We start from the raw sequence: 57,671 nt of genomic DNA on the forward strand, positions 1-57,671 counted from the left end.
CGAGCAGGTAAGCGGCACTTCCACCTTGTAGAAAAGTTCCATCAATGGGCATGTACCGGGCAGTAAAAAGGAAAACTTCCGCGCCACTTTTTGTATATCCATCGACCACTAATCTTTTTGGGAAATCCTTGCAATAGATATAGCAATCCATAGCTTTAGTATATGCTTCCCTGAAGTCCAGCAGGGACTTCAGGTCGGCAAAACGATGGAGCGATTGCATAGCCATAGTGTTGGGATAAATAGTTGTCGTGGAATTATTCAAAGGTGGCACCCAGCCCGTACAGGACTGCTGAAACATCACTTTCCGATGCGCCATAGGCAGTAGCCGCAACATGCCCGATAGAAAATTCCCAGTCACGGTCTTTGCGCTTTCTTGGTTTACGCCCGGTGGCATCCTGCCGCACTACGGCCATAGTCGTCAGTAGTATATTCCGATCTGTGGTTGATAATTGTGGGTCAGAAACTACTTCCCCTTCATAGGAAACGATTACATCATAAACCTGCTGGTACGGGGCATCCGATTCATACATTTGGGAAAGGATGGTGGTTATTCCCAGCAGCGAAGCCAGGCCATTAGGGGTCAGTGCGGAATAGGAGAACGCCAGTTCAGGATTTGAAGCGGCTGTGGTAATGATGGTTTCTAAAATAGCACTATCCGGTGGCAGATTGTTATTTGCATCGAGTTGTCCAAAAGGCTCCTCCCCCGAGGCGTAATCGGTTATATCTGGTAATGTCCCATACAGGACACGCGTAGAATCCGGAAAATATCCTTCGTACAAGACACTATAGATTGTACCCACCTGATCCTGGGGGTTCGCGGGGTTTGTAGTGGTAACCGTTTTCGTTTTGGCAGCGTATAAGGATGTAGTACTGCTTTGGATGGCGGCACTCCCATCCCCGTCGTTGGTACATGATAAAAACAGGCAGGCACCAAGCCCGCAATAAAAGATAATTTTCATAAGTGCAAATGTTTAAGTTGATGATTCCCTTATCATTTGCCCGGGCATAAAATGTTCTGTGTAGAACACTTTATTGAATTCATTTCAAAACTACATTGCGCCCCAACTATTTGCAAATGGTTGCTGTTTTGGTTCGGGAATCATTTGCATACCATTCGCGAATGGCGTAATTTTATTCTTATAATTTCGCAACTTTTACGCTGTTTATACTACATTGGAATGGACTGTTTCCCTGCCATACAGCACGGTTCAGCTAGGTTTAACCTTAATCAGCCAGCCATGAAAACACTATACGCTGCGATCACCTTACTATTGTTTACATTCATTACCGATCCACGTCCTATCCTTGACACCTATCCCGAACTGGAAGAGCAGATTAATCGGTTAAATGGGAGCCCGAAGGTATGGGCGGCCATCAATGCTTACCGGAATAAAGCTTGGAAAGAGCGTGACTGGGTAAAGCTTATGGATGCCTACCATTACGCAGTCTATGAAAGTACCGGCACAGACAAGCTGGTGTATTCTGACAGCATGATATATGCTGCAACCAGGTCTAAGGAAACTGCATTAATCGGTGAGGCTTACCTTGCCAAAGGGATAATATACTATTATAGGAAGGACCACATGAGGGCATTTGAGAACTACACTGTGGCGAACAGGTATATAGCAACTACGGATGACCAGTACTTGAAGCATAAGGTAAAATACCACATGGCCCTCATAAAATCCTATTTGGGATATTACCACGAAGCAATTGCACTTCTAAAGGAATGTACGGCGTACTATGAGCGCGAAGACCCATTCGCCTATGCCAATTCACTGCACAGCCTCGCCCTGTGCTACAGCCGTACCGGCGCACTGAAATTGTCGGTAAAAACGAACGCTGAAGCAGCCCAGGTTAGCCGTGAGGCGGGTTATGATAAGATCATGCCGCACATCCAGCAGCTTGAGGGTGTTAATTTATACCACAATGCCGATTACAGTAGGGCTATAAAAGTGCTGGAGCATACAATGGCGCCTATCCGGAAGGAAGATGATTTTGCGACCGAGGCGGTATCGTATTTTTATATCGGTAAATCGTATAAGTCATTAAAGATGGATGAAACAGCGCTAACCTATTTCAGGAAAGTGGATTCGATCTATTGCAAACGAAAATATATCAGGCCTGAATTGCGGGAGAATTACGAACTGTTGATTGCCTATTACAGGGACAGGGATACAATGAAAAAAGCACTACCCTACATCGAACGGTTGTTGGTGATTGACAAAGAGATCGACAACAATTTCAGGTACCTGAGCCAGAAAATACACCGGGAATACGATACCCGTGCCCTACAGGCATTCAAGGACGACGCGGAGCGGAAGTCCGTAAGCCGCAATCGGTACCACATGGTTGCCGTGGTCTTCAGCGTGGCTTTGCTGTGCTTTTTGCCCTACTTTGTATACCGCAACCTTACAGCACAGAGGCGCTATCGTAAAAAATATGCAGAATTGCTGGCCAACGGACTATCTACCGCCACGAAAAAAGCGAGCCGGAAGATCCCGAAAATCCCGGTTACCGATACCATTACCGAAAGGATACTGAAATGCCTGGAGGATTTTGAGAAAGAGGATGCATTCCGCGAACCGGAGTTGACAGCAAGCGCTCTCGCCGAGCGCTTTAAGACCAACAACAAATACCTTGCTAGTGTGATCCTGGCACACAGGGGCAAAAGTTTTACGGATTACATTAACGGGCTGCGCATAAATTATATCCTGCAGCGCCTGCGCAATGAATCGCGTATCAGGCAATACAACACGGCAGGCCTCGCGCAGGAAGCAGGCTTTGTTTCTACCCAGCATTTCACAGGGTGCTTTAAAAAAGAGACAGGGATGACGCCCAAGTTCTTCATACAGGAAACAGAATGGGAATTAAAAGCAAAAACAGCCGACGGATATGAAAAATCGGGAGATTAGTGTAATTTTGGTGCCTAATTTTAAAAATAGCATTCCATGAACGAGTTAAACGAAAAGATCAGCGCAGGTATTGAGGTATTCCAGAAAGAATCAGAAGCCTTTGCACAGGGGAACAAAGCGGCAGGTGCACGTGCGCGTAAAGCGACGTTAGAGCTGGAAAAATTGTTCAAGGAGTACCGTAAGGTTTCTATCGAGGAAGGAAAGAAATAGCCTTTTTAAAGCCCTTTGTTGATCCAAGGGGCTTTGTTGTTTTTGGGATTTTTTTAGTACATCTGTTTAGGGCGACTTCTCGGGCACTCCGCTGTATCTTTTTCTGCGAAAAAGGATGCCGTTGCGGTCCCGGTCGCGGGAGTGAACATGAAAAGCTATATCAGAAATATGTTTAAATATTAACTATTTAATTAGATATAAGGCAACTTTACGCCGAGCTTATATACTTTGTAATAGGCAGGTATTTCCTTCATATTATCTCTGATATTTTCTAATGAAAAATCTTCAATCCCGTTTTCCATGTCAGGATAAATAATTAAACAAGATATATTTATATCTCCAGTCACTTTCAATTTTTCCCGGACCTTTTTCAAACGTGCATATCCGGCTACTTGACGAATATCATCGTGTACCTGTCCGTGTTGATAATGGAGTTTGTATTTAGCATCGATAACCACTTGAAAATCAGGTTTTGAAACTAAAATATCTAGTGCATTGCCATAGGTTTTAAATTGAAAATGGATTTCTTTTTTACCAGCTGGATTGGCTTCTATCATTTTACTATAAACATACAATTCGAATAACCGGGGCATGTCTATCCAGAATGGCGGTGTTGCAATTTCTTTGGAACTCGTCTGTGTAATGTTATAAGCAAAACGCTTCAGTATATGCTGACCCGTCTGCAAAGCTTCTTCATACGCTTTGTAAAATGGATTGTGCTTGATGTGCTTAAGTTCATATTCGTTGACTACATTCGAAATCAATTCAAAAGCGGGACGACAATAGTTTATAGTATGTTGTATATCCGAATAAATGGTTCCAAAAAGAGATTTATTGTTTTCCAAATAGGCCGTGGCAAATTGCAACACCTTTTTTAAAAAACGGTTTTCAGGATGGTCGTAGCCGAATTGCTGGTACTCACAGTATGTAGTTGTGAATCGATTCTTAAAAACATTCTGCTTAATATGTTGTCCAACCAATATTTTGCCTTTAACCCTGTTGTTAAGGTTTTCCTGCACTTTGTAGTAATTTTTCTTTAACCCTTTACGGACAATGTTTTTCAATATCTGTAAAAAACGTACAATCAGGAAAGGGGTTAGCCTATCGTCTTTTTGTTCAATTTTAATGGGCTGGGCAAGCCAGTCAATTTTAACCAAGTTTATGATTTCTCTGTTACTCTCATCAACTGACGCTACCTGCAACAGCATACTTAGGTAATCCAGTTCAAATATAGACCCATCAACTTCTTTCGACCTTTTCTGCTTTGTGTTATCATCGGAATCATGTTCGCTTTTTTTATCAAACAATTTAGCATACTTACTGTTTATTTTTGGTTCAACATACAAGTACCTACCTGTCTTTCCAATCCAGTCAAGCCCAATACAGTAATCTGCCTTCAGTTCAAAATCTAAATCTTTTCTATTAAATATAAAACAATGACTGCTATCATTGAACGGCTTAGACACTACCGATTCAAACAGTTCAAATTTTGACCGATGAATTTTTACGATGCCTTCTTGTTCTGGCTGTTGCTCTTCATCATTCACGAAGCGGATTAGAAGGCTTTTATGTTCGGATAAACAAATACCCATTATATAGAAGGAGCTAAAGCTTCAATTTTTTCCTTGATTTTTTCGCCCGTTAAAACGCCATCTCTTACATATTCCCGTAAAATCGGCTTGATTTCGTATTCAAGTCGAATTTCGGTCGAAGCGCCATCTGTTTCTGCTGATTTATCGATAAAATAGGAATGACCTAATTGGACGTCTTTCTTCTCAAATTCAGGTGATAAATTGGTATCGAACAAAGCCGCTACTGTATCAAATAAAACGCCGTCAAATGTTTCCAAACCTTGTGTCTCTTTAAGATTTTCTGATGGAACATCTACAAATGCAAAACGCCTGCGGATGGCGTAATCAATATGCCCCACCGAACGATCGGCAGTATTCATAGTGCCAATGATGTAAAGATTTGGAGGTAAAATCAATTTATTATCGTCTTCGACGGCATACATACTTTCTACGGCCTCTCCCCGGTATTCTAGGGCATAAATGAGTTCGCCTAAAACAGATGAAAGGTTAGCCCGATTAATTTCGTCTATAATGAGCACGTAATTTCTGGGAGCTTCTGAATAAGACTCTCCTTGATACTTATACTCATCAAAGAAAATTTTGAGCAGGGCATTATAATAGGTATAGCGATAATGTGCATGGATAAATTTCTCTTTATCTAATTGCTTATTTGTCAATTCAAGCTCTCCCGAAACTATAGCCTTAACCAGACTCTTGAACTCGCTAAATTTTATATATCCGGGTGTTTGCCAGGATTGGGCATACTTAAAATAAGAATCCGTTACTTCATAAATCTTAATATCCCCTGAAAGTGTTACTTGCTCTTCAGGCAATTTTGCTTCAACATTACTCTTAAACTCTTCAAACTTGGAATCTACCCATTGCTCAATGTTTGATTCAGAAGAATTGTTATGGCTTGCTATATAATTCCTTAACGCTTTTTCAGCAAACAAACCAAGTGTTTTATTTACATTTTTATACTCGATTTTCTCACCTTTTGATTCGGCTACGATACCACGTACAAAGTCTTCATAAGTGTAGCTGGGATGGAATTGAATTAGTTTGACTTGTTCTGAGTCCTTTTTATTAACATTTACATTTTCCGTTATATATTTAGCCAATGACATTTCATACGCTTCAACATTTTTTAAAGTTGAGGTTTTCCAATCTAAATTATCTTTATAATATTTTATTATCCCAGAGATTGTTGGAAGACGATTTTCTCCAGATGTAGTAATTTCAATATTGTCTTGATTAATCGAAATTATCTCAAATTTTTTCGTCCCACCGACACTATCAAATTTTAAACCCAAATTAAGGTTATTCTTTACAAACTCTTTATCAATTTGGTTTAATCCTAGTAATTGTTGAGCTATCTCTTTTGCCAATTTAGTTTTACCTGTACCTGGAGGACCTTGGAGGATAATTTGCCTTTTGTATTTAAGCAAGTTTATCTTTTTAGTGATTTCCTTCAATTGTATTTCCTGATGCGAAAGAGTTTCATTTTTCCTATTGTTTAATTCAAAAACCATACAGTATACCTCAAATTGTTTTTTTAGATCCGAAATCACAGTTTGATAATCCGAATCATCTAATTTGTTGTCATTCAAATAAGGAATAGAATTTCCAAAAAGTAAAAACTCTTCTTCCTTCATTTTACCTAATTGGTCTTCTGAACCTATCTTAAAAGAATAATTTGGAACAACATTTTTTATTTTAAAATATAAATCTTTAAAAGAAATGCCTAAGGAATTTGCAATTTTTGCGGGATCATCATTATTAAAAGATCCTCTTTGGCTGTTAATTCCAAGTCCGTAACCTAATTCTCCATTCCGTAAATATAAATGATACTGGATTTCTTTTTTTCCTCCTCTATTGTAAACCCATTCTGATTTATCTTTATCATATTCCGAAAAAAGTATTCTATTAGGTAGGTTATTTAATCCGGAAAGTTTTTTCCTAGCCTCTCTAAACTTTTGATTAAAGTTATCTCCTAGATCTGTTTCAATCTGCCTTATTAACGTTTCAAAATTCTGAAAATCCATATTTATTATTTAAAAAGCTTCGATGTGATAATTTCTAACATCTAAATATTATTTATACGATACACTCCCCTCAGCCACCATACCCACTTTCTCCTTAGCCTCAGCGACAGTTACCTGCCCGTTCATCAACATAGGCAATAACCAATCGCGAAGCGAAGCAAGTTCATGGTTTTGTTTTTTATTTAAATCAATTTTTTTTATAATTTGATTAGTTTGAGTGAAAAAACTATTCAGAACCGCTGACGCAGGATTGAGTATCCTTAGTTTAGAAACATGAGGAACAGTCAATTGCTGCTGTACAGAACCTGAGTTTTCAAAAACTAAGTTTTTAATTTCGTAGTAAAAAAACAGTGCTCTATATTTTACTTTAGGAATAATAGATATTAAACGTATAATCGGAAAATACGATTCATTTCTTAACACTGTATAACCAATAGTCCCTCTAGCCGAAATTGTTATACTTGGTTCACTTATCTTAGCCAACTTCGTATAGCCATAAAGGCCTTCATTAGTTGACCCATTTGAAAATATAGGTATTCTATAATCTTCGGTTTTTACTTTCGATATTAAATCAGGTTTATCACCACCGGCATTAATAGCAGCGATATCTCCGAGCTCTTTTACCTCCCATCTTTCTGGAATCTCCCTCTTCAACGCATCATTCCAGACCATTTTACCGCCTGACGATTTATAAGGCTTGCCATGAGCATTCGGAAAATCAAATTGTATAAACCAATAGTCATACAGCGTTTTGACCATTGCCTCCAGCTCTGCGTTGATTTTGCTGTTTAATTCTATTTTATCGTCTAAAGTTGAAAGGACAGAGGCGATTTTCTGCTGGGTTGGAAGATTTAAATTTGGGATTTCAAATTCAAGTATCTGATTTTTATCACCACGAGGCATTTTAGTTCCCTTTGAGCCAGCCATCGTATGATCAAAAAACATATCCTGAAATAAGTTATAATAAACAAATCTCGAGTCAAAATCATTCCTAACGACAAAAGTCAAAACATCGCTGGAAACTCCTCCATCATTCTTAGCATACCAAATCTTTTTTAAGTATGGACGTATATTCGAAATCAATATATTTCCAGCAGAATACTTAGTAGTATTATTAATTGATGCAGGAAGAGCATCAATTCTAGTAACACCTTGTTTATTCTGAAGTAAATTTTCAGTTGAGACGTATGACTCAAGTTTTAGTTCCCCATATGGTATTCTTTCTTTAGAATAAAATACAACATCCTTCAACTTTATTTTACTCATACCTTAAACCCTTTAATTGTTCCTGAATTTCTTGGTCTAAGGCATTACCTTCTGCAAAAAGGCTTTGCAGTCGATTTTGAAAACCGTCCATTTTTTCTGCAAATTCTTCTGCTGTAATATCCACATACTCAATTTTTACCTCAAAATACTGCCCGGCACTAAAGCTGTAGTTTTTTTCTATTACCTGTGCTCTGCTAACCACTACAGAGAGGTCGCGTACGGCCTGTATGGCATTAAAGGTATCAATAATAAGGTTTTCCTCGACAGGGGTTAATACGGTGCGCTGGTTTTTACCCTCCTTAACCGTTTCTCCCAGTTTAGAGGCATCCATCAATACCATCTGGTCGCTATCGGCTTTCTTATCCAAAAACAACACCGAAACGTTGGTACCCGTACTGGCAAAAATATTACTGGGCATACTTACCACGCCACGCAGCCAGCCGTTAGTTATAATGCGCTCACGGATTTTCTTTTCAATGCCGCTTTGCGCAGTAATAAAACCGGTGGGCACTACAATAGCCGCTTTTCCGGTATCATTCAATGAGTACATAATATGCTGTATGAATAGCAGATAGATGGCCATTGATTCTTTCTTACTTTTCGGTATATTAGGAATCCCGGCAAAAAAACGTTTTTTAAAAGCGTCTTTATCTAAATCAGCATGAAAATCGGAAAAATCCAGCTTAAATGGCGGATTAGAAACGATGTAGTCGAACTCTTTGTCCAAATAGTTCGGTTGCGCTATCGTATTGGTCTTGATAATGTTCGGTATAGAATGCGTCAGGTTATTCAATACCAAATTCAGACGCAGCATATTGCTCGATTTCTGCGAAATATCCTCGGAGTAAATCGTACAGTTCTCTTCGCCAATCTCGTGGGCGATACTCATTAATAACGTGCCCGACCCCGCCGAAGGGTCATACACTTTTGCCCCCTTTACCGGTCCGGGTACCATAATTTGTGCCATAATGCGAGCAACTGCATGGGGTGTGTAATACTCTGCATATTTCCCGCCACTATCGGTATTGTAATCCTTAATAAGATATTCAAAAATGGTAGCGAAAAAATCGTATTTCTGCTCAAACATCTCCTCAAAACTAAACTCAAACAGCTTGTTGACTAAGGCTTTTGCAAACGCATCACGCTGCGAGGAATCTGAAATAAACTGCGTTAAATCGTCAAACAAGCTATCTTTAGCGCCGGTAAAAGATTTTACCGAAAATACTTCGGCGTTTTCAACCGAAACCTGTCTTAGAGTGTCGTCAAAAGTTTTACCGAAATCGGGATCATTCTGGATGGTAAACAAATGCGAGATAAGGTGCTGTGGCCTTAATCGCGGAATATTAGGGTCTAATGAAGCTACCAAAAAACTGTAGTCCTCATCACTTAGGTTACGTAAGGCTTCCGAAAAATTCTCAGCTTCACTTATAGCGGGCATTTCCTGCTTTACGGCGTACCTAAATTTATCGTTTAGAAATTTATACAGGAATACCTGGGTAATTATTTTAAATTCGTTTCCGTCATTTCCCAAACCATAGTTGGCGCAGACACTTTTTAGATTGTCAATAAGTGCCTTGGTTTTGGTCATGAAGTTAATGTCCTGGGTCATGTATTATCTGTATTGATATTGGTGTAAATACTCGTTTACAATTAAATTATTAATAGATTCGGTAGTGGGGAAATCTAGCGGTATGTTCTCATTTTTCTTGAATTCCTGTACCACCAGTTGCAGCAAATACCGTTTAAAAAAGGCTTCGTTTTTCAACACATCTTCCTGGCCTTCCAGTTTACTATCCACGTGTTGCTTCACCTGCATTAACGCCTTATGCAATTGAATTTCTTTAGCATTGAGCGTTCCTTTTTCACTAAGCCGCTTATGCACGCGGACATACTTGTCATCGTTTTCATACTTGGCTTTCAGCAAAGCATTTTTACGGTTTAGCTCTTTTGCCCGGTCGTAAATTTTTTGCAGCAAATGCATGTTCTCTACCATATCGGCCTGAGAAATTTCGCTTAGGTTCCTGTTCTTAAAAATGCGTTCCAGTTCTTCGCGCAAACTTACAAATTGTGGATCAATTTGGTCGAAATTATGCTGCAGCGATTCCCTGGTTTTACGTAAAATATTTTTAAACTCATCTGCTAATACAAGTTCGCTCTCGTCTACTTTAATAAACTGGAAAATAATATCTTCTAAAGCCGTGTTTAGCAAATTGGCAGAAGCCTCTTCATTACCTATGCTTTCAAGGAAATTAAGGTTATCCAGACGGTGTTGCGCTTCAAGCAGCAGGCGGTTCCATACCTCAAAATCGGCTATGCCATCAAGCGCATCATAACCGTTTACGGCAATAATATTTTTAAGTTCTTTGGCAGTACGCAAAGCCCTTATCAATCGCAGCAGCTCATTTTTATCGGTAAGCCGGGCAATTTGCTGCGAAAATAGCTCCATGTTCTGCGTATCGTAATGAAATAACGTTTCCCTGATTTCCTGTATTTCCTTCCGGATTTCCTCCTCTGTTTTAAACAGGTGGGAATACATTTCCATTTCGTCGCCCAACTGTTCCTGCAACTCGTCAAAATACAGCTTGTTGGTACGATCAAACGCTTTGGAGATGTCGGCAAAATCCACTACATAGCCATACTGGTATTTCTTATACGGGCGGTTCACACGGGTCAGGGTCTGTAATAAGTTATGATCCTGGATTATGCGCGTCAGGTATAATTTCTTCAACCGTTTGGCATCGAAACCCGTCAGCAGCATGTTGTAGACAAATAATATATCAACTTTGCCTTTTTTATATGCATTAATTAACTCTTTACGAACGGCTTTGTCGTTAACATCATGTAAAATCAGCGCCGCGCTCAGGGTTGGCTCATCATGTAATCCGTATTTCGCCTTTGGCTCAGCTGCCATTAAAAGGCTGGCATCGGTTTCCTGCACGCCATATTTTTCCTGAAACAACAGGAAGAGCTCCTTTGCCTGGTCGGCAGAATCACAAACCACCAAACCGCCTAACGATGTATCCTGGTTGTCTCGACGGAATTTGATTAAATCTTTAGTAATATAATCGAGTAAAGGCGCGGCAAACTTAGGATGCGCATATATTTGTCTTGTAGTTATGTCGCCTTGCAACACCTTGATTTCGTCCATGACCTCCTTCATTTCCATTTTGAAGTTGCCCTCAATCTGTTCGCGAATAAGGCGAAGCGTATAGCCATCGGCAATGGACATGTTGTAGTAGTACTTGTGGATGTAATTGCCAAACAACAATTTTGAATCGTAGTCCTTTGCAACTTCTTTTAATAATGGTGTGCCGGTCAAGGCAATCATTACCGCTGAGCGGTCAGAATTAAACAGGTGGCCCAAATAACTTCCTTTCGGGTTGTAACTACGGTGGGCTTCATCTAAAAAGTAAACCCTTTGCACATTGATATCGTACATAAGATCTTTAGCTGAAACGGCATCTTCTGAGAATTTCTGAATGTTGACTACTGTAATTTCAGGCTCTCCGGAATCGTTATGCAAAGCGCCGACTACCTGCAAGTCTTTAACAAATTCATCTTTAGAATTTACCTGCTTTACCCTCAGGCCTCGATTGGCAAATTCGCCAGAAGCCTGGATTAACAAATCCAAACGGTCTACGATAAAGTAGAACTTGGGTATAATTTGTTGCTTAGCATAATAATCGGTTAGATACTTCACGTTATAATAGGCCAGGGCCGTTTTACCCGAACCCTGGGTATGCCAGATAATTCCTTTGTTTTGACCTGCCTGTAGCTTTGCCTCAATTGCCTGCGTGGCAAATAACTGAGGATAGCGCATAATGTGTTTTTGGTACGAAATTTTACCCTGAGTATCTTCCTTTACATAAGCAATGGCATATTTCAGCAAAAATTGTAAGCGCTCTTTACCGAATAAAGAAGTTAAAATTCGGTTTGTTGGTGTCCTTTCCTCTTTATTGATAAGGTATTCCGGACTGTTTTTAATAACAATCAGGTTGTTATCTTTAAGCAGCTCAATTTCGGTTTTCTCGTCAATTGTAAGCAACTTTTGCTTTACAGGATACTCCTCATCTTCCCTGAAGAAATTGAAATGAACCTGATCGTAAGACGGAGTTCCATAGAATGCCCCAAAGACAGGGTCTACAATTCCGTCTTCATATTCCATATTGTTAGAGAACACCAATAACTGTGTTAGATTAGCAAAACGCCGGAAGTGTTTATTAGCGAAGCGTTTATTGATACGATTCCGTTCAGCGATAACCCCCTCTTTATTGTGTGGTTTCTTAACCTCAATAAATGCCAAAGGCATCCCATTAATTAAAACGGTAATATCAGGGCGAAACTCTTCATCACCCGTTTTGCAGGTTAACTCTGTAGTGACATGGAATTCGTTATTGGAAAAATCTGCAAAATCTATCAGTTTCAGCCCTGATGTAGCCACCAACCGCTCATAGAATTTTTTACCTAAATCTTCATAGTCGAGCTCTAAATTAATTTCATCGAGTAAACGCTGGGCATCTTGCTCAGAAATATTATTTATGGCAGCTATCTTTGGAATAAAAATAGAGGGGAAGATATTGTTTTCTTCTATCCTTATCTGCTGATTAGAAGGAATATATCTATAACCCAGGCGCATTAAGTGCAGTAAAGCAGGAATTTTTACCCGGGAATCTTCATTAAACGTCATATAGAAGGAGTTGATTTCCTGTAAAAATACGGTTTTATTAGTTTAGTCCATTAACACAAAATTGGGAGAATTTAAAATCTCAATGAAATTCAATCAATAATATAGCCGTCATACACGATTACTTGACTATACACGATTTGAAAATATGTCTATATTTTCAAATAAAGAATCTGAGCTTCTTCTTCCACTTTCAAACTTAAAGCTTCTGTTTGAAAAAATATCATCAAGTTTAAGATCTTCAATCAAGAAGTCTAGCGGAATGTTATGAATCATTCTAAAATCGGTTAAAAATTTATTGTCCTTATCTTCCCACTTAGTTGCTGTATCAGAATACCAATTATAAAAAATTTGAAGTTGATCGTAGTTTGAAAGTAATCCTCTCAATGTTCTTAAATAACCACGTTTCTGCTCATAGGTGAAATAATCTACATTATTAACAAACTTTACAATATTAAATATTTGCCTAAAAAAAAGTGATAGTTTAGTTTCATGTCCCTTAAAAGGAAAGTGGTGTAGGTTATAATTAAAAATGTCAGAAAATAAGTAATATACAATCTTATAATCAGCAAATTCGTCGAACAAATCTCCTATTTTAAATTCATCTTTTAAAGCTTTTTTAAGTAATGAAATTTGATCAAGTGTATTTTCTTCATTACTGACATCCTTTAATATATTCTTAGTATCAAATTTGAATGTGGTATATATTTTAGATATAACTTGTTCAATATCTAAAAGCTGCTTTCTAGATACATTATATCTTAAAGAAAGATGGTTAATGTTTTTCAAAAAAAGCAAACGCCCTTTAAAAAAAATATAATATGACAATGATAGTATCTTTTGGCTATCAGTTATAGAACTAGTGTTTTTTACAATAAAATATATAAATTTCAGTTCTTTATCTAACTGATACATTACCTCTCTACCCGAATAATCTTTTTTATTTATTGCAGGTAGACTTATCTCGGTTATTTCCTGTCTTAATATTGTAATTTTTAAGTTAAGTTCAGTCTCAAATTTCTGAACATCAAATTGTTTTCTAACTTCATCATTAGCTTTATACTGCACCCAGAATGCCAAAAAAGTTAATAATGTAGCAGGAATCGCAATAGCAGGATTCACTAAGCCTCCAACTAAATCTCCTAGGGTACCCAGATATTCAATTTTTCCATCATCATTAAAATCTGGATTTTCTATAAAGTGATTTACAGTCACAAGACTGTAAATAATAGTCGCTGACGAAGCTGTTACAATGCCTAATATTAAAAAATCGGTTCTTTTATGGTAAGCTCGAAAAATATATTTTGATACCGCTTTATTGAATGTCGAAAATATTGATAGTATAAAAATTATTGAACAGATAAGAATTAAAATTTTCATTAATAGAATGTATTATTTATATCTTTTGTAATCATATAACGTAATTAATCTTCTATATTTAGAGTCTCCTTTGTCTTCGTCATAGTTTCTTAAAAATAATTCTAAATTTTCGAGTGGAATATTATCGTTCCATACATTAAATACGAGGGTCGAATGTTTATTGGATGTTGCGATAGTTGAATCCTTAAACACATCTTCAATTGACATATGTTTTGTAAAATGCTTTGGTGTCTTTTTAACGAATTTGTCCAAAATATCCTTCTGAATCTGTTCGATTTTTGATGAAAATTTCAATTTAGAATAAATCTTTTGAAAACCTAAAATTGGAAAGTATACATTCTTTGCAATAGTTAAGCGATCAATAACTTTTATTCTTTCTTTGTTTTTTTCATCTATTATTTCAAAGTAATTATTTATAAAATCATTTACAGACATATGCTCTGGTATCAACTTCTCTTTAAAAACGGTCTGTTTAATTGTATTTGCCGTTTCTCTATTACCGTATGTTATCACGAGTACACGATCTTCATTATTTATTTCTTCTTGAGAATCGACAACTATAACTTCACGAACCGATTTTTTATCAGATGATTTTGCAGTTATTATGTCAGACATAATATTTTGAACTTTCCGTATATCGACAGCAGATATAGGATATTTGGCTTCTACAAGTTCTTTATAAAGTGAAGAGTATTTGTCTGTCTGCAGCTTTTTAATTTGTATTGGAATATCCTCAATTTTTAAGTGGTAATCGGATATTTCTTCATTTTCAGAATTAGGTGCGTATTCAACTATTAGAAAATTTTCTTTAATTTTTCTAAAAGCTTCCGTATTATATTCTGTATATTTAAAAACTGTCTTTAAAATATTATTTACATTTTCATCCTGAGCTCCATATCCCAGAAAAATAACTGGATTATGTATAAATAGAGAAAGTAACTGAGCTCTAATAAGTTCATCCTGACTTTTTGACCGATCATAATCTTCACTGGAGATAATTATCTTTGACGGATCTGATACACAACCATGAATTTTATATAATGCTCCATAAGGATTTGATAATAAAATATCGTTACCTATTAATGGTTTGAATCCTATTATGTTTTCTAGAAGAGTATCATAATTAGTTGTAATTATTGATGAAATATTGTTTTTTAACTGCTTTAAAAGTTCAATTTCTTCTTTTTGTATTGATTTAAGTTCAAGGTTCTTTAAAACTGAAGCTACATATAACTTAAATCTACTTATGGGTTTACCGTTTTCTATGGACTTATAATATTCATCATTGATATCTTTCAAAGCACCATTTCTATTCTCAGTAAGAAACTGATTGAAAAGCTTTTCTACATCAGACCCTATGCTAGGGAAGTTAAAAACTCCGTTATCTATGATGTGTTTAGCTTTTATATCTAAATAATTTTCCTCATTCTTGTCAACAATTTTACATGTGCTTTTTAATAACTCATCCCAATTGAAAGCGTTATTTAAGTACCTTAAGCTTAAACCTGTTCCAACGAAGAGAACGGGATGGCTTTTAAACCCACTTACAAATTCTTTGATGTTCACAATTATTAATAATTAAGATTGATAAATATATAGGAATTTTTACTGTAGAGAAGTTGATATACCTCAACAATTCTAAAGTAATTTATTAACAAGATAATTTTGTCTAAATTATAAATTTAGGGCGATAATGAGTACAGGTAAAAATACCTGTTTTTATCGCCCAAGTAGTTTTTTAAAAAAATATGCTCTTGCGTATTTATAGTAAAGTTATTTTTCTCTACTTTTTTTGAATTCATTGACTTCAAAATCTGTAAGTGATTCGTATACTTTAGCAAAATCAGAGAGTGAATATCCCATTGCTTTTATTATCATAAATAAAGTAGAGGAACTAGGCTTGGAGTTTGCATTAAAGGCATCAGATACTGTCCCTTTGCGCATACCAATAGCTAAAGCAATTTGATTGTAGCTATCAGACAATAATTCGATGTCTTCACAATTGATAAGCTTACGTAAACTTGCAGCAGTCTTTAATTTAATATTTTCTTCTAACTCTTCTTTCACAACTGCAATTAACAATTTCTGAATAATTTTATCGGTACGCTTTGCCGTACCGATAAAAATTAATATATTTGGCTCTGTGCTATGCAAATAGTATCATTTTTGTTAAATTTGCGATTCTTCAATATTTAGTATTAGAAGCATTCGCTTTGAATCTCGTCTTAGAAAACTGGTAATTTTAAATAGGAACGAGGAGATAAGTGTAAATGCTCACGCCATACGGCGTGGGCTCACTTATTGTTCCATGGTATACCAGTACCTCTAAGGCAGTAAGCTGAGTTTAAACCCACGCCTCCTTTTTTAGGGGACAACCACTCAACTTCAATTCTTAGCGCACTTCAATGATTTCATAGTCTCGCACATACGTAATTGTTGAACTAATAGTTGCTGCCTATGATATAAAAAAATCTTTATTACGCTTTAAAGGCCTGGGAGGTACTGATTTTCTTTTGAGTTAGTGATTGGGAGTCTCAGGCTGTTTTTTCAACTAACCATTTATTGCCTTTGCTCATGTAATAAGATTACATAAAAAAGCCCTCGTACTCGATCTTGGCGGACTAGTAGAGGGCCATAGCCAACAAAACGCATCGTTTCATTTAACTTAACCAATGTATGAATTATTTTTTATTCTGCAAGGGTAGGATGGCTTTTGGGTACCCAATACTTATTGGGTGCTGCCTCCTTCTTTGCCCTGCCCCTGCCAATGCCTCGTACTCCGCTGGGTATTCAGGTCACACCTGGCAGCAACACACCATATCAGGAAACCTCCGTGATGCTTCCGGCCCTTTGCCGGGTGTCAGTATTTCTGTTAAAGGTAAGAACATGCATGCCGTTTCCACTGCTGACGGCACCTACTCCATCAATGCCGGATTACAGGATATTCTGGTCTTTGAAAGCATTGGCTATAAGACAGTGGAAATCTCAGTAGACGGACGGACAACGATTGACCTTGTACTCGAAGAAGATTCGGCCACCCTTGAGGAAGTTACTATTAACGCGGGGTATTATTCCGTAAAGCAAAAAGAAAGCACGGGCAGCATAGCCCGGATTACCTCCCGTGACATTGAGACCCAGCCGGTAACCAATGTGCTGGCCACCCTACAGGGGCGTATGGCTGGTGTTAATGTAGTACAGACCACCGGCACGCCGGGTGGGGGCTTCGATATCCAGATACGGGGGCTCAACAGCCTGCGCAGTGGCGGGAACAGCCCGCTATACATTATCGATGGTGTCCCCTATTCTTCCGAACCCATCGGCAGTGCGTCCACCGCAACGGTCCTTCCCACCCAGCCCTCGCCCCTGAACAGCATCAATCCCGAGCAGATTGCGAGCATTGAGGTGCTTAAGGATGCGGATGCCACCGCGATCTACGGCTCACGGGGCGCGAATGGCGTAGTGCTCATCACTACTAAAAAGGGTAAGGTTGGGAAGATGAAATTCACAGGCACCATGTACCAGGGGGCGGGTACCATAACCCGGAAAATGGACCTGATGGATACGCGCCAGTACCTTGAAATGCGCCGCGAAGCTTTGGCCAACGATGGCATTACGGAGTATCCCGCCGCAGCGTATGATGTCAACGGGACATGGGATCAGAGCCGTTACACCGACTGGCAGGAAGAATTACTGGGAGGCACCGCGGCGATTACCAATGCACAGGTTGCCTTATCCGGGGGCTCCGGGCAAACCCAGTTCTTGCTAAGCGGTACGTTTAACAGGCAGGCTACCGTATTTCCCAGCGACTTCAATTACAAAAAGGGGAATGTATACCTGAACCTGAACCACGTATCGGACAATAAAAGGTTTAAGGTAAACTTCTCGGCAGGCTACACAGCCCAATACAACAACCAGCCCCGCATCGACCTGATGCAGGAAGCGCTTTCCCTAGCCCCCAATGCGCCCGCACTATACGACCAGCAGGGAAAACTGAACTGGGAGAACAGCACTTTTAACAACCCGCTCCGTAACCTCGAAGGCAGTTACGAGTCCAGGACGTACGACCTGATCGCCAACGCCCAGCTCTCCTATGACCTGGGCAGCGGGCTGGAACTAAAGTCCAGCTTTGGCTATTCATCGGTAAACAATGGGGAAGATAACGCTTCGCCATCCACCCAGTACGACCCCGCTTATGGCCTCGGGAGTGACTTCTCCACCCTGATCCGATCGTCATCCGACAGGAAGTCGTGGATCATAGAGCCACAGTTACACTGGACGAAAACTATGGGCGCGCTGAACCTTGACGCGCTTGCAGGGAGTACCTTCCAGTCGCAGCAGGGGCAGCAAAACGTGCTGTATGCCTCCGGGTTCTCCAGCAACAGCCTTATCTACAACCTGGCAGCGGCCTCCCAGCTTTTCGTCTTGCAGGACCAGGGTACCGAATACCGTTACATGGCTTTTTTTAGCAGGGTGAACGCCAACTGGAAAGGCAGGTACCTCTTGAACCTGACCGGCAGGAGGGACGGTTCCAGCCGTTTTGGGCCCGGAAAACGCTTCGCCAGTTTTGGGGCAGTTGGCGCGGCATGGATTTTTTCCGAAGAAGGTTTCTTTGATAAGGACAGCTTTTGGAGTTTCGGAAAGCTTCGGGGTTCGTACGGCATCACAGGGAACGACCAGATTGGCGATTATCAGTTCCTCGACACCTACTCCACCTCGGGTGTGTCTTATGGAGGCGTTATCGGGCTTCAGCCCTCCCGACTGTACAACCCAGAATTCGGATGGGAAACCAGTAAAAAACTGGAAGCGGCACTGGAGGCCGGGTTCTTCAACGACCGGCTGTTCCTGACCCTGGGATGGTACCGCAACCGTTCCTCCAGCCAGCTGACGGGTATCCCGCTTCCGGGGACGACCGGCTTTTCATCGGTACAGGCCAACCTGGATGCCACCGTGCAGAATACGGGAGTGGAGGTAACCCTGCGCAGCGTCAATTTTGATACCAAAGATTTTAACTGGACAACCAGTTTTAATATTTCCGCAGGCAGGAACAAACTCCTGGCGTTCCCCGGGCTCGGGGGCTCCACGTATGCCAACCAGTATGTGATCGGCCAGCCTTTGAACATCCGTAAAGTGTATCACGTAGTGGGGGTAGATCCCCAGACAGGCATTTACCGCTTTGAAGATGCCAATGGCGACGGTACGGTTTCCAGCGCTGACCGCCAGACCGTAAAAGACCTGAACCCGGAGTACTTCGGGGGATTACAGAACTCCATAAGGTTCAGGCGCTGGCAGCTTGATTTTCTGTTCCAGTTCTCCAAACAACAGAATTTTAATGAGGTGGCATTCTTCGGTGTGCCGGGTACAGCCTCCAACCAGCCTGCAAGCATGCTGGACCGTTGGCAGCAACCGGGTGCTACCGCTACCCACCAGCTGTATACCGATGGGACGAACAGTGCCGCTGTAGATGCGTATTACCGCTACATGGAAAGCGATGCGGCCATAAGCGATGCCTCTTACATCCGCCTTAAAAACCTGTCGCTGTCCTACCAGCTGCCCCTCGATGGGATCAGTTGCAAAATCTTTGCGCAGGCACAGAACCTGCTGACGTTCACCTCCTACAAAGGCGCCGACCCCGAATTCAGGGCTACAGGGTTTCTTCCCCCCCTCCGGGTAATCAGTGCCGGGATACAATGTACCTTTTAAACATTACGATTATGAAAATATTGATAGAATATACTACTGCGTATACCATGCGCCTGCGCCGGTTTACTGCTTCACATATAGCATACGCCCTTTTTATAGCAATCGTCACTTCAGGATGCGATTTTACGGAAGTGGGCCTGCCCGATTCCCAATTGGCAGCGCAAGCTGTATTTGAAGATAAAGCAACAGCGGACGCTGCAATGGCGGATGTATATGCCAGGATGCGTGACAATGGCATGTTGTCCGGAAATGCTGAAGGGCTGTCGTTCCTTTTGGGGAATTATACCGATGAGCTTGACTTTTATGGCAGCCCACAAAACAGCGCAGTACCGTTTTATAACAATGCACTGGTGGTAACCAACAGCACGGTAAAGACACTCTGGGACAATGCCTACGGGCAGGTATACGCCGCTAATGCGGTACTGGAAGGCGCTACGGCCTCACAATCTTTATTGGAAGCGGACCGCCGCCGCCTCCAGGGGGAAGCGCTTTTTGTAAGGGGCCTGCTGCACCTTTACCTTACCTCGGTTTTTGGCGATGTACCTTACGTAACCACGACCGATTACCAGCAGAACCGTAACGTATCAAAACTGATTCAGGCCAATGTGTACCTGAAGATTAAAGAGGACCTGTACAGTGCTATTGAAAGCCTGCCGGAAGAATATACCACACCCGACCGTACGCGCCCCAACAAATACGCCGCCTATGCGCTACTGGCACGTGTTGCATTATACGCGGGTGATGATGCCGGGGCTTCCGATGCTGCTTCCGCAGTGCTCAACAATACAGGGCTATACAATTACGGGCAGGATGTGGCTGGTATGTTCTTATTAGGGAACCCTGCAAACATCTGGCAATTTAGCCCTTCGGGCGGTGGCGGCAACAGCCTTGAGGCAATAACCTTCAGTTTTACCAGCGGCCCTCCTCCCCTTTCGGCAGTAACCGCCTCCCTTGCCAATAGTTTTGAGCCCGGCGACCTCCGCAGGCAGGAATGGGTCGCTGAAGTTTCTGATGGCATGACTACCTGGTACCGCCCTTATAAATACCGCGAGGAATCCAATACCGGGGCTTCACAGGAATACTCCATAGTACTGCGCCTGGGGAAATGTACCTTATCAGGGCCGAAGCACGCCTGCGTGCCGGCGACCTTATCGGGGGTAAGGAAGACCTGGACATCATCAGGGCAAAAGCAGGATTGCCACCGACTACAGCGATCACGCAGGAAGGCTTACTCGCAGCGGTACTCAACGAGAGGCGTGCGGAATTATTTACCGAATTCGGCCATCGTTTTTTTGACCTCAGGCGTTTCGGGCAACTGGATGCCGTGCTTGCACCGGCAAAGAACGGCTGGACCGCGAATGATGCGCTCTTCCCCTTGCCGGATGCCGAGCTGAACCTGAATCCCAACCTTCTGCCGCAAAACACCGGGTACTGATGAAACTAGTAAAGATCAAAAAAATACGGCACGTGGTCATTGCAGGCCTGATTTCCGCCTGCCCTTTAATGGGGCAGGTACCAAAAAAGGCAGTAACCACGGCCGATTATCCGCTTTGGGGTACGCTGGCCGGCACGGCACTTTCACCTAACGGTCGCTTTGCCAGCTACTCCATGGAGTACAAACAGGGTCCCGATACCCTCTTTGTAAAAGCAGTAGATAATGGGCGCACTTTCACATTTGCCGGCGGCAGGGAGGGCCATTTTGTGGGTGAACAGCATTTTGCCTGCATCGTTAATGACAGCATTTTTGTAGTACAGGACCTTAAAAAGGACACGCGCAGCACCGTTAAGGGCGTTTCGGAATATCAGGTCGGGAACGGCACGACCCTGTTACTGTTTGGCAGGGACAATGGGAATGGCAGCCTGTTGAACGTGCTTCACGCTGATGGTACGGTACTGAAAACACTGCCCGGCATTACCTCGTGGAATTTTAATCCCCAAGCCGCATCCCTTTTGTATTGCAGCCTTGGGAAAGAAAATACTGTCGGGATAATAAAGCTTGATAACGGCTTTACAGAAGAACTACTTATGCACAGCGACAGCCTGCAGTTCCTGAACCCGGTGTGGCATGGGGCGGGAAAAGCGGTCGCCTTTGTCGGGAGGCCCAAAGGGAAGGCTGAAGGAACAGGCGACCGACTGTATTACCGTGCGATGGATGACAGGCAACTTCATTGCCTTGACCCTACCCTGCATCCTGGCTGGCCGAAGGGACATATCCTGGCAAGCCTGTTTCGGGACAACCTGGTTATTGCCGGGGATGGCAGGAGGGTATTCTTCTACACAAGGGATCACAGTACCGACAGTACAACTGGACAAATTCCGGCTGTGCGCGTTTGGAACACGGCTGATAAATTCTTACAGGCACACGCTGAGCGCTATGGAAGTTACCAAACTTGGCCGAGGCTGGCAATGTGGACACCGGGTTCGGATAAATTTCAAAACATTGCTACGCCTACTGAACAAAATGCGCAACTTAACGGTACGCAATCCCATGCCATTACTTTCAACCCTATTGATAACGCCCCCGGTAGCAAACAGCAGCCTGACAGGGATTGCTGTATTACAGACCTGTCCACAGGAAAAAAAGGACTTTTCCTGAAAAACCTGCCCGATTATAACGCCCTGTACATGTCCCCCGATGGCAAACATATTGCCTATTTCCTCGGGCAGGATTGGTGGGTGTATAGTATTCCGGAAAACCAACACCGCAACCTGACGAAAAACATAGCTACTCATTTCGCGGACGCTTCAGAGAGCCGGCCGGGGATATTCCCCCATATGGCTTTGCGGGTTGGATAGATGGGAAGGAAGGCGTATTGCTGTATGACCGGTTCGATGTATGGCAGGTGGCCGCTGACGGCGCAGCAGCAGCCCGGCTTACCAACGGGAAGGAATACAATAGAGTGTACCGGTTCAACCGTTGGGAATTCAGCCAGGGACAGGGCTTTAGTGGAAGTGGGCCTGTGATTGATACCGCTCGGACATTACTATTGGAAGCAAGGGATATCGATTACCAGGCTTCAGGTTTTTTTAGCTGGCACAATAATAAGCTTCAGGAAATTGTCTATGGATCCTTCCACGCTGCTGCTCTTATAAAAGCGTCAAACAAAGAAACCTATGGGTATACGGTTGAAGATTACGACCGACCGCCTGCGTTACATATAAAGAAAGACAATAAAGAAGAAAGGGTAATCGTACAGGGTAATCCACAACAGGACCGTTTTTTATGGGGAAGGTCAGAATTGGTAAGCTATACTGGCCGCCATGGTGAAAAACTAAAGGGAATTCTTTTTTACCCTGCCGGTTATGATCCTGGGAAACAATACCCCATGGTCGTACACATTTATGAAAGGCAGTTAGCGCAGCAGCATAGGTATACAAATCCCTCCCTTTTGAATGCATCCGGTTTCAATAAAACAAATTTTACCACAAGTGGCTATTTTGTACTGTATCCTGATATCGCATATACAATATGGGAGCCGGGAATCTCAGCGCTTGACTGCGTAACAGCAGCTGTGTATGCCGCAGAACAAAACGCTTCTATAGACGAGGGGCGTATCGGGCTGATCGGTCATTCCTTTGGGGGTACGAAACCAATTTCATCATTACCCAAACCGATATTTTCCACGCAGCGGTATCCGGAAATGGGGTTTCAGACCTAAGCTCATCCTACCTTTCTGTCGGATGGAGTTATGCCCTGCCCAACTATTGGCGCTTTGAGCACGACCAGTGCCGTATGGGTTACATCTTCAACAACTGGGAACACTACGACCGGAATTCAGCGGTTCGTTTTGCGGATAAGGTAACGACGCCCTTGCTTAGCTGGATCGGCGAGAATGATGACCAGGTCAACCCGTTCCAAAGCTACGAGTTCCACATCGCGTTACGGCGGTTGGGTAAAAGGGGGTTACTAATAACATATCCCGGCGAAGGCCATGTTATCATTGATCCTTATAAGCAAAAGGATTTGTCAATTAAGGTTATGGAGTGGTTTGACCATTACCTTAAGGACAAGCCGGAACCGGGATGGTGCAAACCAAATTAAAAAAGTGCAGCCCGTAAACCTACGGGCTGCACCATTTTTATACCTGCGCCTTAATTTATTTTATAAAGCGGTACGCTACACGTTGTAGCTGCAGGGGTTGCTTTACCCCATAGCCTTACGGAACCTAACGTACAGATATCACCCTCTTCGGTACGGCACATGATCTCACTGTGACAGGGGTCCGCAGCTGACACGAAACGATAGCCCTGCTGGTTAGCGAACGCATCTGCCTTACCCATTGAGGTGGTCACAAAAGCTCCGGCAGAGCCTAAGACTGCAACTGCAAGCGGCAGCATCAGTCGTTTAAACGGGTTTGTTTTCATAATAAAAAAATTTAAGTGTTGTTGATCTACTCTGTTACAGGTTTTCGATCGTACCCTGGTACCGGCCGGTATATTTTAAGGCTGGCTTGCCGAGGCGGCGCGGCTTTGGGCCAAGTGCTCGCGAAGCCTATAGCAATCCAGCTGGTTATTGATCAATGCATACAGTTTTCCTTCCACAACAAACATGGAGCGCATCTTTTTCCCACCGGCATCCGCCACGGTAAAACTGGAGCGGTACGTGCGGCTGGCCACATCATAAACGTCAACGATGCTGGAGGTTTTCCAGAGGTCATCATCTTCATAGCGACCCGGAAGCAGGGAGTTGACGAACAGTAAGCCATTGAAGTAGGCACTGCTTTTATTTACGATCAGGGGTGGCTTCGAAAATGTTTTTTTCTTATGTCCGGACACTTCAATGATTTCAATTTGTGCCGTACTGATGGTATCGATAGTGTTGCCCCTGTAAAGGACTTTTGCCTGGTCGTTGGCAAGGATGTACTGGTTACGGTACCGATAGACATACAACAGCCGTTTCTTCTCTGTATCGGTATGAAGGCTGCCATCGGTATCGAAAATACCGTCAAATTGCTTTTGCAATACCGCTGGCCCATAGGTAACATCGGTAGTATCAGAAAGGTTTACTATCCCGATAAGGCTTTCGCCATTATCTTTTACATACCGTAAGGCAAGATGTTCGGGGTCAAGGGGCTCCAGCTGGGAAAAATAATGCCCCCCTTGAAGGATTCGCTTCGCTTTCCATACCTTGGTGGTGCCCCGGTAAATATAGGGGGCACTTCCTTCATAAACATAGAACTGGTTACCATCAACACGGATCCGGGGTGACTGGAACGGCAGGTCCTTTTCAATCAATTCAATATGATGGACAGTCCTTTTTTTAAGGCCGGCATCCCATGCCATGACCTGCAGTGGCGCTGTAGTATTGCCTAAATAGAGTTGGCCGTTGCTATAGCCTGCAAAGTAGTACGAATTGAATTCCAGGTTTGCCTGGGCTATTTTTTCAGCAACATGTTGGGGAAATCTTCGCACAAAACGATTGTGATAATGAGTGGTATCTTCGGAAATACGGAACATTACAATTATGGCCCCGACCCCTGTAAGGGAGCACAAGCACAGCCAAAGGAATTTATACTTAAGAGGCATGTCCGGAACTTTTAAAGTGAGCATTCCCTGACGGCATGATAAAGATACCGGCCCCAGCAAGAAAAATAAAAAAAAGATTAAAAATAAGATGCTGGTTCCATGTCATTTTCTCTAAGATGCCGCCGCACGAGCAGGGTATGTACGGGCTGTAGTGCAGCAGGATGAAGATATACGCGGTAAACAGTACCATCAACGTATAGGACGCAAAAAGACCAGCTAGCCGGAGGTATTTTACTGAAAGTGTAATTATTATTAAAAGTTCAGTTAAAGGCACGAGGATCGATAGTTCAGTAGCAAAAGAACTGAGTAAAGGAGATTGTCCAAGCTGTATCCTGAAATTTTGAAAGTCTATAAGTTTGCTTACTCCGGCATAAGTAAACAATAAGATGAATAAGCAACTGATGATTGTTGCAATCCGCTCGGATAGATATAATTGTCTCATTTGGTTTCGCTTAGGTAGTGTATAATCTTTTACATGTACCAAATTAAGAAACCATTACTGAATATGAGATGAGAAAACCGTACCAAAAAATATAAAAACCCAACCAATAAATACCCTTTAATCGAACATCAAATTAGTATGGTTTAAATTATCATTATTGGTAAAATAGCGTTCCCTTTACTTGGAAAATAGTAGCCTGAAAAATATAGACATTTAAATCGATACCAATGAAATTTAGGGGATTCCATTGATCTATCATTAAAAAATGCTTTACACAAATAACAGGACCAGGCCATATTCAAATCGAGTGATTTTGAAATGCGATTAATGTAATTACAATGGATAACAGCTATATTACGTAGTACCGATGACGCTTCGGCACGGTGCGCAGGGCTCAGTACAACGACGTATGTGTGGCTCTTTAAATGCCGCACTACCCTTTCAACTTTATTGTTCAGTGCCAAAATCAGGAATAAAATGGCTTGAAGTGACTTATTGGCATAAAATATCAATGCGTTTGTTTTCCAAAAGGATATTCACATAATGGCCTTGTCGTTCTGCTTATAATAATGGCAGCAAATATAGTACATAGCAGTTCCATTGATTGGATAGGCTCCCAATGAAGCAATCTTTATTTTATGGGTGCCTGACTGGTGCTCCATCTCTGACCCAATCAGGTAGTGGCGGTCTTTAATTTCTTTTTCGCAATCTTGAAGCTTCATATAGTAAAAATAAAAAATGCCTTAGTACCTTCTGCCCTGTAAAATCAATACTAATTATAAATTTAAATATACCTGTTTTTTTAAGGTAGATAATTTGATAACTGGCAGCACTTTGAAAGAATCAACTATCCAGGCATGTTGTAAAACAAAAGAATATGTAAACTAAACTCATTATTGTTTTCAGGCGCTATAGTAATAAAACTAAATTACTGCATGGTAATTGTTGAATCAAGGCTGTTTTCTCTAATATAAAGGCTCACGTACTCCAATATCGCTGCTTTGTGTTCCGGCAGCACAGAAAAAGAATTGATATGGAATTCTTCCCCTTCATCACTGATATGGATGATATCGGTAAAACCCTTAGCGATGATGCTCCCCTTTAACCGAAGCAGGCTTTGATACTGTTTATTATCAAGGTCTTTTTTTACTTTAAAGCGTATGACTGTGTCCATCGTGTATAATATCTTCGTGTTCTATTGTTTATTGATCGTTCGTAAAGCTGCCATCTCTTTACGCATACCCTGTAATACATCCCGTATCATCTCAGGGCTGTCATCAGGTTCAAATTCCTTGGTGGCAATACTACAGGCATATTCCCATATTTCCAAGACATCGGAGGCCTTTACGGTATACGGCGCATAAAAGGTATTGTCGGATTGCAGTACAAGGGTATTCTTGCCATTCTTATTCAGCCTTTTGTAAACAATACCCTGGTCTTTGGTCAGCAGTATATAGGTCCTGCCATCGGTAACATGGCCCAACTGCTCTATATAACGCCCAATAATAAAAGAGCCGTCCTTATGGGGTGGCATCGAATCGCCTTCTACCGGAAAAGCCCTGAATTTTCCACTGCCCAAAAAAGGCAACGAAACATGTTGCAGCCCTTCTATGAATTCGGGGTCGCTATAGCCGTTCAGGTATCCCGCCCTGGCTTTATGGGGAATGATCTCAATAACATTCTCCCCTTTATGGTCTACTGTAATGGGAAGCACGATACGGTTATCATCCAGTTGTATAAGCCCGTCCATATCGATTTTACGGATGTCCACGGTCAGCAACAGGTCAATGCTGACGTGGTAATACCGTGACAGTTTGATGAGGTTTTCATACGGGGCCTGCGACTTTCCCTGCTCGTATTTAGCAAGGATATCGCGTGAAATAGAGAGGCGCTCGGCAACGATTTCCTGCGAGACTTCTTTTTTCATCCGGAGATGCCTGATATTGTCAGAGAATAAAGACATAAGCGTTTTGGGATTATTTATCCCGACAAATATAAGCTATTTTGGGAATATCTATCCTAATTTTGTGGGGTACAAAATGGATTGATTATGGAACGCTCGATTGTGCATATGGACCTGGATACCTTTTTCGTATCCTGCGTAAGGCTTCAAAACTCTGATTTGGAAGGGATTCCCCTTATTGTGGGCGGTGGTGACCGTGGTGTGGTGGCTTCCTGCTCCTATGAGGCACGCCGGTTTGGCGTGCGCTCGGCCATGCCGATTAAAATGGCGCTAAAGCTTTGCCCGGAAGCAAAAATCGTAAAGGGCGATATGGAATTATTTTCCCGTTATTCCACTACAGTTACTCAAATCATAGAAGAAAAGGCACCCGTCGTAGAAAAGGCATCCATTGACGAGCACTACCTGGATATTACCGGGATGGACAAGTTCCATGGTGCCTATAAATGGACGAATGAGCTGGCAGCAAAAGTCACCCGTGAGACCGGCCTGCCGATAAGCTTTGCCTTATCGGTGAACAAAACCGTTTCCAAGATCGCCACCGGTGAGGGCAAGCCAAAGGGCAACCTTGAAATCGCTGCCTCACAGGTGCAGCACTTCCTTAACCCGCTTTCCATCCGTAAGATCCCCATGGTCGGTAACGCGACTTTTACGTTGTTATCCCGTATTGGTATCCGTAACATACAAACCCTTGCCGAAATGCCGGGACAGGTGTTGCAGGAGATGATCGGCAAGAACGGCCTTGAACTATGGAAAAAAGCCAACGGCATTGACAACACACCGGTGGAACCGCACCGTTACCGCAAATCTTTGTCTACAGAAGACACGTTCCATCAGGACACTACCGATCTGCATTTTTTACGGGCAGTATTCTGTGGTATGGTCGAAAAACTCGCCTACCAGCTCCGGCAGGAGAACTGGCTAACATCGACGGTTACGGTCAAGATCCGGTATTCCAATTTTGATACAGAAACCCGTCAGGTCGCCCTTGATTATACCTCCGCCGACCATACCCTGACCAAGGCGGTGCTGGAGCTTTTTGAAAAGCTGTACCAGCGCCGTATGAGCCTGCGCCTTATCGGCGTGCGCTTTAGCGGGCTGGTGCGCGGTACCTACCAGATCAATATGTTTGAAGACACCGTAGAACTCATGTCGCTTTACCAGGCAATGGACAAGATCAAGAACCGTTTCGGAGCCAATGCCGTGATGCGCTGCAACGGCGCGTTCCTGAAACCTAAAGCCCTTTAAGATGTACCTCAATTGCCATTCCTTTCACTCCTTGCGCTACGGCACCATTCCGGTGGCAGACCTTATACCGCTTGCGGCCGCCTGTGGGGTGACGGCTATGGCACTTACCGATATCAATACGGTAACGGGCATTTATGAATTTTACAGGCTTTGTAACGAAGCAGGGATCAAGGCAATCGTGGGGATGGAACTACGCCACGACAACAGGCTGCATTATATCGCACTGGCAAAAAACCGTTCAGGCCTTGGAGAGATCAACCGCCTGCGCACCCAGCATAACCTTGCGGGGACGGCGTTGCCACTTGTCGCCCCGGGTTTTGAAAATGTCCTTGTAATTTATCCCATTGATAACATTCCTGAAGTGCTTCAGGATTTTGAATACATTGGCATCCGCCCTGAAAACCTCTCCATGCTCATACGCCCGGAATGGCAGTCAAAGCTGGATAAAATGGTAGTACTGCATCCTGTCACTTTTCGCGACAAGCCGGAATACAACTTGCACCGTATCCTGCGGGCGATTGACCTAAATACTCTTGGGAGCAAGCTGACCCCTTCGGATTATTGTTCCCCGGGCGAATGTATGGTACCTGAAAGCGAGCTGCTTGAAACGTACAGCCAGTATCCTTCCATTATTGAAAACACCAATATCCTGATGGCAGATTGTCATTTTGAATACGAATTCAAAGTGCCACGCAATAAAAAGCATTATACCGCAAACCGGGATACTGACTTACAGCTCCTAACCCGCCTGGCACAGCAGGGCCTGATCAAAAGGTATGGTAAAGGGAATATTGATGCGGAACAGCGTATCGAAAAAGAACTTAAAGTAATCCACGAGCTCGAATTTAGCGGGTACTTCCTGATCACCTGGGACATTATCCGCTATAGTAATTCCATGGGTTTCCTTCATATCGGGCGCGGCAGCGGGGCCAACAGCATTATTGCCTATTGCCTCGGCATTACCGATATCTGCCCGTTGGAACTTGACCTGTATTTTGAGCGTTTCCTGAACCTGAACCGTAAAAGCCCACCCGATTTTGATATTGACTGGTCCTGGAAAGAGCGCGATACCATACTCGAATACATCTTTACCCGCTATGGACGTGAACACGTGGCTTTTTGCGGCACCAACGTGGAATTCAAATACAAGTCCATATTCCGTGAGGTGGGTAAGGTCTTTGGCCGTCCAAAGGAAGAACTTGACAAGCTCTCGGGGACTTCAATGGACCAGCACGATAAAAACGAGATCGTTAGGCAGATACACAAATACGGGATGATGATGGAGAAATATCCAAACCAGCGTTCCATGCACTCCTGTGGGATCATCATTTCGGAAGACCCCATTACCGATTTTACGGCACTGGAAATGCCCCCGAAAGGTTTTCCCATTGTACAATTTGATATGCATGTTGCTGAAGAAATAGGCTTTGAGAAATTCGATATCCTTTCCCAAAGGGGAATCGGCCATATCGATGATGCCGCCAAGCTGGTTAAAAAAAACCGTGGCATCGATGTCAATATCCGGGACACTTCCATTTCAAAGGATGAGGCCAGCTGCAATGAGTACTTAGGGCGTGGCAACACCATTGGCTGTTTTTATATTGAAAGCCCTGCCATGCGGGGGCTGTTGCGTCGCCTGAAATGCAACAATTACAAAGTATTGGTAGCTGCCTCTTCAATCATCCGCCCCGGAGTGGCCCAATCAGGAATGATGAAGGAATACATTTTCCGTCATAACTATCCCGATAAGTTTGAATATTTCCACCCGGTATTTGAAGAACAGCTGGGCGAAACGTATGGTATTATGGTGTACCAGGAAGACGTGATCAAGATTGCCCTGCATTATGGGGGGCTTCCTGCGGCCGACGGGGATATATTGCGGCGTGCCATGAGCGGAAAGGGGCGATCCAAAGAAGCGCTTCAAAGGGTGAAAGACCATTTCTTCGAATGCTGTGCCCGGCAGGGACATCCAGAACAGTTGAGCCAGGAAATTTACCGCCAGATCGAATCCTTTGCCGGATATTCTTTTTGCAAGGCGCACTCGGCATCATATGCCGTGGAAAGCTACCAAAGCCTGTACCTAAAAGTGCATTACCCTATTGAATTTATGGTAGCCGTGATCAACAACCAGGGAGGTTTTTACCGTACTGAAGTGTATGTACATGAGGCACGTATGTCGGGAGCCCGGATACACAATCCCTGCGTGAACAAAAGTGAGTTTGAAACGACATTGTATGGCAAAAATGTGTACCTCGGCTTCATGCATTTACAGGGCCTGCAAAGGGAAGTGGCACAAAACATTGTTACGGAGCGTGAGCAGCACGGTGAGTATGCGTCATTGGAGGAGTTTATCTACCGGATACCCATCGGTATTGAAGGGGTGCAACTGCTGATCTACATTGGTGCATTCCGTTTTACAGGAAAGACAAAGAATGAATTGCTGGTGACTGCCCGCAGGATAATGTTGCGGTTCACCCCCAAAAGTATTGGGCCAATGCTGTTCCCTTATGCCGTCCAGCAGTATGAACTCCCGATGCTCTTGCGCTCGCCCTATGAGGATGCCTTCGATGAGATTGAACTGCTGGGCTTTCCGGTATCGGTGACACCCTTTAACCTGCTTAGGACTTCCTACCGTGGAGACGTTAAGGCATGCGATCTTGTACAGTACCATAAAAAGCAGGTGAAGATGTTGGCCTACCTGGTATCGCGAAAGCATGTACCCACAAAAATGGGTGCCATGTATTTTGGTACCTGGATCGATGCCAATGGCGAGTTTTTTGATACGGCGCACTTTACCGGCAGCCTCAAAGAATATCCTTTTAAAGGCGGGGGTTGCTACCTGCTTTTAGGTACCGTAGAGGTGGATTATCATTTCCCGACCATCACGATATCCAAAATGGAAAAAATGCCATTCATTTCGGACCCGCGCTACAGGGAAAGCGATGCCGAGAGTTCCCAAACCCAGGAAAAGCTGCGCGAAGACGTCTCGATGACCCATCGTGAACCGTATCCACAGGAACAGGAGATCAACCTGCCAAGGCATAAAATGGTCCAATCAAAATAGAAGCGTAAGATGAAGAAAACGGAATATGCTATAGTGGATATTGAGACCACAGGCGGTAATGCCAGTGGCAGCCGCATTACCGAAATCGCTATTATAATTCATGACGGGACGAACGTACTGGACCGCTTCGAGACCCTCGTAAACCCACAAAAAGAAATACCGCTGCCCATATTTGCACTGACGGGGATCAATAATGAAATGGTACGTGATGCACCCCTCTTTGAAGAGGTTGCTGAAAAAGTCATGGAGTTGCTTGAAGGCCGCATTTTTGTGGCGCATAATGTGAACTTCGACCACTCTTTTGTCCGCCACGAACTGGGCAGGGCCGGCCTTAAATGGACAGCTAAGCAAAAATTATGCACGGTCCGTGCGGCAAGGAAAATACGGCCCGGATTGCCCTCCTATAGCCTTGGGAACCTGTGCCGCTCGCTCGATATCCTCTTAGAGAACAGGCACCGTGCCGGGGGTGATGCCGATGCTACCGCCATCCTGCTATCCCTTTTACTACAATGGGACAGTGACGATGTGATTATAAAAATGGTCAGGAAGAATGCTCAGGACCAGCGCCTGCCGCCCAACCTGCCACCGGAAGACTTTGAGCAGCTGCCCGAAAAGCCCGGTGTGTATTATTTTTACAGCCAGCAGCGGCAGGTGGTATATGTCGGCAAGGCAAAAAATGTAAAGAAACGCGTTGCGCAGCATTTCAGCGGCCATAAGATCACCCCGCAACGGCAAAATTTCCTAAAGGACATTTACTCCATTTCTTTCGAAGTTTGTGCTACCGAATTCATGGCGCTGCTTCTGGAATGTTGCGAGATCAAGAAGCTTTGGCCGGTACACAACAGGGCGTTAAAGAGGTTTGACCCAAAATTTGGATTATATGAATACGAGGCGCGTAATGGCTACCGGTATTTAGCGATTGGAAAATTGGCGAAGCACCAATCCTATATTGAAATGTTCCATTCCCAATATGATGGTGTGAACCTGCTGCTCAAACTTACGCAGCAGTTTGGAATTGACCACAGGTTTTGCCATTATGGAACTATCGAAGGGGAAGCATCGGCAATACGGGACCTGAATGATTTGCCTGAGGTATCAGCACACAATAGTTCCATTGACCATGCCCTTGATTTTATTGCCGAAAGCAGGCCCAGTTTCGGTATTATTGATAAAGGGCGTACTGCCGACGAACGCAGTTGTATTTGGATAGAAAAAGGCCACTTCTATGGGATGGGTTACATAGCTTCCGATATTAGCATTACGGAGGCATCCGAAATAAAAGGCTATGTGACACCCCATAAAAGCAACAATTATATCATGCAGCTGATCACAACATTTGCGGCAAAATACCCCGGCAAGGTTGTCCGGCAGGCTACTTTAATGGAACTCCACCAATAAAAAAAAGGAATGATGACACTTTTTGACGACAAAGAACTGTTTACGGTCGGCACTTCATCTAAAAAATATATTGACCTGCCGGATCTGGAATTAATGCATTATGATGGTTTCATTGCAAAAGACGCCGCTGATGCATATTATAATTCACTATTGCACAATACACCATGGCGTGAATACCAAATGCCGATGTATGATAGAATAGTCACGGCACCACGTATGGTTGCCTGGTACGGCGCGCAGGAAGAAGCCGGCGAAAATGCGCTGCCCTGGACACCGGAGCTTTCAGAACTGCGGTTACGGGTTGAGAAAGAAACGGGATTGCAATTTAATGCCGTTCTTTTAAACCTGTACCGTAATGGCAACGACAGTGTGGCGTGGCATTCCGATAAGGAACACCGGATTGGCAGCAATCCCAATATCGCATCGGTAACCTTCGGGCAGACAAGGCCCTTTAAGTTCCGGCACAAGACAAATAAAAAAGCCGGGCAGGTTGAGATACCGCTGCACCATGGTACTTTATTGCTAATGTCAGGCACTACCAACACTTTCTGGGAGCACCATATACCTAAGTCGGCCAAAGAAATGGCGCCAAGGATCAACCTCACTTTTAGGCAGGTAAAGAAATGGTAATTAATTTAACAAACTTTAACAAATTTCTTTATTCCAAAAAAATTAATTTAGCCCGCTAATTATGGAAGACAACTACAAATTAATACGTTTTTTAGAAGCCCAAAATCAGGTGTATCTGAAGGCTCTGTCCGAAATCAAAGGGGGGCATAAACACAGCCACTGGATGTGGTACATATTTCCGCAGCTTTTGGGTTTGGGTTCCAGCGAAAATGCACGTTACTTCGGTATCACGGGTTTGCCGGAAGCAACAGCGTATCTGCAACACCCCACATTAGGCAAACACCTTATCGAAGTTACTAAAGCACTACTAGCGATAAAAGGCAAATCAGCTTCTGATATTTTCGGGTATCCCGACGATTTAAAACTGCATTCTTCCATGACGCTGTTTAGCCTGGTAGAAAATACAGATCCCGTATTTAATGAAGTGATCAATATATATTTTGGAGGCCTACTGGACAGCCGCACATTGGAGCTGCTGGAAAATAGTTAGGATTTGTATTGTTTATTGAGTGCAACTAAAGGTACGGTTCAATTTTAGAAATAGGGTCATACCTGAATATGCGGAAAGCAATAACAACTGCAACGGCGAAAAGGATATGTCCAAAGAACAACTGTATGTAGTACGATCTTCGTGATACATCGTCATGAATGGAAGTTAAGTAGATGGCCCTCCAGCATAGGATACCTACTAAACCACTGATGACACCAAATATTATTCCCGTTATAAATCCAAATTTTACACTAGTATACCGCCATACCGCCTCGTAGGTTATCACCAAAGCAAAGCCAATAATGTAGTGTGCGATCCAGCCGCCTGCTTTATGCCATCTACCTTTAAGCTCTATGCCAATACCTTCCAGTATAAAATTCATCATTACAGGCTCCTTAAAAAGCTTTTTAAAATTGGCCGATAGCAGGTAGCTAAAGGTGGTCATTATATTGGTTGCTGAAAATGCTGCAATAGCTATTTTAAGTAAATTCATTACTGAATCTTTTGGTTAATCAAAAGGACTGCCTTACGGCAATCCTTTTGTTACTTTCTTTCCTTTAGGTACGCTTCAACTTTGTCCGGGCTATTGCTTCCTGACGCCTTAACAGCGTCAATAAGCTCCTGCTTGCTGACCCCGAATTTTTCAGACCAGTAACGCACTTCGTAGTCTTCAGATGTACTGATGCGGTCACGGTCCGGGCTTCCTGTGTTTGATGTATTGTCACTCATGGCAGTTTGTTTTTAGTTTACACTAAGTTAGCCATATTACGCTGTCGAAGGCAAGGTTTAACGTTACATTATAATACCCGAAACTTCATTGCAATCCTGCCTTAATGTCAAATGTATTGTTCCAAACAGATTTTTAATGCCTGAATAATAAAAGCCTGTACGAAGGCACTGGGCTTGGGCTCTCATTGTGCAAAAAAAATTGTTGAGCGCCACCACGGCACCATTACCGGTAACGGCACTGAAGGTGAAGGCGCCCGGTTTACAATTGTATTGTCTCAAAACAACCCCTCAAAAAAGGAAATCCCAATTAAACTTTGTACGCAAAGGCATTGATATTCATACCGGCACCTACCGATGCGAAAAGTAGTATATCCCCTTCCCTAAATTCATGCCCTTCTTTTTCGCCCCTCGCGATCAGGTCATATACCGTGGGTATTGTTGCAACACTGCTATTTCCCAGTTCATGAATGGTCATTGGCATAATGCCTGCCGGAGGGAGCCTGTTGTACAGCTTGTAAAACCTGTGGACTATGGCCTCGTCCATCTTTTCGTTAGCCTGGTGGATAAGGATTTTTTTTATTTGGCTGATGTCGATGCCTGCCTGGTCGATACAGCTTTTCATTGCAGCCGGTACCTGGCTTAAGGCAAATTCATATATTTTACGGCCCAGCATCTTGATATAGCGCACATCTGGGTCATTTTCTAGGTTGTAGGAACTGCCGAAATGGAGATAATTAAATTCATCATACGTGTAGCTGCGGCTTTTGTGCGAAAGCATGCCTACAAATTCGGAGGCTTCCACAATAGTGGCTCCGGCACCATCCGAGTAGATCATGGAGTCCCTGTCATGTACATCCACAACACGTGAAAGGGTTTCCGCCCCAATGACAAGGCATCGTCTTGCCATGCCGGAACGGATGTAGGCGTTGGCCTGTATCATGCCTTCGATCCAGCCGGGGCATCCAAACAATATATCGTACGCCACACAATCCGGATTTTTGATCCCTAGCTTATTTTTTACCCGCGAGGCCAGGCTGGGAAGGATGTCTGACTGGATGGTGTTATGCTGCACATCGCCAAAATTATGTGCCACGATGATATAATCCAGGGTTTCCCAGTCGATACCGGCATTTTCAATGGCATTCTCGGAAGCTGTAAATGCAAGGTCGGAAGCTACAAAATGAGACGGTGCATAACGGCGTCCTTCAATACCCGTTATAGCGGCAAATTTGCCGATAATAGTGTCTGTGCTGTGGTGTAAGGTACCGCCGTTAACATCCAGAAAATTATGGTTCTCAAAATCCTTGTTGGAGACTTTGATTTCGGGAATACAACTGCCAGAACCTATGATTCTCATATTCATATCGCCAAAATTTTGAGGGCGAATTTATTAAATTACAAATAACACAACCAATCATTTTTCATAAAATTTTCTAAAAAATCAGCATGGGATACAAGCATAGCCTTTACAACATTTCCGCCGGAAATAAGGCGTATCGCTTTCAGGCAGGGTTCAGGACTTATCTGCGGGTAACCGGTATATCAGCTTTTGGATCGTAGTGAGCCAGATACTTGTAAGCAGCATGGTAAGGGTAATCACAGACAAGGTTACCTGGTACACGTAATTCCCGACCAGGCCTAAAGCAGATGCCTGTGTCATTAAGACAAAACTGAACTCCCCGATCTGTGCTAAGAGTGCACCGCCGTATAAGCTGTCCCTCCAGCTGTTTCCCGTAACTTTAAAGAGCACCGTATTGATCAGGCTGTTGATCAATAGCACGGACAGGGCTATAAGTACGATCGTAATTGCGTTATCAATGAAAAAATGAATATCGAGTTGCAGGCCCACTGCAACAAAGAAAAACGCCATAAGGAAAACCCTGAAAGGTACGAGTGCCTTTCCAAGCCAGTGGGTCGATTTGTCCCCACCTATTATAATCCCTGCAATAAATGCCCCAAAGGCCGGAGACAGGCCAAACCAGTTACTTATTCCTGCCATCCCGAAACATATGCTCAGGCCCACAAAGACCTGAAGGTCATGGTCTGCAATAATCTCTTTCCGCATAGGCATTACAAAAAGTTTCCTGGTGACAGCCGCCCTCAAAAAGAGCAGCATGAGCAAGCCTCCAATGCAGACCTTGCCCAGTTCCAGCGTAGAGATACGGGTTCCGGACATGAAACTCAGCGTCAGGATCATGGGGATAACCAGGATATCCTGTATTAGCAGGACACCCCCGGTAATAAGGCCTAACTGGCTCTTAATCTCACCGGTGCGCGATAAGTATTGGAATACTATTGCTGAACTGCGCAGGCTGATTATAAAAGAGGTGAGGATAATGGTTGGAATAGTCCACCCTCCATACTGGCCTATGGCAAACATACAGGCAAAACTCAATACAACCTGGACTATGCCGATAACCAAAGGTTTGGAAATACTGCGTTTCAGGCTATTCAAATCGATTTCATTACCTATGGTGAATAGTAACAGCACAATGCCTATTTCTCCCAATTCCGATATGACCTCCGCTTTATTGATCACATTAAAAGCCTGTGGGCCTAAGAGTATCCCCGAAGCGATATAAGCAATAAAATAGGGTTGCTTCAACTTACGAAGAAGCAGTATCAGTAAAAGGATGATGCAGGACAGTACAGCTATACCGGAGAATAAGTGCGATGACATGGCTATAGGTTTAATACGTAGAAAGCTGCCTTTTATGGGCAGCTTCCAACTAATTACAATGATACCTTAGGAGATCGTAATCATCCTTGGTGGTTTTTGTTTTACCTCTTCGCGCTTAGGGATGGTAAGCATCAAAAGGCCATTTTCATAACGGGCACTGATCTTATCCTCGTCCACCACATTTTTGGGCAGTTCAAAACTTCGCTGGAAGGATTGGTAGCTAAATTCCTTACGCGTGAAAGATTCCTCGCGGGAGGCCTGCTGGTGTTCTTTTACCGATGAAATCGTAAGCAGGTTACCGTCTAAAGTAATTTTAAAATCACTTTTTTCCATTCCGGGTGCGGCGACTTCAACCTCATAGTTGTCTGAGGTTTCCTTAATGTTTACCGATGGCAGCGTAGTGCTTGTGTTTGAAAAATTGTTGTTTTCCCAATTGAAAAGCTCGCGGCCAGGGATGTCGTCAAAAAACAAACGTTGGAAACCCGGGATCTGGTTTCCGTTTCTTTTCATAAGATTCATAACAGTTTACTTTAAATTGTTAAACAATAAATTTAGATCGTACACTCAAATAGTGTCAGAGAGCGAAAAACCAAAAGTATGCCAGCACAAAAAAATGACATTTTTTCAGAAACAGATATGAAAAAATGTCATTTGAGGTAAGCAGTTTCATATTTGCCTTCTAACCTTACGTTTCCGGTTTAAATTGTATCATATGTAACTTTCAATAGGATAAATGGATCTCACATTTGTAACGAAACATACAATTTTAAACTGCGCCATTAGCACCGTACGATGGGTGGTAGCCGATTCAATATGGCTATCTAGTCGTAATTTATTACCTTAGCTAAGAATTGCTGTATTACTTATTATACCCGAAACAAAAATGGATATCACTCACAATAAAGCTTTATTCAAAACCGTCTTTGACTCTGCATTTAACGGCATTGCTGTGTTACAAATCCCAAATAACGAAAAGGGTGATATTGAAGATTTTACAATACTGCTCTTCAATTCCTATACCCTTAAGTGGATCGGTGATGTCGACTACCTCGGCAAACGCTATAGCGAAGTCTTTCCAATGGTAAGGGAAGCAGGAATTCTTCAAAAATTTATTGAAGTAGCCAAGACGGGCAATACCGCCAGTTTTGAAAGTTACTACACAGGTGAGGGACTGAAACACTGGTTTCACTTTACCGCTGTCAAACAAGACAATGTATTAGTGGTGACGACTCATGATATAACCCAGCAGAAGCAGGCAGAGATTTCCCTAAAAAATGGACTCGAAGATGCTGAAAAACAGAAGCGGCTTTATCATTCTATTACCAACAACACCCCTGACCTTGTTTACGTATTCGACCTCGACTACAGGTTTACCTACGCAAATAAGGCCCTGCTTACCATGTGGGGCAAAAGCGCTGAAGATGCCATAGGTCGCGGGCTGCGCGAAAACGGATACGAAGAGTGGCACGCATTGATGCACGAGCGTGAAATTGATGAGGTTGTTGCTACCAAACGTTCGATCCGTGGTACCGTCTCTTTTCCCCACGCGGAATTGGGCAGGCGTATTTACGACTATATACTGGTACCTGTAGTCAACAAAGCAGGTGAAGTGGAAGCCGTAGCGGGAACGACCCGGGATATCACTGAAATTAAACGCTCTGAAGATTTACTCCAGCAAAGCCATACCCGCTTCCGTGGCATGATCGATCAAACACCGGCCCCTACGTTAATCCTTATGGGTGATAATCTGGTAGTGGAACAGATCAACCAATCGATGCTCAGGATGATTGGCCACACCGAAGAAATTATAGGGATGCCATTTCTTACGGTGATGCCGGAACTGGCAGGCTCGTACATTTGGAATGAGGTTTTAAAAGTGTATAACGAAGGTACACCTTTTGACCAGCAGGAAGTACTCGTAACCCACAAGCGTACCGGAGAGATGAAGGATTACTATTATAATATTGCCTACCGCCCGCTTAGGGAAGAAGGAAAAATCATCGGTATGATTCAGGTAGCAATCGATGTTACCGAACAGGTTCAGGCAAGAAAGAAAATCGAGGAAAGCGAAGCCCGGTATCGTATACTATCTGCATCCCTGGAGCTTCAGGTGGCTGAGCGCACAAGGGAATTACAACGCTCTAATGAAGACCTGCAGCAATTTGCCCACGTGGCCTCACACGATCTAAAAGAACCGGTGCGAAAAATAAAAACCTTTACAGGCAGGCTGCAGCAGCGCCTTGAGGACAAATTGGATGATGAATCCTCTCGTTTTATAGAGCGCATTAATGTTGCCACAGACCGGATGTTCACCATGATTGATGGCGTCCTGTCGTATTCCACCACCAATGCCGTAAACCAGAAGGCAGAGTTAGTAAACCTTAACGAAGTGGTTAACAATATCCAGGTCGATCTTGAAATAGCCCTGCAAAGCAAAGCAGGTGTTATCGCTCATGAAAATCTACCTACCGTGGAAGGTGCGCCGGTATTACTCTATCAGCTTTTTTATAATCTTGTGAATAATTCTCTTAAATTCGCGCGTCCGGGTATCCCTCCTATAATTAATATATCGTCCGAAATACATGGGGATGGAACCGTCAGGATCCTGGTAGCGGATAATGGAATCGGTTTTGACCCCCATCATGCCTCAAGGATATTCGAAACCTTTACCCGCCTTAATCCTAAAGATCAATTTGAAGGCACGGGCTTAGGGCTTTCGCTCTGCAAAAAAATTATCGAGCGCCATGGGGGCACTATCGAAGCGACTGCCATTTTAAATCAGGGTGCCCAATTTATAATCAATATTCCTTTACAACAATCAGATGGCCGAATGTAACATGGAACAAAGAATTATTATGTTGGCCGATGACGACAGCGACGACACGGAAATGTTTTGTGAGGCGGTAGAAATAGCTTCCAGGAATCTCATATGCCATACTGCAATTAATGGTGAAGAACTTTTGAAAAAACTACAAAAACTGGAAAGGTTGCCCGACATTATTTTTTTAGACATGAATATGCCGATTATGAATGGGTGGGAATGTTTAGCTCTGCTAAAAGCAGACCAGCGCTATAAAGAAATTCCCGTGATTATGATCTCTACCTCTTCGCACAGGGAAGATGTGGCTACCTGCCTGGAAAGTGGTGCACTTTGTTACCTTGTGAAACCTGCCGATTTCAATGTCCTGGTACGTCTTGTAAAGACAATTACTGAACATATAGGAAGAGGCAATCCATATTCAGAGCTTTTCCTGCATTTAAAAAATGAGGGCCACATAATGTGTAACTAATTTTTTTCCCGCTAAAAGTGAGTAATAAAATGTGATCCAGCCGAAAGCGAATATTAAAATCGCGACAGGTATATAGCTATCCACACCTGAGTTTCCACTTATTTTTCAGCTCGGCATACACTGTATTTGCTTCGGCTACCTGCCATTTATCGTAAAAAATGGCAGCAGCTGCAGCCTTTTCGGCCTGTCCTGTGCCGCGTTCGAGTTGCTTATAATCATTTTCTTTATCGTATTTTTTACCGCCTTTATAATTGGCATAACGCCTGGCGCGCGTAAATCCCATCTGCAAATATTTCCGGGCCATGTCAGCACCGACAAACTCGCCTTTGCTTACGTACGCGTTGAAAAGGGCGAAGATTTTTTCACTGCTCTCTTTAGCGATAGCTTCATTTTTAAAGCGCCAGTATTTACCTATCTCTTCTTTATAGGGCTGGCAGATCAACACGCCTTGTTCGCCTTTCCCTACACGGTACAGCTCCGGATGTTCCCGGTAGTTGATCTCGGGCTTCCAGGCATAAGTATCGGTGTCGAAATTGAGGTAGGTCGGTTTGTCCATGTTGAAATAGGATTCTAATAAAAAAATCCGGAAATGCAATTATTCATTTCCGGATTTTTCCTCATTTGCTGTTATTACTCTTTATCATATTTGTCGCTGCCTTCGACTTTTACAAGTTTATTGTAAACCCCAAGCAGCAGGAATGGTGCAGCCCACTGGCCTACAAATAAAGCAGTCTTTTCGTTGCCCGCAATCTTAAGCCCGGCACTCACTGCCATTGAACCTAATGCAGCCCACAAGAATACATCTGAAGGTATTTTAGCGGTTTGTTTTTCTATTCCTTTTGCTACTTTTCCTTCTGTCTGGTCGTTGTCGTTAAAAGCCATAGTATTGATTTTTATAAGTTTATATAAAGATACCCTTATAAACATTCAACAATTTGTAGCAAGAAGTTAATAAGTGCTATGGATATGTTAAAGTAACTACCGGTTTGTTTGGGAAAATACATAAGAGGAACGAAACCTTAAATTAGCGTTAATATTGGTTAATCATTTACTAAACAAATAACTTAGCTGATGGATGTACTTTAATTTTATAACATTGCATACTACTTAAACCTATCAAAATGAAAATATACAACATCGGAATTATTGGTTATGGCGGTTTTGGCAGATTCTTACACCATTGGTGGAATGCGCTTGAAGGCGTAGAGGTTGTTGCGATTTCGGGCACTAATCTCGAGGATGCTGAACCCGGGGATGTAAAGCTGTACGATAACTGGGAAGACCTGATTGAAAATGAAGATATAGATATTGTCAGCATAGCGACTCCTCCTTCCCTCCACGTTGAAATGGCCTGTGCAGCGATGCGTCACAATAAACATGTTTTACTTGAAAAGCCGGTTGCGCTGAGCAACGAGGGGGTTGAAGAAATACTCCGGGTACAAAAGGAGACAGGAATGATCATTACGGTAGATCACATGCTGCGTTATGACCCTATTGTCAAGTCGTTAATGCAGTTAAGTAAAGATGAAACCTTTGGGAAGTTGAGGCATGTGGTTGTGAGTAACTACGCGCAGGACGGATCGCTGCCTGCTGAACACTGGTTTTGGGATAAAGCCATTGCAGGCGGGATATTTATAGAACATGCCGTACACTTTTTTGATATTGTAAATGCGCTGACCAACCAGAAAGTAGTCCGTGTTTCCGGCTGCACGCACAACAGGAATGAGCAGCAGGAAGATCAGGTCGCTGCAACGGTACTTTATAACGATGGATTAATAGCGACCCATTACCATTCATTTTCGGGTCCCGGTTTTTTCGAACAGACCACAATACGCCTTACCTACGACCTTGCCAGGATAGAAGTTGAAGGGTGGATCCCGATGGAGGGCAGGTTTCAGGCACTTGTAAATAAATCAGGCAGAGAAAGCCTGAATATCCTGCCCGGACTGAACCTCGATAAATCAACACCAATTTCAGAACTTACCGATATATCACGTCCTGAAGGTTGGGGAAGTTTAGCAGGCGAACCTCAAAATACGGTGCGCTGTGGGGGAATAGATTACGCTGTAGACGATTTGGTAACGGGAACCTTTAAACTACCCCAAACAAAGTCAGAAATATATGGCTCATGTGTACAGCAAATTTTATCGGACGTTATAAAGAAAATCGAAAATCCGGATCACATTCTTAACGTTACACTACAAGACGCGCACGAAAGCCTTAAAATTGCCGTACTGGCCGACCAATCTGCTCATAAGGGAAATAAATAACCTTGAATTGCTGTTTGATAACCAATATCGGGTTACTGATACACTATAATTATTAAATTAAATAGTTTGAAGTTACAACTACCGTACTACCTGAACAGGGAGGTGATTTTTATTGCTAAAGACCTCTTAGGGAAAGTGCTTTTTACACAAATAGATGGGCAAATAACCGCCGGTGTTATAGTAGAAACCGAAGCCTATTATGGCGTAGAAGATAAAGCATCTCACGCTTACGGGGGCCGGCACACGAATCGGACTCAAACATTATACAGCCAGGGCGGAATTGCTTATGTTTATTTATGCTATGGTATCCATTACCTGTTTAATGTTGTAACCTCTGTTAACGGGGAGCCACACGCGGTATTAATCCGGGGTGTTGAACCTCTTATTGGGAAAGATATAATTGAATTGAGAAGAAATATGCCCGCTACAAAAGCTGCTGTTTCAGCAGGTCCCGGCTCAGCTGCAAAAGCACTGGGTATCGACCGCTCGTTTAATGGAAAAGATTTAACCGGCGATGAAGTATGGATCGAAGATCATGGTGTTCGGTATCCGCCCGGCGATATCGTTGCCTGCCCACGCGTAGGTGTCGCCTACGCCCAGGAGCACGCTGATTTGCCATGGCGGTTTTTTGTAAAGGGGAATAAATATGTCAGTAAACCCAATAAAATGTAATTTCATATAAAGCCCGCGAGATAAGGTGCTGTCCTGCTATCCTTAGCCTTAACAATATCGGCTGGTATGCCTGCGGCAACAATAGTACCTCCCCTATCCCCTGCTCCAGGGCCAATGTCGATTACCCAGTCGCTGGCGGCTATAACCTGCATATCATGCTCTACTACTATAACCGTGTTTCCGGCATCTACCAGTCCGTTTAGCTGAATCATTAGTTTTTCAACATCCGATGGGTGCAACCCTGTAGTAGGTTCGTCAAGAATGTATAGGGTATTGCCATATTGCGTGCGCTGTAGTTCGGTAGCCAGTTTAATGCGCTGCGCCTCGCCGCCGGATAATTCGGTTGCCGACTGCCCCAGGCGTAAATAACCCAGCCCTACCTGCCTTAGCACGTCGAGCGCATGGTATATTTGCGGTACTTCGTCAAAAAAAGTACAGGCTGCATCTACCGTCATACCCAATACCTGGGCAATGTTATTGTCTTTATAGGTAACCTCTAAGGTTTTAGGGTTATAGCGGGTGCCATGGCAGGTGGGGCAAGGCGTGTATACACTTGGCAAAAACAATAGCTCTACCATAACAAACCCTTCGCCCTGGCAGTGCGGACAGCGGCCTTTAGCCACATTAAAAGAAAAACGCCCCGCATCATACTTTCTTGACTTAGCCAGTTTTGTACCCGCAAATAACTTGCGTACGTGGTCAAACAATCCGGTATAAGTGGCAAGGTTAGAGCGCGGCGTGCGGCCAATAGGTTTTTGGTCTACCACTACCAGCCTTTTTATATGCTGCATACCATCGGTAATAGTACCACCGGTGGTTTCAACTATGTTTTGTTCTAAAGGGTTTTCGGTTTCATCGGCCTCAACCTCAATTTTAAGCCCTAAATGGTTAGCAACCAACTCTACCAATACCTGGCTTACAAGGCTACTCTTACCCGATCCCGACACCCCGGTTACGCTGGTAAAAACACCTAACGGAAATTGCACACTTACATTAATTAGGTTATTGCGCGATACATCTTGCAGCTGTAGCCAGTTGTTTGCGGTACGTGGCGCAGGCGTGTTTTTAGGCGTATCATCAAAAATATAATGACGCGTAACCGATTCTTTTACCATCTTTAATCCGTCCGGTGGGCCGCTGTATAAAACCTTCCCGCCATTTTCACCGGCAGCAGGGCCCACATCTACAATCCAGTCGGCGTGTTTAATCACATCTATTTCATGTTCTACCACAAAGAGTGAGTTGCCGGAATCTTTCAGTTTATCCAATGCCCGCAACAGTGCTTCGGTATCTGCTGGGTGCAATCCCGCAGAAGGCTCATCTAAAACATACACCACGCCAAACAGGTTGGAGCGCACCTGTGTAGCAAGCCTCAGGCGTTGCAATTCGCCTGGAGAAAGCGTTGGGGTACTGCGTTCTACAGTCAGGTAACCCAAGCCCAGGTCAAGCATGATAGCAAGGCGCGCCACAAGGTCTTCGGCAATGCGCTGGGCAACAATTAGCCTTTCGGGTGAAGCAGAACCAGAATGATTACCGGCTTTTGCAAACGGAGTGAAAATAGCGGCCAATTTTTCCAGTGGCTGGCGTGACATCTCAGTAATATCAAGCCCTGCAAATTTTACAGATAGCGACTCAACCCGCAAACGCTTGCCATGGCACAACGGGCATTCGCTGCTAAGCATAAATTGCGCCGCCCGCTTTTTCATGAGCTGGCTTTGGGTGTTGGCAAAAGTGTGCATTACGTGGCGCTTAACCCCTGTAAAAGTGCCCATATAATCGGGCGGTATTTTATTTCTAATGGCTTTTTGCACCTGCTCGCGGCTAAGCCCCGGGTATACCGGCACTACAGGCTGCTCCTCGGTAAATAAGATCCAGTCGCGTGTTTCTTTGGGAAGGTCGCGCCAGGGCACATCTACATCATAGCCCATTGTTATTAATATATCACGCTGGTTTTGCCCGCCCCATGCGGTAGGCCATGCGGCTATTGCGCGTTCGCGGATGGTAAGCGAATCATCGGGCACCATAGATCTTTCGGTAACCTCATATACCCTGCCCAGGCCGTGGCACTGTGGGCAGGCACCTTCGGGCGTATTGGGAGAAAATGACTCTGCATACAGTATGCCCTGCCCTTTAGGATAGTCACCCGCACGGGAATACAGCATCCTGAGTAAATTAGAAACTGTGGTAACACTTCCTACCGAAGAACGCGTACTGCCGGAGCTGCGTTGCTGCTGCAAGGCAATCGCGGGCGGCAGGCCTTCTATCTCATCCACCTCGGGTATCGACATTTGGTTAAACAACCTGCGGGCATAGGGCGAAACCGATTCCAGATAACGTCTTTGCGCCTCGGCATACAGCGTACCGAAGGCCAGTGATGATTTTCCTGAACCCGATATACCCGTAAAAACTACAAAAGCATTGCGCGGAACGTCAAGGTCAACGTTTTTAAGATTGTGTTCTCTCGCTCCCCTAACTTTTATATACCCTGCAAATTCGTTTTGTGTAAGTCCTTTGTCCATCGTTTATGTAATGTATCGGCCTAAATTTAAAATTAAATAGTGTGACTAAACATTTCGAGGGTAAAGATTTAAATCAGATTTAACGGTATAACTGTAGAAACCATTTCCACCCGTAATTTCTGTCCTACTATTCGTACTTTATGATCTCAAAAGGTTTGACGATTACAGATATTTATTTGTATCTTAAACGCCTCATAATCCGGAGATATAAAACCTTAGCTAAAGTTTTTATAAATACGATACATATTCAAAAACAACCTTTTAATTTTATAGAGGTCATCGGCGGATACGAATAAAATGGATTCTGCCTATTAGGGCCAGACGAGCCGGACAAATCCTGTGGATGTAGTGGTTACAAAACTGAATTTGCATTGTAGCGATATGAAAAAGCGCATTTATAATCAAACATCGCTTTTTGGGCCCCTGTATGCCTACTTAGTAGTGCTGTCTCCACCTGAAAAGGTAAAAGCTGAAATTGCGGCAATTAAGAAAGAACTGAACGCCATCGCTACTATAAGCGATAGAAACCTGCATTCTATTGCCCACATTACACTTACGGATAAGCTTACCGATGATACGGAACTGACAGATACTATAACAGAACTTACTGCCCGGCAAAAGGCTTTTGCAGTTACATTAAATGGATGGGGCTACTTTGACCACGGGCATAGCATTACCATCTATTTAAAAATTACCGATCCCGAACCGATAATAAATATGGCTGAAGCATTAAGGTCTTCCGCCAAAACGCCCCACATTAGCCTGGCTAAAAAAATACCACATCAAACATTTGGAAAGCTAAGGCCCTATCTCGACAATTTAAATTATTCCGCGCAATGGATGTGCACAGAAGTTACCGTGCTACGCAAGCTGATGTCTGAAAAGCATTTAGGCTTCAAAGAATCATTTAAAATTCCGTTACAGCTTTAATAACAATAAATCCTGCTACATCACATAACAGGATTTTTTTTTGCTTCATCCAAGGGTCTTTAGTCATACGTGATGACCTGATTGCTGTCAGTAGTATTAATGCTGCATGGTTAAGGCTGCCCCGCACCACCTGCAGCCCCGTAAATCTGCCCCGTTGCATAACTGGCATCGCTTGCGGCAAGCTGCACATATATAGAGGCTAATTCCACCGGCTGGCCCGGCCTGCCCATCGGTGTATCGCCACCAAATCCTTTTAGTTTTTCCATTGTAGCCCCGCCGCTAACCTGCAGTGGTGTCCATATTGGTCCAGGTGCAACGCCATTAACCCTGATGCCTTTTGGGCCAAGCTGTTTGGCCAGCGATTTAATATAATTCGTTGTAGCGGCCTTGGTCTGGGCATAATCATACAGGTCTTCACTTGGGTCTGTTGCCTGTACGGAACTCGTACCAATTATTGAGGCACCCGCTTTCAGGTGTGGCAATGCGGCCTTGATGATCCAGAAGGGCGCGTAGATGTTCGTTTTGATAGTAGCATCAAAAGCTTCTGAGGTAATATCCAGTATCGATTTCTGCGTTTGCTGCCTTGCGGCATTATTCACTAAAATATCCAGCCCGCCCAAAGCCTTAACCGCTTCATCGACAAGCTTTTTGCAAAATGCCTCATCCCGCAGATCTCCGGGAATCGCTACTGCCTTGCGCCCTTCAGCCTTTATCAGCGCAATGACTTCCTTAGCATCTTCTTCCTCGGTGGGATAATAGTTGATCGCTACATCAGCACCTTCCCGGGCATAGGCAATGGCGGCTGCCCTTCCCATACCGGAATCCCCACCGGTAATCAGAGCCTTACGCCCTTTTAACCTGCCCGAACCCTTATAGCTTTTCTCGCCATGATCCGGGCGGGGGTCCATCTTACTTACCAGTCCCGGCCATTCCTGCTTTTGCTCCTTAAAAGGTGGCCTAACGTATTTTGTGGTGGGATCTTCCAGTCCTGGGGCAGGAGTAAAATCCCCACTGCCTAAACCCTCCGCCATAGCCGGGCTAATTACTGTGGTAGCCAGCACGGCACCGATGCTTCCGAGAGCCTTACGTCGGCTCATTGTGTTGTCTTCACTCATAACATTCTGATTTAAATTCCTAAAACTTAAAGTTATCACTCGCAATCCGGTACTCTTTTAAAAAAGGGTTAAATGTTGCCTAAAGTATTTGCCATGTATTTGTTAGGATAATTTTTACAGTGTTGGAACGATTGAAAAACGTTAATTATCAAAACTTTATAATTTGCACAAGAAAACATTTTTATCTCAAATGGTAACTTGTATAATTCAAATTGATACTATAAACCAATTAAAAATTCTTCATATGAAAGCAGCTGTTATCCACGGACCGGGCTCGATTAAATGCGATACCATTGACGACCCAAAACTTCAAAATCCTGACGATATTATTTTAAAAGTTACTACCACGGCAATTTGCGGCTCCGACCTGCATATTTATTCCGGCGGTATACCACAGCCCCGCCCCATGGTATTGGGGCATGAATTTATGGGTATTATCGAAGAAGTAGGCAAAAACGTTACCCACCTTAAACGTGGCGACCGGGTGGTTGTGCCTTTTCCTGTGGCTTGCGGCTCATGTTTCTTTTGTAACCATGAACTGCCGGGGCATTGTGAACACAGCAACCCGGAACATTATGGCCCTGAAGGCGGCCTGCTGACCGAAAAAGGCGGTGCACTCTTTGGCTATACCGACCTGTATGGCGGTTATGACGGCGGGCAGGCACAATATGTACGCGTGCCGTATGCTAATTTTGGGCCACGCGTTGTGCCGGATAACCTGACTGATGAGCAGGCCTTGTTCCTCACCGACATCTTTCCTACCGGATATACAGGTATAGACTGGGGCGAGGTTAAGGGCGGTGAGACCGTTGCTATTTTTGGCTCAGGCCCCGTAGGGATTATGGCGGCTAAAAGTGCCTGGCTGCGCGGCGCAGGCAGGGTGGTAATTGTAGATACGGTACAGTACCGCCTGGATAAGGCAAAGGCAACCGCAGGCTGCGAAACTATTCTTTGGGAAGATGGCGCTAAAGATGTTATTGCCCAGATACGCGATATGACCCAGGGCCGTGGCGCCGATGTATGTGTTGACGCTGTAGGTTTTGAGCCGGACCGTAGTTTTCTGGACAGGGCTAAGGCAGTTATCAACCTTGAGAAAGGTTCGGTTAAGGTGCTGGAGGCCTGTATGAGCGCCGTACGCCGTGGCGGTATAGTCTCAGTACTGGGTGTATACCCCACTTATTATGATAATTTCCCGGTAGGCCAGTTCTTCGACAAAGGCATCATACTTAAAGGCGGGCAGGCTCCGGCCCACAAGCATATCGATAAATTGTTGAGCTATGTAACCGAAGGTAAGGTGGTACTTGATGATATCATCACCCACAGGCTACCCCTGACTGAGATATCGCATGCTTATGATATCTTCAACAAAAAAGAAGACGGCTGCGTTAAGGTAGTGCTGGATCCCTGGGCCTAAATTTTATTAAAAACAAAATAGATCCAACAACTGTAAATTAAAACAATAAACTATGTCAAACAATCAAAACTATGCACTTATTACAGGTGCTACCAGCGGTATAGGCTTCGAACTCGCCAAGCTTTTTGCAAAAGATAATTACAATCTCGTTATTGTAGCCCGCAGTCAGGGCGAACTGGAAAGCAAAGCAGAGGAATTTAGATCGCAATACGGTGTAGAGGTAATAACTATTGCAAAAGACCTTTTTAAAAGGGAGGAAGCATTTGCCCTTTGCCAGGAGGTTACAGCGAAAGGCATTCAGGTAGATGTTTTGGTTAATAATGCCGGCCAGGGGGCATATGGCCTATTCCAGGATAATGACATTGAAAAGGAATTGGGGATTACTGACCTTAACATCGCTTCGCTGCTTATCATTACCAAGCACTTTGTAAAGGAAATGACGGCGCGCAACAGTGGCAAAATATTAAACCTTGCCTCTATAGCCAGCGAAGTACCCGGCCCATGGCAGGCGGTGTACCATGCTACAAAGGCTTTTGTACTCTCCTTCTCGGAGGCGTTGCGTTCAGAATTGAAAGATACCGAAATTACGGTTACTGCCCTGCAACCGGGCGCTACCGATACCGACTTCTTTAATAAGGCCGGTATGACCGACAGTAAAGCCGTGCAGGATAAAGATTCACTATCGAACCCTGCCGATGTAGCCAGGGATGGTTACGAAGCGCTAATGGCCGGTAAAGACAAAGTAGTTTCAGGGTTTAAGAATAAAGTCCAGATAGCCTTAGGTAATATAACGCCGGACACCATGCTCGCTGACCAGATGAACAAACAGCAGGAACCTGTAGATAAATAAAAATGAGAAGATGCCCGGGCCTAAAATCCGGGCTTTTTTAAACCATTAAACGTAAATCTTACTATGTTACCAAAAGTTTTGTCTCCAAAACAGCATGGAATTACTGATTGGGGTTTTGTAGCCGGATTGTTCATAATACCGGAAGTGATGAACGTGAATCCGAAGGCGAAAAGGTTGTAATGGATTATGTTATAATGTTGTGGCTGTTAATGGTTCAACCGATCACGGAGCGGGCTTTAAACCGGTTATCTCCATGAAGACGCACCAAAAGCTGGACTATGCCAACCTGGCTTTGCTTTACGGAATGTTTGCTGCAAAAAGAATCCAAAAAGATCGAAAGGCTCTTGCCTTTCATATAGTGCTGAGCGCATTAGCGACAGTAAATGTGCTTTTAACGGATTATGATAAAACCTACTATGCTATTTAGCAAATTTATCATTTTAGCGATACGTATGAGGTACAATAGTCGGGGTGCAGTATTAGCATAACCTATATTTTGAGTCAACTGATGCTACTTCAAGCTAAAGTTATGATAAATCAAGTTTGTATTTGCTGTAATCAAGCTAACTTTAATTGAATTATAGCAGTTAACATCATGGCTTTAGACAAATACAATCAGAAACGCGATGCGTCCAAAACACCGGAGCCTTTCGGCGGCAATAGCAGCGATAACCAATTGAGATTCGTTATCCAAAAGCATGCAGCGTCGCATTTACACTACGATTTCCGCCTGGAAATGGAAGGCGTGCTTAAAAGCTGGGCAGTACCTAAGGGACCGTCTTTGGATCCTGAGGTAAAACGCCTTGCCATGATGGTGGAAGACCATCCTTACGACTATCGCACTTTTGAAGGTATTATACCCCAGGGTGAATACGGGGGTGGCACTGTTATCGTATGGGATGAAGGTACTTACGAGCCTTTGGAATCCGAAGCTACAGATAAGAAGATGCAGGAAAAAGAACTCCTACACGGCCTTCATAGCGGCAAGGTCAAATTCAACATGAAAGGCAAAAAACTTAAAGGGGACTTTGCGCTTATTAAAGCGCACGGCCGTGGCGAGAACGGCTGGCTGCTCATGAAGCTGGATGACAAATACGCGACCACTGAAGACGTCACTAAAAAAGATAAATCCGTCATCTCAAAGAAAACCCTTGAGCAGGTAAGCGCAACCAGCACAAATATCTACGGTGAAAAGCCTGCGGAACCACAGCAGGATACGCTAAAGAAGAAAGTAGCAAAACGAGAAGTTAAGCAGGAAGAAAGTAAAATCAGTGCTGACATGCTATTGAAAAACAGCAAGCGCAGCAAAATGCCGGATAAAATAAAACCCATGCTGGCGACACTTGTGAATGAGCCTTTTGATGACCCGGACTGGACCTATGAGGTGAAGTGGGACGGCTACAGGTCCATTGCATACATCAATAAAGGTAGTGTGGAACTATCTTCACGCAACAATAAATCGTTTACCGAAAAATACTACCCACTGGTAAACACTATGAAGGAATGGACAGTCAATGCCGTCCTTGATGGTGAAATTTTAGTAATTGGCAAGGATGGCAAGGCTAATTTCGGCGCCTTGCAGAACTGGCGTAGTGAAGCCGACGGCGACCTGGTATACTATGCCTTTGACCTCTTATGGTACGAAGGGAAAGATATTATGGGGCTGCCGCTGTCCGAAAGGCAGGCCATCCTTAAAGAAATACTGCCGACGAACGATGACCATGTCCGCTTAAGCCAGGTCTTTACCGCAAGCGGGCTGGAATTCTTTGAAGCGGCAAAGCAAATGCAGCTTGAAGGCATTATGGCCAAGAAATCCAGCAGTACCTATCATCCCGATGCGCGCTCTAAAGAATGGCTGAAAGTAAAAGTGAACCAACGGCAGGAAGTGGTTATCGGGGGCTTTACCAAAAATGAAGGCTCATCCAAAACGTTCAGTTCGCTACTGCTGGGTGTTTACCAAAACGGTAAGCTGGAATATGTCGGAAAAGTCGGTACGGGATTTAACGCGAAGAAGCAAAAGGAAATGATGGAGCAGTTCAAACCGCTCATCACGGATTCCATTCCATTTTCCGCGGAGCCGGATGTTAATAAGCCTTCCCGTTTCAGGCCTAACCCTCCTAAAGCAAAAGCAACCTGGTTAAAGCCGGAACTGGTATGCGAAGTCAGTTTCGCGGAAGTAACTTCCGACGGGGTTTTCAGGCATCCATCCTTTGAAGGTATGCGTGATGACAAAAAGGCTAAAGAAGTTGTAAGGGAGACTGCTACTGCTACTGAAGCTGTAACAAAAGCTTCTAATGATAGCCCGGCAAATACTAAAACAAAATTGGTAGCAGCGCCAAAACGTGGCGGTAAACAAACACTTTTAAACCCAACGGAAGAAACCCAGGTTAAAAAAGTGAATGGGCACGACCTTAAATTTAGTAACCTCAGCAAAGTGTACTGGCCTGAGGAGGGCTATACCAAACGCGATATGTTTAATTACTATTATCAGGTAGCCGAATTTATATTGCCTTATTTAAAAGACCGCCCTGTATCATTAAACCGGTATCCCGGTGGTATCCATGGCAAGAGTTTTTACCAAAAAGATGTAAAAGGCAAAGCACCGGAGTGGGCAAATACTTTTCCGTACCATACCAGTGATGGGGAGGATAAGGAATTTTTGGTAGGTGATAATGAAGCAACATTGCTATGGATGGCATCCCTGGGCTGCATTGAAATGAACCCCTGGTTCAGCCGTACCGCGCATCCGGACAATCCCGACTACTGTGTTATTGATCTCGACCCCTCAGACACAACCACTTTTGAACAGGTCATACAAGCTGCCCAGGAAGTAAAGAAAGTATTGGATGCCATAGACGTAGTCAGCTATGTAAAAACCTCCGGATCAACAGGTATCCACATTTATATCCCTCTGGGTGCAAAATACACTTATAATCAGTCTCAGATGTTTGCCCGGCTGCTCGTTTCCATTGTGCATGAGAGGCTCCCAGGTTTTACTTCGCTTGAAAGAAAAATAAAAGACCGCGATGGTAAAATGTACTTAGACTTTTTGCAGAACAGGCCTGGCGCAACCATTGCCTGTGCTTATTCGTTACGGCCAAAGGTGGGCGCAACGGTTTCCATGCCGTTACATTGGGATGAAGTAAAGAAAGGACTAACGATGAAAGATTTTACTATCTCTAATGCACTCGCCCGTATTAAAAGTGAAGGCGACCTTTTTAAAGGCACGCTTGGAAAAGGTATAGAGATGGAAAAAGCACTCGAGAAAGCGCAAACAGTGTTTTATTAAAAACCGAACGATTCCCAATGCTAACGTTCTTATACCATAACCTTAAGAAATATTGGGTATGTATTGGAAAAAGTCCGAAATAAATCGGGTCACCGCCTGTAAGGCCAAAACGAGGAGCCAAGCGTCTATCTTTTAATTAAATGCACGAAAATGAAATTATCCATTAAAGCAGAGAAACTGTCACGGGCCTTTAAAAAGTATCACGTTCAGGGGCTGCCTTTCGCGGCTTCATTCAATGAATTTAGCGCTCCGGATACTGGTGATCCGCACGACCATCCATTTGATTTCATTACCCATATTTTAAGCGGTGGATATACGGAACGAAACTATTCAATAAATGAGCTTGGCGACGTCGATATTACTGATATTGAACGAAAAACCGGTACATCACATTACGTCAAAGCGACTGACATCCATCAGATTATTGACCTGCCGACGGAACATTGTGTAACGTTGATGATCCCGCAATCCGGTCATGTAAAGCCTACCTATTTTTATCGTTTTATCGACGGGAAGGCGTACCGAAGGTTGTGGAATAAACGCAAATTCCTGCCGGTTGAAAGTTGATTAATTTCACAGTAAGCTTTACCGTATCCATCGACTATTTGTAGATTGGTCCTGATTGGGTAAAACACATTAATTTCGTAACGCAATCTTTGGCGTTTACCAGGCAAATTTTATGTAAAGCGCGAAGCGCTGCCTGATCGTTAGTAAGCCCGAATTTTGATATAAATTCCTTTTTGAAGCTCTGGAATTCTTCTTCAATTCTACGCAGGCCCACATCCAACTTATATATCTTATACTCTTTTACATTGGCCTCCTCCTGTAAAATACGGTCTACCTTTAAACCACATTCACTTCTCGCAATATTTAATAGCTCTCTATCCATCGTGCCAATTTTAGAAAGATAAAATTTACAAAATAAGTTGAAAAGGATCAAACATTTTGACACTATTTTAAGAAAATACACATCGCTAATTAATTAATAATGAGTAATTAGCTTTCTCCACACCCTGATTTAAGAGATGCTAAAATTTTTATAAATAGGAATTTCATTAATGAATTATATAATAATTTTATTTACGCTTAGTGATAGGGTGTGATAACCTTCAGGTAGCGAATAGGAATAGGATCTATTTAAATCGTAAAGATATGCCATCAGAAATAGTATTACAATGTGCAGAGGCCATTGCCTCAAAAGGCCTGAACATTGCTTTTGTTGAAAGCGCAACCGCTGGCCGCATGTGTTCAGAGTTTTCTTTATCGCCAAGGTCAGGAGACATTCTCCGCGGCGGCATCTCCTGCTATGAGGTATTTATAAAAGAAAACATTCTTAAAGTGCCCCACGACCTTATAAAAAGGTATACGCCGGAATCTGCCGAGGTAACTGCTTCACTAGCCGAACATGCGTCTAAACTTTTTAAGACGGATTTTACCGTAGCTGTTACGGGGCTTACTACGCCGGGAGGTAGTGAAACCAATGAAAAACCGGTGGGAACGATGTTCATCTATATTCTCTCACGGTATGGATACATAGCTGATCGAACGGTTTACAGCGGAACTCCTGAAGAAATAGTGTTACAAACTATTGATAGGGCGGCTAAACTTCTTATCGAATATATAAACGAAACGTAACGATAGTTACTATAAGTAAGCGGAGAATCGAAAGGCTGTTAAACTAAAGCTAATTAAGAGTATTTTACAAATTACTGATTATCAGTACTGTAAATTTATAGTATAACCACTTAAAAACTTTACATTATGCCAAATTCATCAAAACAGGGAAGCGACGGCAGGGGACAGAGAATTGTGCCTGCCAAATCCTCAGCAGCTGAAGGATTAAAAGAGTTATTTATTGACGAATTAAAAGACATTATCTATGCGGAAAGGGCGCTGGTAAAGGCACTTCCAAAAATGGCTAACAATGCTTTTGATGCTAAACTAAAAAGTGCCATCGAAGAACACGTTGCGGTAACCGAACGCCAGGTCGAACGACTGACACAGGTATTTGAAATACTGGGAGAATCGAACAGGGGAAAAAAATGCGATGCCATGGAAGGCTTGATCAAAGAAGGTGAATCCATCCTTGAAGATACCGAACCGGGGCCTGTACGTGATGCCGGAATCATTTCAGCCTCACAAAAAATTGAGCACTACGAAATTGCCTCGTATGGTACGCTGATCGCTTTTGCAAAAATATTGGGCGAAGAAGAAATCGCTGCCCTGCTGCTTGAAACGCTGGAAGAAGAAAAAGACGCTGACAACATCCTGACCGATGCAGCATACAACAGCATCAATCTCGAAGCGGCTGAAGAAGATCAGGCATAATAAGAACCTACAATCCCCGTCATATCCGGCGGGGAATTTTCAAGTCTTTAATTATTAATCAGAAAATAGTATGTGTAGACAATTACTGTTAACCGGCACCTTACTGCTGCTAAGCCTGCACGGGGCCTTTGCTCAACGCGGAATCCCGCCTAAAGAAGTAACTACCACAACCCACACCACAAAATATGCGGAACACCTGGATTTTTTGCCGGAGATGGTTAAGCTGCTGAAAGTACCCGACGGATGGAACGTTAGTGTTGCCGCATCAGGTTTAGGCAAACCGCGGATGCTTTATCTGGGACCTAATGGCGAACTGTACATTACCCGAAGGGATGCAGGTGATGTCTTATTACTTAAGGACACCAATGGTGATAATAAATTTGAGGAAGTAAGCACAGTTGTTGCTGAATTTAAAGGCGTGCACGGCATTACCATAAAAGACGGCTGGCTATACCTGTGCAACAACAATGAGCTTCGCCGCTACAAGTTAAACAGTGATGGAACCGTTGGGGTAAAAGAAATGCTGTTTAAAGACATGCCCAGCGCCGGGCAGCACCCCAATCGAACCATGGATTTTGGGCCCGACGGAATGCTATATATTTCCATAGGAACGCTTTGCAACGATTGTAAAGAATCGGATAAAGAAGCTGCCACGCTGGTACAGGTTGACCCTGTTACCTGGAAAAGGACGATCTATGCTTCAGGCCTTAGAAATATGATCGGTTTTGATTTTCATCCGCAAACCAAAGAACTCTGGGGTGCCGACAATGGCGGAGACGCGAAAGGAGATAATTGGCCACCTGAAGAGATTAACCAAATAGTGAAAGGTAAAAATTACGGTTATCCGTTTGCTTATGGTAAGAAAGAGGTTGATGAAAGCCGTGAAGACCCTGCCGGAAACAGCAAAAAAGAATGGGTTAAAAATACAGAAGGCTCCGTGCTCGAACTTCAGGCGCACATGGCCCCAATTGCATTTGAGTTTTTTGGTACGGGATCTGGGACACCTGCCGGATATACCGGAGATGCCCTGGTGTGCTGGCATGGCTCATGGAACAG

The 57,671-nt window shown here is 43.4% G+C and carries 51 protein-coding genes and 1 pseudogene (2 of these 52 only partly in view); 26 read left to right on the forward strand and 26 right to left on the reverse strand.

The annotated features are described in order from the left end of the window. Together DYH63_RS09340 and DYH63_RS21285 are read right to left on the reverse strand one after the other, a co-directional pair. Nucleotides 1–220, reverse strand: the start of a protein-coding gene (locus DYH63_RS09340; protein WP_162926976.1) for a helix-turn-helix domain-containing protein. The gene continues 536 nt to the left of window position 1, outside the view; the window shows 220 of its 756 coding nt (coding positions 1–220); its start codon is at nt 218–220; its stop codon lies beyond the left edge, outside the window. Between the two features lie 34 nt (nt 221–254). Further along, nucleotides 255–959: a hypothetical protein gene (locus tag DYH63_RS21285; protein WP_162926977.1), complete on the reverse strand. Its 705-nt coding sequence runs from the start codon at nt 957–959 to the stop codon at nt 255–257. A gap of 279 nt (nt 960–1,238) precedes the next feature. Between DYH63_RS21285 and DYH63_RS09345 the strand changes: the two genes are divergently transcribed. Both DYH63_RS09345 and DYH63_RS09350 read left to right on the forward strand, forming a co-directional pair. Next, nucleotides 1,239–2,915: a helix-turn-helix domain-containing protein gene (locus DYH63_RS09345; protein ID WP_162926978.1), complete on the forward strand. Its 1,677-nt coding sequence runs from the start codon at nt 1,239–1,241 to the stop codon at nt 2,913–2,915. A gap of 36 nt (nt 2,916–2,951) precedes the next feature. Further along, nucleotides 2,952–3,125 carry a BF3379 family histone-like protein gene (locus DYH63_RS09350; RefSeq protein WP_116788553.1) on the forward strand — a complete coding sequence of 58 codons (174 nt, stop codon included), beginning with the start codon at nt 2,952–2,954 and terminating at the stop codon, nt 3,123–3,125. 191 nt (nt 3,126–3,316) lie between these two features. Here the strand turns inward: DYH63_RS09350 and DYH63_RS09355 are convergent, their stop codons facing one another. From DYH63_RS09355 to DYH63_RS09395, 8 genes are all read right to left on the reverse strand, one after another. Next, nucleotides 3,317–4,672, reverse strand: coding sequence for a 5-methylcytosine restriction system specificity protein McrC (locus DYH63_RS09355; protein ID WP_240409088.1), 1,356 nt, complete (start codon nt 4,670–4,672; stop codon nt 3,317–3,319). 44 nt (nt 4,673–4,716) lie between these two features. Then, a complete protein-coding gene (locus DYH63_RS21470) occupies nt 4,717–6,741 on the reverse strand; it encodes an AAA family ATPase (RefSeq protein ID WP_205528304.1) in 2,025 nt (674 codons plus the stop codon). Between the two features lie 48 nt (nt 6,742–6,789). Beyond that, on the reverse strand, nt 6,790–8,007 hold the full coding sequence (locus DYH63_RS09370; RefSeq protein ID WP_116788555.1) for a restriction endonuclease subunit S: 1,218 nt from the start codon (nt 8,005–8,007) through the stop codon (nt 6,790–6,792). Then, on the reverse strand, nt 8,000–9,616 hold the full coding sequence (locus DYH63_RS09375; RefSeq protein WP_116788556.1) for an HsdM family class I SAM-dependent methyltransferase: 1,617 nt from the start codon (nt 9,614–9,616) through the stop codon (nt 8,000–8,002). Before DYH63_RS09375 ends, DYH63_RS09370 begins: the two co-directional genes overlap by 8 nt. A 3-nt stretch (nt 9,617–9,619) precedes the next feature. Beyond that, nucleotides 9,620–12,694 carry a type I restriction endonuclease gene (locus tag DYH63_RS09380; RefSeq protein ID WP_116788557.1) on the reverse strand — a complete coding sequence of 1,025 codons (3,075 nt, stop codon included), beginning with the start codon at nt 12,692–12,694 and terminating at the stop codon, nt 9,620–9,622. Between the two features lie 126 nt (nt 12,695–12,820). Next, nucleotides 12,821–14,071 carry a putative phage abortive infection protein gene (locus DYH63_RS09385; protein ID WP_116788558.1) on the reverse strand — a complete coding sequence of 417 codons (1,251 nt, stop codon included), beginning with the start codon at nt 14,069–14,071 and terminating at the stop codon, nt 12,821–12,823. 12 nt (nt 14,072–14,083) lie between these two features. After that, nucleotides 14,084–15,637 (reverse strand): SIR2 family protein, encoded by a 1,554-nt coding sequence (locus tag DYH63_RS09390; RefSeq protein ID WP_162926979.1) that lies wholly within the window; start codon nt 15,635–15,637, stop codon nt 14,084–14,086. A 207-nt stretch (nt 15,638–15,844) separates the two neighbouring features. Next, complete coding sequence (locus DYH63_RS09395; protein ID WP_116788560.1) at nt 15,845–16,225, reverse strand: helix-turn-helix domain-containing protein; 381 nt, start codon at nt 16,223–16,225, stop codon at nt 15,845–15,847. 522 nt (nt 16,226–16,747) lie between these two features. On the opposite strand from DYH63_RS09395, the gene DYH63_RS09400 reads away from it, so the two are divergent. From DYH63_RS09400 to DYH63_RS09415, 6 genes and pseudogenes are all read left to right on the forward strand, one after another. After that, nucleotides 16,748–19,771: a SusC/RagA family TonB-linked outer membrane protein gene (locus DYH63_RS09400; RefSeq protein ID WP_116788561.1), complete on the forward strand. Its 3,024-nt coding sequence runs from the start codon at nt 16,748–16,750 to the stop codon at nt 19,769–19,771. 236 nt (nt 19,772–20,007) lie between these two features. Further along, a pseudogene (locus DYH63_RS21610) lies at nt 20,008–20,442 on the forward strand (RagB/SusD family nutrient uptake outer membrane protein); the annotation flags it as partial. Between the two features lie 434 nt (nt 20,443–20,876). Next, nucleotides 20,877–21,206: a RagB/SusD family nutrient uptake outer membrane protein gene (locus DYH63_RS21615; RefSeq protein ID WP_240409109.1), complete on the forward strand. Its 330-nt coding sequence runs from the start codon at nt 20,877–20,879 to the stop codon at nt 21,204–21,206. Then, on the forward strand, nt 21,206–22,567 hold the full coding sequence (locus DYH63_RS09410; RefSeq protein WP_162926980.1) for a hypothetical protein: 1,362 nt from the start codon (nt 21,206–21,208) through the stop codon (nt 22,565–22,567). The genes DYH63_RS21615 and DYH63_RS09410 overlap by 1 nt, the downstream gene beginning before the upstream one ends. Nucleotides 22,568–22,584: 17 nt before the next feature. After that, nucleotides 22,585–23,430: an alpha/beta hydrolase family protein gene (locus tag DYH63_RS21620; RefSeq protein ID WP_240409089.1), complete on the forward strand. Its 846-nt coding sequence runs from the start codon at nt 22,585–22,587 to the stop codon at nt 23,428–23,430. Beyond that, nucleotides 23,388–23,813, forward strand: a complete 426-nt coding sequence (locus tag DYH63_RS09415; protein WP_240409110.1) for an alpha/beta hydrolase family protein — start codon at nt 23,388–23,390, stop codon at nt 23,811–23,813. The genes DYH63_RS21620 and DYH63_RS09415 overlap by 43 nt, the downstream gene beginning before the upstream one ends. A gap of 50 nt (nt 23,814–23,863) precedes the next feature. Here DYH63_RS09415 and DYH63_RS09420 read toward each other — a convergent pair whose 3' ends face one another. From DYH63_RS09420 to DYH63_RS09445, 6 genes are all read right to left on the reverse strand, one after another. Then, nucleotides 23,864–24,136, reverse strand: a complete 273-nt coding sequence (locus DYH63_RS09420) for a hypothetical protein (protein ID WP_116788564.1) — start codon at nt 24,134–24,136, stop codon at nt 23,864–23,866. 75 nt (nt 24,137–24,211) lie between these two features. Beyond that, a complete protein-coding gene (locus DYH63_RS09425; protein WP_116788565.1) occupies nt 24,212–25,228 on the reverse strand; it encodes a hypothetical protein in 1,017 nt (338 codons plus the stop codon). A gap of 58 nt (nt 25,229–25,286) precedes the next feature. Further along, the gene (locus DYH63_RS21775; protein WP_116788566.1) at nt 25,287–25,739 is read right to left on the reverse strand and encodes a MauE/DoxX family redox-associated membrane protein; all 453 of its coding nucleotides are present in this window, start codon (nt 25,737–25,739) and stop codon (nt 25,287–25,289) included. 536 nt (nt 25,740–26,275) lie between these two features. Next, nucleotides 26,276–26,461: a hypothetical protein gene (locus DYH63_RS09435; protein WP_116788567.1), complete on the reverse strand. Its 186-nt coding sequence runs from the start codon at nt 26,459–26,461 to the stop codon at nt 26,276–26,278. A gap of 206 nt (nt 26,462–26,667) precedes the next feature. Further along, nucleotides 26,668–26,913 carry a hypothetical protein gene (locus DYH63_RS09440; protein ID WP_116788568.1) on the reverse strand — a complete coding sequence of 82 codons (246 nt, stop codon included), beginning with the start codon at nt 26,911–26,913 and terminating at the stop codon, nt 26,668–26,670. Nucleotides 26,914–26,934: 21 nt separating this feature from the next. Beyond that, the gene (locus DYH63_RS09445) at nt 26,935–27,702 is read right to left on the reverse strand and encodes an XRE family transcriptional regulator (protein ID WP_116788569.1); all 768 of its coding nucleotides are present in this window, start codon (nt 27,700–27,702) and stop codon (nt 26,935–26,937) included. Nucleotides 27,703–27,789: 87 nt separating this feature from the next. Between DYH63_RS09445 and dinB the strand changes: the two genes are divergently transcribed. The 5 genes from dinB (at nt 27,790) to DYH63_RS09470 (ending at nt 34,529) form a co-directional block, all read left to right on the forward strand. After that, nucleotides 27,790–28,947, forward strand: coding sequence for a DNA polymerase IV (dinB, locus tag DYH63_RS09450; RefSeq protein ID WP_116788570.1), 1,158 nt, complete (start codon nt 27,790–27,792; stop codon nt 28,945–28,947). 1 nt (nt 28,948) lies between these two features. After that, on the forward strand, nt 28,949–32,011 hold the full coding sequence (locus DYH63_RS09455) for a DNA polymerase III subunit alpha (protein WP_116788571.1): 3,063 nt from the start codon (nt 28,949–28,951) through the stop codon (nt 32,009–32,011). Nucleotides 32,012–32,020: 9 nt separating this feature from the next. Then, nucleotides 32,021–33,409 (forward strand): exonuclease domain-containing protein, encoded by a 1,389-nt coding sequence (locus DYH63_RS09460; RefSeq protein WP_116788572.1) that lies wholly within the window; start codon nt 32,021–32,023, stop codon nt 33,407–33,409. A 9-nt stretch (nt 33,410–33,418) separates the two neighbouring features. Continuing rightward, nucleotides 33,419–34,039 (forward strand): alpha-ketoglutarate-dependent dioxygenase AlkB family protein, encoded by a 621-nt coding sequence (locus DYH63_RS09465; protein ID WP_369692836.1) that lies wholly within the window; start codon nt 33,419–33,421, stop codon nt 34,037–34,039. A 61-nt stretch (nt 34,040–34,100) separates the two neighbouring features. Beyond that, nucleotides 34,101–34,529 carry a DUF1810 domain-containing protein gene (locus DYH63_RS09470; RefSeq protein ID WP_116788574.1) on the forward strand — a complete coding sequence of 143 codons (429 nt, stop codon included), beginning with the start codon at nt 34,101–34,103 and terminating at the stop codon, nt 34,527–34,529. Nucleotides 34,530–34,554: 25 nt separating this feature from the next. Here the strand turns inward: DYH63_RS09470 and DYH63_RS09475 are convergent, their stop codons facing one another. The 5 genes from DYH63_RS09475 to DYH63_RS09495 all read right to left on the reverse strand — a co-directional run bounded on the left by DYH63_RS09475 (nt 34,555) and on the right by DYH63_RS09495 (nt 38,457). Then, nucleotides 34,555–35,022: a hypothetical protein gene (locus DYH63_RS09475; RefSeq protein ID WP_116788575.1), complete on the reverse strand. Its 468-nt coding sequence runs from the start codon at nt 35,020–35,022 to the stop codon at nt 34,555–34,557. Nucleotides 35,023–35,072: 50 nt separating this feature from the next. Next, nucleotides 35,073–35,258: a DUF3606 domain-containing protein gene (locus DYH63_RS09480; protein WP_116788576.1), complete on the reverse strand. Its 186-nt coding sequence runs from the start codon at nt 35,256–35,258 to the stop codon at nt 35,073–35,075. A 307-nt stretch (nt 35,259–35,565) separates the two neighbouring features. Beyond that, nucleotides 35,566–36,621: a 3-oxoacyl-ACP synthase III family protein gene (locus DYH63_RS09485; RefSeq protein WP_116788577.1), complete on the reverse strand. Its 1,056-nt coding sequence runs from the start codon at nt 36,619–36,621 to the stop codon at nt 35,566–35,568. Between the two features lie 150 nt (nt 36,622–36,771). Then, entirely contained in the window at nt 36,772–37,938 is a 1,167-nt protein-coding gene (locus DYH63_RS09490; RefSeq protein WP_116788578.1) for a cation:proton antiporter domain-containing protein, read from the reverse strand. 66 nt (nt 37,939–38,004) lie between these two features. After that, nucleotides 38,005–38,457 (reverse strand): Hsp20/alpha crystallin family protein, encoded by a 453-nt coding sequence (locus DYH63_RS09495; RefSeq protein WP_116788579.1) that lies wholly within the window; start codon nt 38,455–38,457, stop codon nt 38,005–38,007. A gap of 364 nt (nt 38,458–38,821) precedes the next feature. On the opposite strand from DYH63_RS09495, the gene DYH63_RS09500 reads away from it, so the two are divergent. Further along, nucleotides 38,822–40,774 (forward strand): PAS domain-containing sensor histidine kinase, encoded by a 1,953-nt coding sequence (locus tag DYH63_RS09500; protein WP_116788580.1) that lies wholly within the window; start codon nt 38,822–38,824, stop codon nt 40,772–40,774. 1 nt (nt 40,775) lies between these two features. Continuing rightward, entirely contained in the window at nt 40,776–41,228 is a 453-nt protein-coding gene (locus DYH63_RS09505; RefSeq protein WP_162926981.1) for a response regulator, read from the forward strand. Between the two features lie 76 nt (nt 41,229–41,304). Here DYH63_RS09505 and DYH63_RS09510 read toward each other — a convergent pair whose 3' ends face one another. Both DYH63_RS09510 and DYH63_RS09515 read right to left on the reverse strand, forming a co-directional pair. Next, a complete protein-coding gene (locus tag DYH63_RS09510; RefSeq protein ID WP_116788582.1) occupies nt 41,305–41,784 on the reverse strand; it encodes a DUF4385 domain-containing protein in 480 nt (159 codons plus the stop codon). A gap of 74 nt (nt 41,785–41,858) precedes the next feature. After that, a complete protein-coding gene (locus DYH63_RS09515) occupies nt 41,859–42,110 on the reverse strand; it encodes a hypothetical protein (RefSeq protein ID WP_116790793.1) in 252 nt (83 codons plus the stop codon). Nucleotides 42,111–42,349: 239 nt separating this feature from the next. On the opposite strand from DYH63_RS09515, the gene DYH63_RS09520 reads away from it, so the two are divergent. Together DYH63_RS09520 and DYH63_RS09525 are read left to right on the forward strand one after the other, a co-directional pair. Beyond that, nucleotides 42,350–43,498: a Gfo/Idh/MocA family protein gene (locus DYH63_RS09520; protein ID WP_116788583.1), complete on the forward strand. Its 1,149-nt coding sequence runs from the start codon at nt 42,350–42,352 to the stop codon at nt 43,496–43,498. 66 nt (nt 43,499–43,564) lie between these two features. After that, nucleotides 43,565–44,170: a DNA-3-methyladenine glycosylase gene (locus DYH63_RS09525; protein ID WP_116788584.1), complete on the forward strand. Its 606-nt coding sequence runs from the start codon at nt 43,565–43,567 to the stop codon at nt 44,168–44,170. Nucleotides 44,171–44,172: 2 nt separating this feature from the next. Here the strand turns inward: DYH63_RS09525 and uvrA are convergent, their stop codons facing one another. After that, nucleotides 44,173–46,689: an excinuclease ABC subunit UvrA gene (gene uvrA, locus DYH63_RS09530; protein ID WP_116788585.1), complete on the reverse strand. Its 2,517-nt coding sequence runs from the start codon at nt 46,687–46,689 to the stop codon at nt 44,173–44,175. A gap of 381 nt (nt 46,690–47,070) precedes the next feature. Between uvrA and DYH63_RS09535 the strand changes: the two genes are divergently transcribed. Next, a complete protein-coding gene (locus DYH63_RS09535) occupies nt 47,071–47,619 on the forward strand; it encodes a 2'-5' RNA ligase family protein (protein ID WP_116788586.1) in 549 nt (182 codons plus the stop codon). A gap of 110 nt (nt 47,620–47,729) precedes the next feature. Here DYH63_RS09535 and DYH63_RS09540 read toward each other — a convergent pair whose 3' ends face one another. After that, entirely contained in the window at nt 47,730–48,650 is a 921-nt protein-coding gene (locus DYH63_RS09540) for an SDR family oxidoreductase (RefSeq protein ID WP_240409111.1), read from the reverse strand. A gap of 328 nt (nt 48,651–48,978) precedes the next feature. Here DYH63_RS09540 and DYH63_RS09545 point away from each other — a divergent pair, with 328 nt between their 5' ends. The 5 genes from DYH63_RS09545 (at nt 48,979) to DYH63_RS09560 (ending at nt 54,854) form a co-directional block, all read left to right on the forward strand. Then, nucleotides 48,979–50,148, forward strand: coding sequence for a zinc-dependent alcohol dehydrogenase (locus tag DYH63_RS09545; RefSeq protein WP_116790794.1), 1,170 nt, complete (start codon nt 48,979–48,981; stop codon nt 50,146–50,148). 52 nt (nt 50,149–50,200) lie between these two features. Beyond that, nucleotides 50,201–50,998 (forward strand): SDR family NAD(P)-dependent oxidoreductase, encoded by a 798-nt coding sequence (locus DYH63_RS09550; RefSeq protein WP_116788588.1) that lies wholly within the window; start codon nt 50,201–50,203, stop codon nt 50,996–50,998. 253 nt (nt 50,999–51,251) lie between these two features. Then, entirely contained in the window at nt 51,252–51,425 is a 174-nt protein-coding gene (locus DYH63_RS21290) for a hypothetical protein (protein ID WP_162926982.1), read from the forward strand. A 168-nt stretch (nt 51,426–51,593) separates the two neighbouring features. Then, on the forward strand, nt 51,594–54,287 hold the full coding sequence (gene ligD / locus DYH63_RS09555; RefSeq protein ID WP_116788589.1) for a DNA ligase D: 2,694 nt from the start codon (nt 51,594–51,596) through the stop codon (nt 54,285–54,287). Nucleotides 54,288–54,437: 150 nt separating this feature from the next. After that, nucleotides 54,438–54,854 (forward strand): hypothetical protein, encoded by a 417-nt coding sequence (locus DYH63_RS09560; protein ID WP_116788590.1) that lies wholly within the window; start codon nt 54,438–54,440, stop codon nt 54,852–54,854. A gap of 34 nt (nt 54,855–54,888) precedes the next feature. Here the strand turns inward: DYH63_RS09560 and DYH63_RS09565 are convergent, their stop codons facing one another. After that, a complete protein-coding gene (locus DYH63_RS09565) occupies nt 54,889–55,176 on the reverse strand; it encodes a hypothetical protein (protein ID WP_116788591.1) in 288 nt (95 codons plus the stop codon). Between the two features lie 263 nt (nt 55,177–55,439). Between DYH63_RS09565 and DYH63_RS09570 the strand changes: the two genes are divergently transcribed. The 3 genes from DYH63_RS09570 to DYH63_RS09580 form a co-directional block, all read left to right on the forward strand. Then, the gene (locus DYH63_RS09570; RefSeq protein ID WP_116788592.1) at nt 55,440–55,922 is read left to right on the forward strand and encodes a CinA family protein; all 483 of its coding nucleotides are present in this window, start codon (nt 55,440–55,442) and stop codon (nt 55,920–55,922) included. A gap of 126 nt (nt 55,923–56,048) precedes the next feature. After that, entirely contained in the window at nt 56,049–56,615 is a 567-nt protein-coding gene (locus DYH63_RS09575; protein WP_116788593.1) for a YciE/YciF ferroxidase family protein, read from the forward strand. A 70-nt stretch (nt 56,616–56,685) separates the two neighbouring features. Beyond that, on the forward strand, nt 56,686–57,671 hold the 5' portion of the coding sequence (locus tag DYH63_RS09580; RefSeq protein WP_116788594.1) for a PQQ-dependent sugar dehydrogenase. It continues 199 nt past the right edge of the window; only the first 986 of its 1,185 coding nucleotides appear in the window; its start codon is at nt 56,686–56,688; the stop codon falls past the right edge of the window.

The organism is Flavobacterium psychrotrophum (assembly GCF_003403075.1).
Classification (GTDB): domain Bacteria; phylum Bacteroidota; class Bacteroidia; order Flavobacteriales; family Flavobacteriaceae; genus Flavobacterium; species Flavobacterium psychrotrophum.

Coding starts and splice junctions, on each gene's coding strand:
- DYH63_RS21285 (WP_162926977.1), bottom strand. CDS start 959: ATGAAAATTATCTTTTATTGCGGGCTTGGTGCCTGCCTGTTTTTATCA.
- DYH63_RS09345 (WP_162926978.1), top strand. CDS start 1,239: ATGAAAACACTATACGCTGCGATCACCTTACTATTGTTTACATTCATT.
- DYH63_RS09350 (WP_116788553.1), top strand. CDS start 2,952: ATGAACGAGTTAAACGAAAAGATCAGCGCAGGTATTGAGGTATTCCAG.
- DYH63_RS21470 (WP_205528304.1), bottom strand. CDS start 6,741: ATGGATTTTCAGAATTTTGAAACGTTAATAAGGCAGATTGAAACAGAT.
- DYH63_RS09370 (WP_116788555.1), bottom strand. CDS start 8,007: ATGAGTAAAATAAAGTTGAAGGATGTTGTATTTTATTCTAAAGAAAGA.
- DYH63_RS09375 (WP_116788556.1), bottom strand. CDS start 9,616: ATGACCCAGGACATTAACTTCATGACCAAAACCAAGGCACTTATTGAC.
- DYH63_RS09380 (WP_116788557.1), bottom strand. CDS start 12,694: ATGACGTTTAATGAAGATTCCCGGGTAAAAATTCCTGCTTTACTGCAC.
- DYH63_RS09385 (WP_116788558.1), bottom strand. CDS start 14,071: ATGAAAATTTTAATTCTTATCTGTTCAATAATTTTTATACTATCAATA.
- DYH63_RS09400 (WP_116788561.1), top strand. CDS start 16,748: ATGAATTATTTTTTATTCTGCAAGGGTAGGATGGCTTTTGGGTACCCA.
- DYH63_RS21615 (WP_240409109.1), top strand. CDS start 20,877: ATGTACCTTATCAGGGCCGAAGCACGCCTGCGTGCCGGCGACCTTATC.
- DYH63_RS09410 (WP_162926980.1), top strand. CDS start 21,206: ATGAAACTAGTAAAGATCAAAAAAATACGGCACGTGGTCATTGCAGGC.
- DYH63_RS09420 (WP_116788564.1), bottom strand. CDS start 24,136: ATGAAAACAAACCCGTTTAAACGACTGATGCTGCCGCTTGCAGTTGCA.
- DYH63_RS09425 (WP_116788565.1), bottom strand. CDS start 25,228: ATGTTCCGTATTTCCGAAGATACCACTCATTATCACAATCGTTTTGTG.
- DYH63_RS21775 (WP_116788566.1), bottom strand. CDS start 25,739: ATGAGACAATTATATCTATCCGAGCGGATTGCAACAATCATCAGTTGC.
- DYH63_RS09435 (WP_116788567.1), bottom strand. CDS start 26,461: ATGAAGCTTCAAGATTGCGAAAAAGAAATTAAAGACCGCCACTACCTG.
- DYH63_RS09440 (WP_116788568.1), bottom strand. CDS start 26,913: ATGGACACAGTCATACGCTTTAAAGTAAAAAAAGACCTTGATAATAAA.
- DYH63_RS09445 (WP_116788569.1), bottom strand. CDS start 27,702: ATGTCTTTATTCTCTGACAATATCAGGCATCTCCGGATGAAAAAAGAA.
- dinB (WP_116788570.1), top strand. CDS start 27,790: ATGGAACGCTCGATTGTGCATATGGACCTGGATACCTTTTTCGTATCC.
- DYH63_RS09455 (WP_116788571.1), top strand. CDS start 28,949: ATGTACCTCAATTGCCATTCCTTTCACTCCTTGCGCTACGGCACCATT.
- DYH63_RS09460 (WP_116788572.1), top strand. CDS start 32,021: ATGAAGAAAACGGAATATGCTATAGTGGATATTGAGACCACAGGCGGT.
- DYH63_RS09465 (WP_369692836.1), top strand. CDS start 33,419: ATGATGACACTTTTTGACGACAAAGAACTGTTTACGGTCGGCACTTCA.
- DYH63_RS09470 (WP_116788574.1), top strand. CDS start 34,101: ATGGAAGACAACTACAAATTAATACGTTTTTTAGAAGCCCAAAATCAG.
- DYH63_RS09475 (WP_116788575.1), bottom strand. CDS start 35,022: ATGAATTTACTTAAAATAGCTATTGCAGCATTTTCAGCAACCAATATA.
- DYH63_RS09480 (WP_116788576.1), bottom strand. CDS start 35,258: ATGAGTGACAATACATCAAACACAGGAAGCCCGGACCGTGACCGCATC.
- DYH63_RS09485 (WP_116788577.1), bottom strand. CDS start 36,621: ATGAATATGAGAATCATAGGTTCTGGCAGTTGTATTCCCGAAATCAAA.
- DYH63_RS09490 (WP_116788578.1), bottom strand. CDS start 37,938: ATGTCATCGCACTTATTCTCCGGTATAGCTGTACTGTCCTGCATCATC.
- DYH63_RS09495 (WP_116788579.1), bottom strand. CDS start 38,457: ATGAATCTTATGAAAAGAAACGGAAACCAGATCCCGGGTTTCCAACGT.
- DYH63_RS09500 (WP_116788580.1), top strand. CDS start 38,822: ATGGATATCACTCACAATAAAGCTTTATTCAAAACCGTCTTTGACTCT.
- DYH63_RS09505 (WP_162926981.1), top strand. CDS start 40,776: ATGGAACAAAGAATTATTATGTTGGCCGATGACGACAGCGACGACACG.
- DYH63_RS09510 (WP_116788582.1), bottom strand. CDS start 41,784: ATGGACAAACCGACCTACCTCAATTTCGACACCGATACTTATGCCTGG.
- DYH63_RS09515 (WP_116790793.1), bottom strand. CDS start 42,110: ATGGCTTTTAACGACAACGACCAGACAGAAGGAAAAGTAGCAAAAGGA.
- DYH63_RS09520 (WP_116788583.1), top strand. CDS start 42,350: ATGAAAATATACAACATCGGAATTATTGGTTATGGCGGTTTTGGCAGA.
- uvrA (WP_116788585.1), bottom strand. CDS start 46,689: ATGGACAAAGGACTTACACAAAACGAATTTGCAGGGTATATAAAAGTT.
- DYH63_RS09535 (WP_116788586.1), top strand. CDS start 47,071: ATGAAAAAGCGCATTTATAATCAAACATCGCTTTTTGGGCCCCTGTAT.
- DYH63_RS09540 (WP_240409111.1), bottom strand. CDS start 48,650: ATGGCGGAGGGTTTAGGCAGTGGGGATTTTACTCCTGCCCCAGGACTG.
- DYH63_RS09545 (WP_116790794.1), top strand. CDS start 48,979: ATGAAAGCAGCTGTTATCCACGGACCGGGCTCGATTAAATGCGATACC.
- DYH63_RS09550 (WP_116788588.1), top strand. CDS start 50,201: ATGTCAAACAATCAAAACTATGCACTTATTACAGGTGCTACCAGCGGT.
- DYH63_RS21290 (WP_162926982.1), top strand. CDS start 51,252: ATGAAGACGCACCAAAAGCTGGACTATGCCAACCTGGCTTTGCTTTAC.
- ligD (WP_116788589.1), top strand. CDS start 51,594: ATGGCTTTAGACAAATACAATCAGAAACGCGATGCGTCCAAAACACCG.
- DYH63_RS09560 (WP_116788590.1), top strand. CDS start 54,438: ATGAAATTATCCATTAAAGCAGAGAAACTGTCACGGGCCTTTAAAAAG.
- DYH63_RS09565 (WP_116788591.1), bottom strand. CDS start 55,176: ATGGATAGAGAGCTATTAAATATTGCGAGAAGTGAATGTGGTTTAAAG.
- DYH63_RS09570 (WP_116788592.1), top strand. CDS start 55,440: ATGCCATCAGAAATAGTATTACAATGTGCAGAGGCCATTGCCTCAAAA.
- DYH63_RS09575 (WP_116788593.1), top strand. CDS start 56,049: ATGCCAAATTCATCAAAACAGGGAAGCGACGGCAGGGGACAGAGAATT.